Here is a 57,117-nt window from a genome sequence, read left to right on the forward strand (position 1 = left end):
GGCCGGCCCACCCGAAGGGACGCGTCGTCTCGAAGATGCTCGACGACTTCGTCGCCCGCGTCTTCCACGGCTCTGCGCGGCCGCTCGTCCTTGCCCTCCTGAAGGACAGGAGGATCTCGAAGCGCGACCTCGAAGAGATCTCGAAGCTCGCGGAGGCGGACGAATGACACCCCTCCTCGCCGACCTCGCCTCCTGGTGGCTGCAGGCCGGGCTCCTGCTCGGGGCGGGCCTCGTGCTGCCATTCGCCGTCCGGCTGCGCGACCCCGGTGTCCGGCTCCGGCTCGGCCAGCTCCTCCTCGCGACGGCGATCCTCCTGCCCCTTCTCCAGCCGGTCCCCGCTTCGGAGACGGACGGGGCCACCGGGCCCGGGCAGGCCTTCTCGCTCGCCATCCTCGTCACGGGCGAGCCGACGGCCACCGCGATCTCCGTCGAGACGGCGGTCCTCGCCCTTCTCGTCGCGGGCGCCGCGCTGCGCCTCGCGTGGCTCGGCATCGGGCTTCGCAGGCTCGGGGCCCTTCGCCGCCGCTCCCGTCCGATCGCCTCCCTCCCGCGGCCCGTCGCCTCTGCGATGGCGCGGATCGGTACGACGGCGGAGATTCTCGTCTCGCCGGACATCGCATCTCCCGTGGCTCTCGGCTGGCGGCGTCCCGCAATCCTCCTTCCGGAGAGCTTCGCCCTGCTCGAAGAGGCCGAGCAGGAAGCCGTGGCGTGTCACGAGCTCCTCCACGTGAAGCGGCGGGACTCGTGGGCTCTCCTCCTCGAAGAGGGCGCCCGGGCGCTCCTCTGGGCGCAACCCGCCGCCTGGGCGGTCCTCTCCGGCATCGCGCTCTCGCGCGAGCAGGCCGTCGATCACGCTGCGGTCGCATCGACGGGGAATCGGCGGGCCTACCTGCGGGCCCTCGCTGTCCTGGCCCGCCTGAGCCAGGAGTCCCCCGCGGCCGCGCTCCCCTTCCACACGCGGAGCCACCTCGTCCGAAGGGTGGCCCACCTGGCAAAGGAGGTCCCGATGTCACGAACTCGTATTTCGTTCGCGACGGCCGTCTCCGCGGTATCTCTCCTCCTCGTCGGTGCAGCGGGAGCTACGGCCTTCCCGTTCGGCGGCGATTCCCAGCCTCCGGACGCCAAGGCGACCCCGGCCAAGGGAATCAGCGTCGCGGCCGACGACGGCGAGGTCCTGAAAGTCGGAGGAGACGTGAAGGAGCCGGTCGAGCTCACCCGCGTCCAGCCGACCTACCCCGAGGAAGCGCGGAAGAACAAGGTCCAGGGCAAGGTCATCCTCATGGCCGTCATCAGCGAGAAGGGAAGCGTCACGAAGGTCGAGGCGGTCGAGTCCCCCGACCCGATGCTGACCGACGCGGCCATCGAGGCCGTGAAGACGTGGACCTACAAGCCGGCGACGAAGCACGGGAAGCCGGTGAAGGTCCTGCTCACCATCACCGTCGCCTTCAAGCTCGCGTAGCCGGGACAGTCCGAACCGGTCCTCGCGCCCCGGCGCCCTGAGGCGCCGGGGCGTTTCACCCTTCGCGGCCCCGTTCGGCCCGGTTTCCGCCCCCTGCTCCCTGCCTTCCGCTCCCTTGACACCCCCACGATCCGGAAATACAGTACTGTCGTAGTCCTAATTGAATCGCCGTCTCGATTAGGACGGGGGCGGGAAGACGAAACAGCCATGATCCGGATGAACAAGCTCACCGACTACGGGGTCGTTCTCCTCACGACCTTCGCCCGCGAGCCAGCGCAGGGAATCAGCGCACGAGAGCTCTCGGCGCGGACGGGAATCCCCCAGCCGACGGTCGTCAAGCTCCTGAAGACCCTTCTGAAGGCGGGCCTTCTCGTCTCCCAGCGCGGCACCAAGGGGGGCTACGCACTCGCGAAGCTCCCCGAAGAGGTCCCCGTGTCGGCCGTCATCGAGGCGCTCGAGGGGCCGCTCGCCATCACCGAGTGCAGCATGCCGGGGGCGTGCGAGCACGAGGGCCGCTGCGTGGCCAGGCCGAACTGGGCCGCGGTGAACGACGTCATCCAGCAGGCGCTCTCGAAGCTGACGCTGGCCGAGATGACGCGACCCGTTCCGCCCAAGGCGCCCTGCCCCACTCCGCTTCTCCCTTCGATCGACCCGCTGCCCAGGAGCACCGCACCATGAGCTCGAACGAAGTCCTCTCCGAGCTGACGAACCAGGAGTACAGGCACGGGTTCGTCACCGACGTCGAGTCCGAGGTCTTCCGGCCCGGCCTCGACGAGGAGATCGTCGCCGCCATCTCCGCCAAGAAGAAGGAGCCGCAGTGGCTCCTCGACTGGCGCCTGAAGGCCTACCGGCACTGGCTCGGGATGACCGAGCCGAAGTGGGCGAAGGTCTCCTACCCGCCCATCGACTACCAGGCGATCCGCTACTTCGCCGCGCCGAAGTCGACGAAAGACGGCCCGCAGAGCCTCGCGGACGTCGACCCCGAGCTCCTCCGGACGTACGAAAAGCTCGGCGTCCCGCTCGAGGAGCGGGCGATCCTGGCGGGCGTCGCCGTCGACGCCGTCTTCGACAGCGTGTCGGTCGCGACGACGTTCCGCGAGAGCCTCGCGAAGGTCGGGGTCATCTTCTGCTCCTTCTCCGAGGCGGTGCACGAGCACCCCGACCTCGTGAAGAAGTACCTCGGGAGCGTCGTTCCCTACACCGACAACTTCTTCGCGACGCTCAACTCGGCGGTCTTCTCCGACGGCTCCTTCTGCTTCGTGCCGAAGGGCGTCCGATGCCCGATGGAGCTCTCCACCTACTTCCGGATCAACCAGCCCGACACGGGGCAGTTCGAGCGGACGCTCATCGTCGCCGAGGAAGGGGCCTCGGTCTCCTACCTCGAGGGGTGCACCGCCCCGAAGCGCGACACGAACCAGCTCCACGCCGCCGTCGTCGAGCTCGTCGCCCTCGACGACGCGAAGATCAAGTACTCCACCGTCCAGAACTGGTACCCGGGCGACAAGGACGGCAAGGGGGGCATCTACAACTTCGTGACCAAGCGCGGCAAGTGCGCCGGCAAGAGGTCGAAGATCTCCTGGACGCAGGTGGAGACCGGCTCGTCCATCACCTGGAAGTACCCGAGCTGCATCCTCCTCGGAGACGACTCCGTCGGCGAGTTCTACTCGGTCGCCCTCGCGAACAACTACCAGCAGGCCGACACCGGCACGAAGATGATCCACATCGGGAAGAACACCCGGTCGACGATCGTCTCGAAGGGGATCTCCGCCGGCCACGGCCAGAACACCTACCGCGGTGGCGTGTCGATCGCGAAGTCCGCGATCGGCGCCCGCAACTACTCCCAGTGCGACTCGCTCCTCCTCGGAGACAAGTGCGGGGCGCACACCTTCCCCTACCTCGACGTGAAGACCTCGACCGCGCAGATCGAGCACGAGGCGTCGACGTCGAAGATCGGGGAGGACCAGCTCTTCTACTGCCGCCAGCGGGGCCTGACGAGCGAGGACGCCGTGTCGCTCATCGTCAACGGCTTTGCCCGGAGAGTCATCAGGGAGCTCCCGATGGAGTTCGCCGTAGAGGCGACGAAGCTCCTCGGCGTGAGCCTCGAAGGAAGCGTGGGTTGAACGTGACGACGACGATTCTCGAGATTCAGAACCTCAAGGCCCGCATCGCCGAGGACGGCACCGAGATCCTCAAGGGGGTCGACCTGACCGTGAACGCGGGCGAGGTGCACGCCATCATGGGCCCCAACGGCTCGGGCAAGAGCACCCTCGCCCACGTCCTCTCCGGCCGCGAAGGCTACGAGGTGACCGAGGGCACCGTCCTCTACAAGGGCAAGGACCTCCTCTCGATGCCGCCGGAGGAGAGGGCGCGCGAGGGCGTCTTCCTCTCTTTCCAGTACCCGGTCGAGATCCCGGGCGTGGCGAACACCTACTTCCTCCGGATGGCGCTGAACGCCGTGAGGAAGCACCGCGGTCTTCCCGAGGTCGACGCGATGGACTTCCTCGCGCTCGTCGAGGAGAAGGCCGCGCTCGTCGAGATGGAGGACGCGCTTCTCTCGCGGAACGTGAACGAGGGGTTCTCGGGCGGCGAGAAGAAGAGGAACGAGATCTTCCAGATGGCGGTCCTCGACCCGACGCTCGCGATCCTCGACGAGACCGACTCGGGCCTCGACATCGACGCCCTGCGCGTCATCGCCTCGGGCGTGAACTCCCTGCGCTCCCCCGACCGGGCGATGGTCCTCATCACGCACTACCAGCGGCTCCTCAACTACATCACCCCCGACGTCATCCACGTCCTCTCCGGCGGCCGGATCGTCCGCTCGGGCGACAAGTCGCTCGCTCTCCTCCTCGAGGAGAAGGGCTACGGCTGGCTGGAGGAAGAGGCCACGATCGGGGCAGGGACGGCGTCTTGAGCGCCTCGGCCCCCGCGGCCGCCCCGGCAACGGCCCTCTCGGAAGGGACCGCCAGCGCCCTGGAGCGCGCCCGCGCCTTCGGCGCGCGTGAGGCGGCGACGAGCCCGCTGTTCGTCCAGAACCTGAGGCGCGCCGGCGCGGAGGCTTTCGCGAAGCTCGGTCTCCCCCGCCCTTCCGACGAGGAGTGGCGCTACACCAGCGTCGCAGCGCTCGCCCGCCAGCTCCCGGCGATGGCCGACACGGGCCCAGCGCCCGCCGGCAAGACTTCCAGCGCCCGTTCCGCCCTCGCGTCCCTCGGACCGATCGGCGTCGCCGGGCGATCGCAGCCCCAGCTCGTCTTCGTGAACGGCCGCCTCGACGCGGAGCTCTCGCGCTTCGACGGCCTCCCGGCGGGCGTTCGCTTCGACGCCCTCTCGCGCCTCTTCGCCGCCCCGCCCGACCTCCTGGAGAAGCGCCTCGGCCTTCTTCGCGGACACCTGACGCACCCCTTCGTCGCGATGAACGCGGCGTTCCTCCTCGACGGCGCCTTCGTGCACGTCCCCGACGGCGTCGTCCTCGCCGAGCCTCTCCTCGTCGTCCACGTCGCCGACGGGAGCGCGGGTCCGGTGGCGTCGCACCCCCGCGTCGTCCTCTCGCTCGGGGAGAACGCGCAGGCGCGGGTCGTGGAGGCGTACTGCGGAATCGGCAGCGGGTTCGTGAACCCCGTGACCGAGATCGTCCTCGGGGCGCACGCCCACCTCGACCACACGACGCTCCAGGAGGAGTCCCTCGAGACGGACCACGTCGGGACGACCGAGGCCCACCTCGGCCCGGGCGCGCAGCTCTTCAGCCATGTCCTGTCGGTCGGCGGCCGGCTCGTGAGGAACGAACTCACCGTCCGGCTCCACGGCGACGGCGCCGGCGCGACGCTCGACGGGCTCTTCCTGGCGCGCGGCGAGCAGCACGTCGACAACCACACGCTCGTCGACCACGCCCGGCCGCACTGCGGGAGCCAGCAGTACTACAAGGGGATCCTCGACGGGAGCGCGCGGGGCGCTTTCGACGGAAAGGTGATCGTCCGCCCCGCGGGCGCCTTCACCGACGCCCACCAGAAGAACCGCAACCTCCTCCTCTCCGACACGGCCCGCATCGACGCCAAGCCGCAGCTGGAGATCTACAACAACGACGTCAAGTGCACGCACGGCTCGGCGACGGGACGGCTCGACGCCGACGCCGTCTTCTACCTCCGCTCGCGCGCCCTCTCCGAGAGCCAGGCCCGGAGCGTCCTGACGCTCGCGTTCGCCAGCGAGATCGTCGACCGCGTCCCGGTCGAACCCGTGAAAGCGCACCTCACCCACCGCGTCCTCGGCTGGCTCGCCGGGAGCGTTCCGGAGCCCCGATGAAGACGACCGCCGCTCCGGCCGAAACGGCCCTCGACGTCACAGCAGTGCGACGCGATTTCCCTCTTCTCGCGCGCGAAGCGAACGGGCACCCGCTCGTCTACCTCGACAGCGCCAACACGACGCAGAAGCCCGAGGCCGTGATCCGCGCCTCCGACCGCTTCTACCGCGAGCAGAACGCGAACATCCACCGCTCCACCTACCGCCTCTCCGAGGAGGCGACGGCGGCCTACGAGGGCGCCCGCGAAACCGTGCGCCGGTTCGTGAACGCCCGCTCGACGCGCGAGATCGTCTTCACGCGCGGGACGACCGAGTCGATCAACCTCCTCGCGACGAGCTTCGGCCAGGCGTACGTGAAGGCGGGCGACGAGATCCTCATCACCGGGATGGAGCACCACTCGGGCATCGTTCCCTGGCAGCTCCTCTGCGAGCGGACAGGGGCGAAGCTGCGCGTCATTCCGCTCGACGACCGCGGCGACCTGATCCTGGACGACCTCGGCCGGCTCCTGACGGAGCGGACGAAGCTCGTCGGCGTCGTCCACGTCTCCAACGCCCTCGGCACGATCAACCCGGTGAGGGCGCTCATCGGCTATGCCCACGGAAAGGGCGTCCCGGTCCTTCTCGACGGGGCCCAGTCGATCCCGCACCTGGGCGTCGACGTCCAGGCGCTCGACTGCGACTTCCTCGCCTTCTCCGGTCACAAGGTCTACGGGCCGACCGGCATCGGCGTCCTCTACGGCAAGGAGTCGTGGCTCTCGAAGATGCCTCCGTACCAGGGGGGCGGCGACATGATCGCCTCCGTCTCGTTCGTGAAGACGACGTACGCCGAGCTCCCGGCGAAGTTCGAGGCGGGGACGGGCAACCTCGCGGGCGCCGTGGCGCTCGGGGCCGCGCTCGACTACGTGACGGCCCTCGGGCTGCCGCGTATCGCAGCCCACGAGAAGGATCTCCTCTCCTACGCCACCGCGCGCCTCTCCGAGGTCCCCGGTCTCCGGATCATCGGCACCGCCCGGGAGAAGGCGAGCGTCGTCTCGTTCGTCCTCGGAGACATTCACCCGCACGACGTCGGGACGATCCTCGACCAGGAGGGGATCTGCATCCGGACCGGCCACCACTGCGCGCAGCCGGTGATGACCCGCTACGACCTCCCCGCCACGGCGCGCGCCTCGTTCGGCCTCTACAACACGCGCGAGGAGGTCGACGCGCTCGCGGCCGGCCTCCGGAAGGTCCTCGAGGTATTCGGCGCATGACGGCCCTGACGGACCTCTACCAGGAGGTCATCCTCGACCACAACAGGACTCCCCGGAACTTCCGGGCGCTGGAGGGCGCGACCCATTCCGGCATCGGCCACAACCCCCTCTGCGGCGACCAGTTGACGCTCTACGTCGTCGTCGACGGCGGCGTCATCCGCGAGATCGGCTTCCAGGGGAAGGGCTGCGCCATCTCGAAGGCGTCGGCCTCGCTCATGACCGAAGCCGTGAAGGGAAAGACGACCGAAGAGGCCGAGGCGCTCTTCACGCGTTTCCACGACCTCCTCACCGGGCCGCCCGACGAGAAGGCCGACGCGAAGAGCTTCGGCAAGCTCGCCGTCTTCTCCGGAGTCCGCGAATTCCCCGTCCGCGTCAAGTGCGCGACGCTCGCCTGGCACACGCTCCACTCGGCACTCGCCGGGGGCGGCGCCGCGGCCTCTACGGAGTAACGTCATGTCCGTCGCGATGCCCGAACCCGTCCCGGCCGCTCCCGGTCCCGATCTCGAGCAGAAGGTCATCGGGACGCTGAAGAAGATCTACGACCCCGAGATTCCGGTCAACATCCACGACCTCGGCCTCATCTACTCGGTCAACGTCGGAGGCGGCGGCTCGGTCCAGGTGACGATGACGCTCACCGCCCCGGCCTGCCCTGTCGCCGGGACACTCCCGGGCGAGGTGGAGAGGGCCGTAAAGTCCGTCGACGGCGTCACCGAAGCAAAGGTCGAGCTCGTCTGGGACCCGCCCTGGAACCCCGGGATGATGTCGAAGATGGCCCGGGTGATGCTGGGGATGTAGCCCCGGACCTCGCCGTTTCACCTCGCGAGTCTGGTGGACGGAACACGCCCGTCCCGGGTCCCTGTGACGGGTGCCCGACCTGCTACCCTTCGATCCGTGGCCAGGAGACGCGTCGAGAAGCCGCTGGAATCCACGACCACCTCTCACGCGCTCTCGAGAGTGCTTCTCGTCCTCCTGGCGCTCGTCGCGTTCGCCAACGGCCTCCCGAACGCGTTCACGTACGACGATCTCGACATCGTGCGCGACAACCCGCGCCTCGGGGACCCAGCCCAGGTCTCGCAGCTCGTGACCGTCGGCTACTGGGGCGAGACGTCCGACGTCTACCGCCCCGTCGTCCTGCTCTCCTTTGCCGTCCAGGGGTGGGTCCACGGTCTCTCCGCCCCGCTCCTGCGCGGGGTGAACGTCGTCCTGCACGGCCTCGTCGTCCTCCTGCTGTTCGAGTGGCTTCTCTCCCTCGGGATGGACAGGCGGCTGTGCATCGTGGCGTCGGCGCTGTTCGCCGTGATGCCGATTCACGTCGAGGCCGTGACAAGCATCGTCGGACGGGCCGAGCTCATGGCGGCTGCCCTGTCCCTGTTATCGGCGCTGGCGTACCTTCGGGCCGCCCGCGTGGCCGAGAGGCGAGGGACATGGGCCACGCTCGCCGTCGGGGCGTTCGGCCTGGCGCTCTTTGCCAAGGAGAGCGCGGCCGCCTTGCCCGGGGTGATCATTCTCGCGGAGCTCTTCTGGCCTGCGACCCCCACGGGCGCGCCCCGCGAACGGTGGAAGAGAATCGTCGTCGTCGCCGCTGCCGGCGTCGCCGTCCTGGCGGTGGCCCTCTGGATTCGGCACCTCGTGCTGGGGGGCGCTCTCCGTTCCCCGACGGCCCTCCCCACCGAGCTGACGAATCCACTCTCCTCTCTGCCGCCGGGGCTGCGGATACTGAACGCTTCGAACTACCTCTGGCTCTATGCGGCGAAATGCGTGGTGCCTTTTCGGCTGTCAGCGGACTACTCGGCGTGGGCGCTCCGGCCGATTCGGGCTCTGGCGGACCCGGTCGTCTGGATCGGCAGCATCGGCTGGCTGGCCGTTCTCGTGGCCGCCCTGCGCTGGCGGCGGACCTTCCCTCAGATTGGTCTTGGTCTCCTCTTCTTCCCGGTCGCTTTCCTCCCGACGTCGAACCTCGTCTTCCCCATCGGGACGGTGTTCGCCGAGAGGCTCGCCTACTTCCCATCTGCCGGAATCGCTGTGCTGGCAGGATTCGTCCTCTTGCTCGCGGGCAGGCACGTGTTCCGGACGACCGAGCCCGGACCGAGGGGCCTCTTCTTGCCGGCCCTCCTCGTCGCCCTGCTGATCCCGATGACCATGCGCCGAAACCGGGACTGGCGCGACGACCGGTCGCTCTACCAGGCGATCGTCAGGGAGCAGCCGGGAGCGGCCCGAGGCCGTTACCTGCTCGGCTTCGACGCCTACCGAAGAGGCGACCTGCCCGCGGCCGAGCTCGAGCTCAGGGCAGCCGTCGCGATCCACCGCCCTTTTCCCAACGCGTGGAACGTCCTCGGCGACGTCCTCTGGCGGCAAAGGAAGTTCGCGGAGGCTCTCGCCGCCCAGGAGACGGCGGTAGCCCTCGCTCCCCGCCGGCCGGACTCCCTGTACTACCTCGCCCTCTGGAACGCGCAGCTCGGTCGGGAAGACCAGGCCAGGTCTCTACTCCGGCGCGGCATCGCGCTCTTCCCGGCGGATGAGTCCTTCCGCAGGGGCCTGCAGGAGCTCGATTCCCCCCGCTGAGCGCATGGGGCTTCCCTTCGACCGTCGCGAGGAAGGCGGTCCCGTCACTGGGTCTTCGGCGCCGGGCCCATCACCTCTTCCACGGTCAGGACGCGGACAGGCCCGAGCTTCAGCGCCTCGAGCGGCTTCCGGATGGTGGCGAGGTCGCCGACGACGACGAACGCCATCTTCGCGGTGTCCACGTGCTCCCGGGCGGCTTTCCGGAGCGCCTCCGGCGTGACGGCGAGAGTCTTCTGCACGTAGGTCGCGAGATAGTCGTCCGGGAGGGACTGGAGCGTCTGGTTCGCGAGCTCGCCGGCGAGCTGGTCGGTCGTCTCCAGGTCCTGCGGCAGGCGGAGAGCCATGTACGTCCGGGCTCGCTCGACCTCCTGCAGTGCGGCCGGCGTCCGGATCCGCTCCAGCTCCTTCAGGAACTCGGTCATCGCCTCGCCCGTGACCTTCGTCTGAACGTCGGCGCCCGCCCTGAATTGCCCGCCCGAGATGCGGTAGTCGAAGGAGGACGAGGCGCCGTAGGTGTAGCCGCGCTTCTCACGGAGGTTGTCGTTGAGGCGGGAGGTGAAAGAGCCGCCGAGGAGCGTATTCATCACCTCCACCGGGAAGTAGTCGACAGAGCGGCGGTCGGGGCCGACCCGCCCGATCCGGATCACCGACTGCGCGGCCCCGGGCTTGTCGACGAGCCATACGACCCGGTCCTTCAGCTGCGCCGGCGGCGGAAGCGGCTTCGGCGCGCTGCCGCCCGCCGGCCACACGGAGGCTCCGAAGGCCTTCTCGAGCAGGGGCGTGAGAGTTGCCGGGACGACGTCGCCCGTGACGACGAGGAAGGCGTTTCCGGGGCGATAGTGATCGGCGTGGAAGGCCTTCAGGGCGTCCGTCGTGAAGGACGCGATCGAGGGCGCGTCACCGTTCACCGGCTTGCCGTACCGGTGGGTCGGCCCGAAGACCGCCGCGGCGAGAGCCCTGCTTCCGATCGCGCCGGGCTCGGCCCGCGCCTGGAGGAGCCGGGAGAGCGCCTCCTTGCGCAAGCGGTCGAGCTCCTTCGCGGAGAAGTCAGGCCTGATCACGACATCGGCCATGAGGGAGAGCGCCGGCGCGAGCCGCGCCACCGGGACCTTCAGGCTGACGACCGTGGCGTCCCACGAGGTCCAGGTGTCGAGCTCGGCGCCGAGGAAGGTCACGGCGTCGTCCAGCGCGAGGGCGTCCTTCCCGCCGGCTCCCTCGTCGAGCATCGCCGCCGTCATCGCGGCCAGCCCCTCCTTTCCGGCAGGGTCCGTCGCGGCCCCGCCTCTCACGACGAGGAAGACGGTGGCGACCGGGACGCCGTGGGACTCGACGAGCTTCACGCCGAGCCCGTTTCCGAGGGCGAACCTCTGGACGGCAGGCAGCGTGAGAGGACGGACCGGTCCGGGCGCCGGCGGCTGGCTCCGGTCGGCGCCAGGCTCCGCCGCCGAGAGCGGACCGAACGCCACGAGTGCCGCGGCGGCGAGGGTGAGATGCAGGGAGCGCTTCACTTCGACACCTCCGGGGTCCGGATCGCGGCGAGGTCCTTCCTCCCCGACGGGACGACCGAGAGGACGATGCGGCCCGGACCAAGGAAGCGGAAGGCCGCGGCCCTCACGTCGGCCGGAGCGAGGGACCGGTAGCGGGCCAGGTCCCCCTCGAAGAAGCCGGGGTTCCCGGTTCCCGCCCAGTAGGCGTTCAGCTGGTCGGCCTTCCCTCCGAAGCCCCCGATGCTCTCCAGGCGGGCGTACGTCGTGGCCTCGAGCTGGTTTCTGAACCGCTCGACCTCCCGCGGCGAGGGAGGCTCGGCGCCGAGGCGCGCGAGCTCCTCGTCGACGATCGCCAGGATCTTCTCGAGCGACTGCCCGGCGCGCGCGGTGACGACGACGTTGAAGGTGGAGCCGAGGGCGGCGGACTCCTGGTAGGCCTGGACGTCCTGTGCGATCTGAAGCTCGTAGACGAGCCTGCGGTAGAGGCGCGAGTTCTTGCCGGTGGCGAGGACCCCGGCGGCGGCGTCCAGGGCGGCGTCGGCTGGCGCGTAGACCGGGGGCGTCGGCCAGACGAGGTAGAGGCGCGGGAGCTCCACCGCGTCCTCCAGGAGGAGGCGCTTCTCCCCCGCGAGGACGACCGGCCGGGGCGCGAGGGGCTCGACCGGCTCGCTCCTCGGAACTTTCCCGAACCACTTCTCCACGAGCTTCCTCGCGGTTGCCACGTCGACGTCGCCCGCGATGACGACGCTCGTGTTGGCCGGGCCGTACCACTTTCGGAAGAAGTCGGCGACGTCCTCGTGCGACGCGGCCGAGAGGTCTTCCTGGGACCCGATCACGGGCCAGTGGTAAGGGTGGTCCGGCGGGTAGAGCGCCTTGAGGATCTCGATCGACGCCATGCCGTAGGGGCGGTTCTCGTACGACTGCCGCCTCTCGTTCTTCACGACGTCACGCTGCTGGTCGACCCTCTCGGGGGACATCGTGTCGAGCAGCCAGCCCATCCGGTCCGACTCGAGGAAGAGGGCCGTCTCGAGGGCGTTCGACGGCAGGTTCTCCCAGTAGTTCGTACGGTCGGTCGTGGTCGAGCCGTTGTTGTCGCCTCCCACCGCCTCGAGCCACTGGTCGAAGGCGCCCTGCGGCACGTTCTTCGAGCCATTGAACATCAGGTGTTCGAAGAGATGTGCGAAGCCGGTCCGGCCGGGGACCTCGCGGGCGGAGCCGACGTGGTACCAGGTGTTGACCGAGACCATCGGGAGCCGGTGGTCCTCGTGAACGATCACGGTCAACCCGTTCGGGAGCCGGAACATCTCGTAGGGCACGTCGAGCCGGCCGGCCGCGCGCGCACCGGGTCCGGGGACGAACGTGGCCAGGACGATCAGGGTGAAAAGGCGAAGGAGTCGCATGGTTCCTCCGGCTGCCGAGTCTACCGGGAGACGAGGAACCGCCTGCGGCACCGGGATCAGGTGATCGGGCCCGCCCTCCTACTCGACGTACTTGTATCCCGTTCCCGTGTCGAAGACGACGACCCTCTCGCCGCGGTCGAGCTTCCCCGCCGCGAGGAGCTTCTCCACGGCGATCCAGGCGGCGCCCCCCTCGGGCGCGGCGAAGAGCCCTTCGCTGGCGGCCATCTCGAGGACGCCCCGGCGCATCTCGTCGTCCGTCACCGTCACCGCCTCACCCTTCGACTCGCGGAGGATCTTCAGGATGAGGTAGTCGGCGTACGCCTTCGGGACCCGCAGGCCGCTCGCGTACGTGTGCGCGTCGGGGAAGCGGATGGAGACCGGCGCACCCGCGTCGAAAGCCCTCGGGATCGGCGCGCACCCTTCGGCCTGGACGACGACCATCCGCGGCCGCGCGGGGCCGACCCAGCCGAGACGCTCCATCTCCTCCCACGCCTTCCACATCCCGATGAGGCCCGTGCCGCCGCCGGTGGGATAGATGACCACGTCGGGGAGCGTCCACCCGAGCTGCTCGGCGAGCTCGTACCCCATCGTCTTCTTCCCCTCGACGCGGTACGGCTCCTTCAGCGTCGAGACGTCGAACCACCCCTCGGCGTCCTTCCGCCCTGCGACGATCCGTCCGCAGTCGTCGATGAGGCCGTCGACGAGCGTCACGTAGGCGCCGTACGCCTCGCACTCGATCCGGAAGACTTTCGGCGTATCGCGCGGCATGAAGACGTGGCAAGCCAGGCCCGCCTTCGCCGCATACGCGGCCGCCGCGCCCCCGGCGTTCCCGGCCGTCGGCAGGGCGATGGCCCGCGCCCCGAGCGCCTTCGCCATCGTGACCGCCGCGCCCAGTCCGCGCGCCTTGAACGACCCGGTCGGGTTGCCGGCCTCCTCCTTGACCCAGACGTCGGGCATCCCGAGGCGGGCCCCGAGCCTCGGTGCGTGAAGGAGGGGCGTCCCCCCTTCACCGAGCGTGACGATCTCTTCCGCGCTCCTGGCCGGCATCAGCTCGTGCCACCGCCAGATCGTCCGGTCCCGCCCGGCGACGTCCTCCCGGGAGAGAGACGGGAGCTCGTACCCGGCGAAGAGGGAGCCGCCACAGCCGGACGCGGCGCAGACGTTGAGCAGGCGCGTCGGCTCGTACGTCGACGCGCACTTCGTGCAGGAGAGGTGCGTCAGGAACGAATAGCGCATGGCGGAACGCTAGCACCAGACGGTAGGATTCCACCCACAGGAGGCCACCCATGCGTCACGTCCTCGCGCTCGCCGCCGCCGGGCTCCTCGCCGCCGCCCCGGCCTTCTCCGGCGATGCACCGAAGCCCCTCGCGGCCGGGGACCCGGCGCCCGCCTTCTCGCTCCCGGGCTCGGACGGAAAGGCCCACGGCCTGGCCGACCACGCCGGGAAGAGGGTCGTCGTCGTGGCCTGGTTCCCGAAGGCGTTCACCGGCGGGTGAACGGCGGAGTGCAAGTCGCTCCGTGAGAGCGGCAACGAGATCCGTGCCTTCGACGTGGCCTACTTCGCCGCGAGCGTCGACCCGGTCGACCTCCTGAAGGACTTCGCGAAGTCGCTCGACGCCGACTACCCGATCCTCGCCGACGCCGACGGCTCGGTCGCCCGGGCGTACGGCGTCGTGACGGCCGACCGCGCACGCCCGTTCCGATGGACGTTCTACGTCGGGAAGGACGGAAAGCTCCTCCACGTCGACCGCGAGGTGAAGGCCGCAACAGCCGGCCCCGACATCGCGAAGAGGCTGGAGGAGCTGGGTGTCGCGAAGAAGTCTCCCTGACCCGCAGCACGGGCAGGGTCACCCTGACGGGTGACCCTGCCCGTCATCGTCAGGGCTTCTTTCCCTTCACCCACGTCTCGAGCCAGGTGCCCGTCTCCCAGAGCATGTGGAGGATGTTCTCCCGCGCCGCGTAGCCGTGGCTCTCGTACGGGAGGAGGACCAGCCGCGACCGGCCCCCCAGCCCCTGGATCGCCTCGAAGAGGCGCTCGCTCTGGAGCGTGAAGGTCCCCGGGTTGTTGTCCGCCTCGCCGTGGATCATCAGGAGCGGCTCGTTGATGCGGTCGGCGTAGTCGAACGGCGAGACCCGCGCGTAGACGTCGCGCGCCTGCCAGTAGGTCCGCTCCTCGGCCTGGAAGCCGAACGGCGTGAGGGAGCGGTTGTACGCCCCGGAGCGCGCGATCCCCGCGGCGAAGAGGTCGGAGTGCGCGAGGAGGTTCGCGGTCATGAACGCGCCGTAGGAGTGCCCGGTGGCCGCGCACCGCTTCGGGTCGACGATCCCCTCCGCGTCGAGCGCGTCGATCGCCGCCTTCGCGTTCGCGACGAGCTGCTCGACGAAGGTGTCGTTCGGCTCCTTCGCCCCCTCGCCGACGATCGGGAACTGCGCGTTCTCGAGCACGGCATACCCGAGCAGCGTCCAGAACACCGGCGAAGCCCAGGACGGACGGACGAAGGCGTGCGGCGACGAGTCGACCATCCCCGCGGCCGACTTGTCCTTGTACTCGGTCGGGTACGCCTCGAGGAGGAGCGGCAGGCGGCCGTCCCGGGCCGGGTCGTAGCCCGGGGGGAGATGGAGGTCGCCCGCGAGGTCGACGCCGTCGGCCCGCTTGTACTTCACCTTGCGCGTCTTCACCGCCTCGAGCGCGCCATAGGGATTTCCGAACGCCGTGACCGGACGCGGCGCGACGCGGGCTTTCACGTTCCGGACCTGGTAGTTCGGGAACTGCTTCGAGCCCTCGACGCGCGTCAGGAGGACGCCGCGCTCGGCGTCGAGGACGCGGACGATCCGCTCGTAGGTCGAAGCCCCGTCCGCGCGCCAGAGGCGCGTCGTCTTCCCGGTGGCGAGCTCGTACGCGTCGAGGAACGGGCGGTTCCCTTCCGGTCCATATCCCTCGCCCGAGAGCCAGAGGTGCTTGCCGTCCCGGCTGCGCCTCAGCACGTCGCGGCCTCGCGTGTCCGGGACCGTCACGAAATCGCCCGGCTGCGCATAGAGGTTCTCGGTCGACAGGTCGAACAGCACCTTCGGCTCGGCGTCGCCGGCGGAGGCGTTCGCCAGGTAGGTCTTCTGGTTGCGGTCCTTCCAACGGAAGTCCGAGAGGATCGCGATGCCGCCCTCTCCCCAGGTGACCTCCTGGAAGCGGTTCCGGGTCTTGGCGAACGGCTTCGGGCTCGCGTCGAAGGGCGCGTCCAGAAGGAACAGCCGGTCGCGGAACGGAACGGTGTTCGCGGGGTCCCCGCCGTCCTCGGCCTCGGCGAAGAACACCGTCGCGGGCACGTCGTCGCGCCAGGCGAAGCCCCGGCGACCCGCCTCGGTCGCGTCGAACGCGACCGGGATCGCGTCCTGCACCGGCTTCTCGACGAGCGTCGCGACACTCTTCCCGGCGGCATCGAGGACCTCGGTGCGGTAGGCGAACCGGGAAACCGGGAACCGGTACGAGAACGGCGGGCGGATCGTCGTCACGAGGATCCAGCTCCCGTCGGGGGACGGCCTCACCGCGCGACGGATCGCGGGCGGCAGGACGGGTGTGCTCGTCCCGTCGAGCGCGAAGCGGCGGACCTCGGTCGTCGCATAGAAGGCGAACGCGCGCTCGTCGGCCTCGCTCTTCAGGAGATCCTGGTACGTCCGCGCGGGCGCCTTGCGGCCGGTCGCCTCCTTGACGACGGGGCCGACCGGCAGGACCGCGGGCGCGACGAACGGCTCGAGGGTCGGGCGGACGTGAACGAGGAGGCCCGACTCGTCCGGGAGCCACTGGTACGGGAAGTCGAGGACCGCCGAGACGCTCGGCGGCGTGACCCGCCTTGCCCGTCCCGCCGCGAGGTCCACCGTCCAGAGCGAGAGCCCGTCCGGGTCGCACTGCACGAACGAGAAGTACGTCCCCTTCGGCGAGAAGCGCGTCCACTGGATCTTCGGCGCCGGCGGCAGTCCCTCGACCACATACCGCCTGCCGGACGCGATCTCCTGGACGGAGAGGCCGGTCGTCACGTTGAGCCGCGCGCGGTTGTGGCTCTTCGGGTTGATGCGCAGACCCGCGAGCTTCAGCTCCGGTTCGGAGAGCTCCTCCAGCGACTTGTAGCCCGGCAGGTCGAGGAGAACGAGGCGGTTGCCCGCCGGGTCCACCAGCACCGCCGGCGGCAGCGGCGCGTCGACGAGACGCCGGATCTCCTCCGGCGGCGTGCGGAAGACGACGTTCTCCTGGGCCGTGGCGGGGAGAATGGCGGCGGCGAGGAGGAACAGTACGGAGCAGCGTCGCAGCATGGCGACGAGGCTATCCGATAATCGAGAGCCTCGCGGCTCGTCCGTGCCGGCGGAATCCGAACGTGAACCTGATTCTCCTGTTCCCCGAGGACTTCGCATCCGACGACACGGTGCGGCTTACCGGCCGCCGCGCTCGTCACGTCCACGAGGTACACCGCGCCCGGGTGGGCGACAGCCTGACCGTCGGCCGGGTGAACGGTCACGTCGGAACGGGCACGGTGCTCTTCGTCGAGCCGGACGAGGTCCGCCTCTCGGTTTGCCTCTCGGAGGAGCCGCCGCCGCCCGCGGGCCTCGACCTGCTCCTCGCGATGCCTCGGCCCAAGGTGCTGCGCCGCGTTCTGCAGTCCGCCGCCTCCCTGGGGGCGCGCCGCATCGTCCTGGTCGGCGCCCAGCGGGTGGAGAAGAGCTACTTCGACACGCCCTTCCTCGAGCCGGCGGAGCTCGAGAGGAACCTCGTCCTCGGGCTGGAGCAGGCGCGCGACACGGCCCTGCCCGAGGTGCTCGTGCGCAGGCTCTTCAGGCCCTTCGTCGAGGACGAGCTCGGAGCCCTCTGGCCACGCGCGTCCTGCGCCCGGCTGCTCGCCCACCCCGCGGCCGCGCGCAGCCTCGAGGACGACGACGTCGGGAAGGCCTCCCCGGCAGTTCTCGCCATCGGTCCCGAGGGTGGGTGGATTCCGTTCGAGCTCGCGCTGCTCGAGGCTCACGCCTTCAGGCCCTTCAGCCTGGGACCACGCATCCTCCGGGTGGAGACCGCGATTCCCTTTGCATTCGGCCAGGTCCAGGTCGCACGAGAGCGTGCTGCGGGACAGGCGACCGATCCCGGGCGTTGAACGTCAGAGCGCGCCCGACGCGACCCCGAAGGCCTCGGCGAGACAGCGTGTCGCCTTTCGGCATCGCCGCTCCTCGCAGCCGCCGCACGGCGCGCCCACCGATCGGGCCCGTGGCCCGCGGAGCCCGGTGCGGGCAGGGTTTGTCGGTCCGAGGATCGACAGCGACTCGGCGCCGAGAAGGGCCGCCATGTGCCCCGGCCCCGTGTCCGCGGTGACGACCTTCTCGGCCGCGAGAGCGAGCCCGAGGCTCCCGAGGAGCGGCATCGCGCCGGCGCGATTCAGGATCCCCTCTCGCCCTGGCCGGAAGCTCGCGAGCCGTTCGTCTCCGAGAAGGACGAGCGGGGGGCCGGGCCAGCGCTCGAGCCACTCCGGCGGGATCGACTTGGCCCGCCCGGAGGACATCGGGAAGGCGGCCGTGAACCGCCGCGGCAGGCCGAGCCGCTCGGCTTCGAGAGCCCCCGCGGCGCGCAGGCGCGCCGCCAGCGGAGCGAGGCCGCGCTGCGCTTCCTCCCACCCTTCGGCAACCGACGCCCCGAGCGCCTCGACTGCGCGGGCCGTGTTCTCGACCGCGTGGGGCGTCCGCCGGCGGTCGTACATCGGAACGGAGGTGTGCAGCCAGGGCCACCGGCCACGGCCAACGCGACGGCTCGCCCCGCTCCAGAGGGTCCAGAGGGAAGAGCGGAGGAGCCCCTGGAGGTCGACGACGAGCTCGTAGCGCCGGTCGGCAAGCAGCGTGGCGACCCGCTCGCGCTCGGCAAGGAGGTCCGCCCAGCCGCGCCCGAGGGCTCCGCGGACGTCCACGACGACCGTCTCCGCGACCCACGGCAGCTGGGCGACGAACGGCGCCGCCGGCGGCTCGACGAGCCAGTCGATCTCCGCGCGCGGGAAGCGTCGCGCGAGGGCCGCGACCGACGGGACCGCGTGCGCGACGTCCCCGAGCGAGGAGAGCTTGACGACGAGGAGCCTCAAGGGCCCCATTCTCGCCTCGCGGGAGGCGGGCGCGGGCGTCTGTCGGGAGTAACCTCGGCCGTGCCCCGCGTCGCCGTCGTCATCGCCACGCATCGCCGGCCAGCGCTCCTCGCCGAGGCGCTCGCATCGGTGGCGGCGCAGACGTTTCGCGACGTCGAAACCGTCGTCGTGGAAGACGGCGGCACGGAGGAGACGGCTCGCATCGTCGCCGCGTCGGGGGCCCCCGGCGTCCGTCACGTTCCCCTCGCCTTCTGCGGACGATGCGGCGCCGTGCGAAACGAGGCCCTCCGCCGCGTCTCGTCTCCCCTCGTCGCGTTTCTCGACGACGACGACCTCTGGCTTCCCCGCAGGCTCGAGGTGCACGTGGCCGTTCTCGAGGCCGCTCCCTCCGCCGGGCTCGTCTTCGGTCCCGTGCTGCGCTTCGGCGATGCGAAGGGTACGTGGCCCCGGCACGTTCCCCCGCGGGTCGACCTCGCCCGCCTCCTGCGGGGCAACTGTGTCCCGCTCTCCTCCGTCCTCGCGCGCCGGGAGGCGCTCGAACGGGCCGGCCTCTTTCCCGACGAAGCGGAACTGGCCCAGGACTACGAGCTCTGGCTCCGTGTCGCGCGATCGCACGTTCTCGTCGGGCACCCCGAGCCCCTCGTCCGCTACCGCGTCCACGCCGGCGGGATCAGCCGCAGGAAGGCCCTCGAGGTCGAGGCCCTGGCCGCGATCCTGGAGCGCCTGCAATCGGAGTGGGACCTCCCGCCCCGGCTCCTTTCCCCCGCGCGCCGGGGCCTCCTCCGCACCCGCGCGCGGCTCGCTTCCGGCTTCCGGGAGGCGATCCGGCTCCGCGCCCGGTCCCTCGCGCCCGGAACGGTTCTTCGCGGGTGAGCGTTCGTCGACGGGAGCGGGCGGGCCCGCCGGGACCGGGCCGTCCCGTCCGGCGCCGACTCCGCCGCGTCAGCCGACGCCGAGCCAGTCGACCACGTCGTCGAGGTGACGCCGCGCGTCGAGCGACGTCCTGAGGCCGAGCGCGGCCTCTCTGAGCTCTGCGCGCCGGGTCGGGTTCGAGACCTCTTCGACCGCGCGCGCGAGTGCCTCCACGTCCCTCGGATCGTCCACGACGAGCGCCGCCCCCGCCGGTCCGAGCCTCTCGACGGCGCCGTTCCTGCGGGTCGTGATGACGGGGACCCCGCAGGCAGCAGCCTCGAGGCAGGCGAGCGAGCAGGGGTCCAGGAACGTCGGGTGGAGGAGACCGGTCGCCGCGCGCAGCCGCCGAGCGACGTCACCCGGCGACAGCGGGCCTTCGAAGGACACGGCGTCCGCGACCCCGAGGCGGGCAGCGAGCCGGCGCCACGCATCGCCTGGACCCCGCCCGGCCACGGCAAGGCGGGCGGGGAGGCCACGCCGCCTCGCGACGGCGATGGCCCCGAGAGCCGCGCGCAAACCCTTCAGGCGGGGGTTGTGGGCGAGGAAGAGGAACTCCGCGCTCCCGCCCTGGCGGAAGCCGTCCGGATCCGGCGAGAAATGCTCGAGGTCGACGCCGGGCGGCGCCACCCGGATCGCCTGGTCTGGAACGCCGAAGACCCTGAGGCGGCTCCTCTGCGCCTCCGTCCAGACCATGATCTGAGGGCATCCGCCGGCGAGGACCTGCCTTTCGCAGCGCAGGAGAAACCGGCGTCGCCCGTTGAAGGCCGCTCCGAGACCGAAAAGGGCCTGCCGGGCCCCCTCCATCGAATCGCGCTCCGCCTCGAGGGCGTCGGCGAAGAGTCCGCCGTGCAGCTGGACGTGCGTCGCGAGCCCGACGAGCCTCGGCGCGAGGACGGGCCCCGCCCCGGCCTCTACCCTGAGGGCCGCGGCCGCCAGGAAGCGCTTCTCGCCGGACGCGCCCCCTCCCCGGGGGGCGAGCGCCTCGATGGAGACTCCGCTGCTCGTCCCGGCGCTCTCGCGACAAAGCACCCGGAGGCCGACCCCACGCCGCACGAGGGCCCCGGCCAGAGCGACGAGATATCCCTCCTGCCCTCCGCGCGAGGCGTCCCAGCGGTCGACGAGAATTGTCGCCTTCACTGACGCCTGCATTCAGTACAGCGCGAGGGGGCTGGGAAGCACGTGCATGTCGTGCAACGTCTCGACGATCGCCACGAGCGCGATCAGGAGGACGAACCACGCCGCGCTCTGAAGGTGCGCGCGAAAGATCCGGGGATCGACCGCGTACTCCGGAGGCTCCCTGAGCAGCGAGAGCCTCGGCAGGAACCGCGGTGTCACCCGCTCGTACGCGTCGTATCCCTTGCCGAACGCCAGGCGCAGCGCCCGTTCCTCGCGACGGATGACCAGCGGATAGTACAGACCGAATCCGACCAGGAAGAGAAGCGGAACGGTGACGTTCTTCGCGACCAGCCCCAGACCGACGCCACCGAGCATGCTGAAGAAGTACAACGGATTGCGACAGACGGAATACGGTCCCTCGACGACGAGCACCCGTCCCTTGTACCCGGCGATGTACATCGAACACCACGTCCGCCCGAGAGCGGCGACCGCCACGAGCACCACGCCGGCAGCGAAGAACGACGTCGCCACGACCGGCGCACTCTCCATCCACCGGCTTCGTGAGAACAGCACGAGGGCGATCAGGAGCGCGACGTAGACCTGCGCCAGTGGTATGCGGCATCGTTCGATCGTCATTCCCCTGGTCATGGCCGACCGTCCTCGCGTCTCCATCGGGGCCTCCTCAGGGCGCCGCCTGCCGGGCGACTGTCTCACCTCCCTGCGGACCGGGGCAATTCCGTCCGGAGCCCGGCTCGTCCGGGCAGGACGCAAACTAGAATCGCGGCCTCATGGGAAAGCACCACATGGCCCTCGTCGATCCCGGCGCACAGCTCGGGACCGGGCTGGAGATCGGGCCGTTCGCGGTCGTCGAGGCCGAGACGGCGATCGGCGACGGCTGCGAGCTCGGCGCCCACAGCGTCGTCAAGCGATTCACGCGGATGGGCGCCCGCAACCGCGTCCACGAGGGGGCGATCCTCGGCGGCGAGCCCCAGGACCTCGGTTTCGGCGGAGGGCCGAGCCACCTGGAGATCGGGGACGACAACCGGATCCGCGAGGGAGTGACGATCCACCGGGCCACCGCTCCCGGGGGCGTGACGCGCGTCGGCTCCGGCTGTTTCCTCATGGCGTACTCCCACGTCGCCCACGAAGACGTGATCGGCGACCACGTGATCCTCGCGAACAACGTCGCCCTCGCCGGGCACGTGCGGATCGACGAGAGGGCCTTCCTCTCGGGCGGGGTGGTCGTGCACCAGTTCTGCCGCGTGGGGCGCCTCGCGATGGTCGGCGGCAACACGAAGGTCATCAAGGACTGCCTGCCCTTCGTGATCACCGACGGCGTGCCGGCCCGCGCGCGGGGCCTGAACGTCGTCGGCCTCAGGCGCGCCGGATTCGCGGCCTCCCAGCTGCGGACCCTGAAGGAGGCCTACCGCCTCCTCCTGCGCTCGGGCCTTTCGCTGGCCGAGGCCCTCGAGCGGCTGACGGCCCTCGGCGATCCGCTGGCGGACGAGCTGGGAGCCTTCGTGCGCGACTCGAAGCGGGGCTTCCACCGCGCGTCACGCGAGACCGATCTCGCGTAGGGCCAGCGGCCCGGAGGGGCCCGGGGACCCAGGACGCACGGGGCTGCCGGGAACCCGGAAGCGCCACCTCATTCAGTCGGTGGACCCGACGCGACAGACGCGGTAGACGACACCTCGCCGACTGGCGCCGCGCGCCATCTCGCGAGTGCCCGGCGGGGGCGGGGCGGCCGTGATCAGCCACGCGGGCGTGAGGACCTCGCCGGGCGTGCGGATCAGACGGGGCGAGTGACCGGCCCGCTGCAGGTAGAAGGCGGCGTTGTAGTCGATCGCGGGGCCGAGGATCAGCAGCGGGTCCCGCGAAGTCCCCATTGGCGCGGCGAGCGTCTCGGCGAGACGGCGCGCGTCCTCGTTGCGCGTCGCGTCGAACGGGATGGCCGCGAGCCACGCCAGCCGGACCGTGAGCGCCGCCAGAACGAGACCGCGGATCGCCGTCCGGATGGCCGGCGACCCTGCGCGCCACGCGGCGGCGCCCGCGAGCCCCGCGACCACCGCGACTCCGGGCATCGCCGGCATCGCGTACCGGGCGAGCGCGTGGGGCCAGAGCGCGAGGGGCACCGTACATCCCACCGCGTAGAGGGCGAACGGCACGGCCGGGCTCGCATCGAATCCGGCCTCGTGTCGCCACCTCCGCGACAGCGGCAGCGCCGCGACGGCGAGCCACGGAAGGAGGTGGGCGGCGGTCTCGCCAACGAATCTCACCAATCCCTTCAGGTAGGTCGAGACCGTCGGCCAACCTCCGGTGCGGGTCATGTCCTGGAAGGCCGTCTCGTCGCCGGGCTGGTAGACGGCGCCCGCCCAGGCGGCGAAGGCCGACAGGGCGATCCCGCCCAGCAGCGCGAGGCCCGGCAGCTCCCTCCAGCGCCGCTCTCGAACGACGACGAGACAGGCCCCGATGCCGAACCAGGCAAGCGGCAGCGGACCCTTGAGAAGCGCGGTCGCGGCGAGCAGCGACGCGGTGGCGATCCACGCCAGGATTGCGCTCCCCTGACGCGTGCACCGGCTCTCGAGCCAGATCCTGAAGGCGGCGAAGGAGGCCACGCTGACGAACAGGTCCGGCTCCGACCGGGCACCCGTCGTGAAGACATAGGGAGAGAGGAGGAAGGCCACGGCCGCGAGGAGACCGGCCGGTGCACCGCCCCTGCGCCGTGCATCGCGCTCGACGAGAAGCGCGCCGAGCAGGGCGGCGAGGAGCGCGGGTGCGCGGACGACCCACTCGGACACGCCCCCGAGCGAGATCGCCGATGCGACCAGCCAGTACAGCAGCGGAGGCTTCGCGACGAATCCCTCCCCGAGGACCTCCGGCCGCAGCCAGTGGCCGTTCTGCAGCATGTCGAGCGCCGCGAGCGTGTAGCGCCCTTCCTCGTAGTAGAGGTTGCGCGTACCGGCGAAGGGAACGAGGACGAGCGCCCAGAGCCCGACGACGATCCAGCTCCCCCACCGCCCGGCGTCGCGGCCCCGCGCCACGTCATCCTCGATCCGCCGGCGGACCCTCATCGGGGCACGAACCGCCTCAGCACGATCTCGTCCGTCGTCAGGAGGCGTCTCTGGTGCTGGTCGCGGCGCGGGACGGGGATCTTCGTCTCCTCGACGAGGGTCAGCTCTGTCCTCGTCTTCTCCATCCAGCGCCACGAACCCTCCTGGTCGTACGCGAAGGCCGCGACCCTGTACTCGACGAGGAGCAGCGGCCGTCCGGCCGTGACCCGATCCAGGCGCGGAGCCTCGCGGCGCCCGTGCCGCGGGGAGTAGAGGATCTGGTTCGCCCGGTACGTGGCGAACCAGCTCAGGCGGGACCGCAGCTCGGGCTGGAACGAGACTCCGAGGTCGGACTCGAGACAGACCGTCTCGGCTCCGAGCGCGGCGTCGACCCAGAACCCCCGCGCGAAACTGCGAGCCGCTTCGTCCGAAGGGTTCTTGTACGGCCAGACGAGATCCCGGGCGAGGACCGCAAGCCCGATCACGAGGAGGAACGTGGCCACCGCCCCGCCACCGGGGTCCGTCCGTCTGCCCGGACCCCGGCCCGGGCTCGCGAGGTGCGCGAGCGAGACCGCGGCCAGGATCGAGACGAGGGGGACCGCGTACAGCGAGAACTTGGTGTGGCCGCCGAACGGGTACCTGTGGAGCGCGGCGGCCGCGAGGTGAAGCGCGAGCGGTGCGGTACAGAAGGCGATGAGGGGACGCCGCGAGGACCCCGCGAGCAACACGACGCCGCCGAGAACGGCCACGGTGGTGACGACGCTGGCCCCGGCCACTCCACCCACCGGGAACGCGAAGAGGGGCCCCGTGAGCGAGGCGAGGAGCCATAGCGGAATCCGCAGGGGCGTTGCGAAAGGCGGAAGCGCTTCGAGCCAGAACGCCTGCATCCCCGGAAGCGTCGGCGCGGCCGCGTCGGCGATGCAGGCCTGTACCGCCAGGAGGCTCGCCACGTGGAGGAGGCCCGCGGCGACCCAGGGCGCGCCAGCGGCCACGCGGTGTCCGGGCCCCGCCGCGGCGAGGGCCTGAGAGAGCCCGAGGAGGACGATCCCGCCGCCGACGAACGCCGATGGGAAGGAGAGCCAGGGGCCGATGGCGAGGAGCGCGGCAAGGAGGAGCCAGCGAACCGGACGCGCCCCTTCCGCGAGCCTCACCCCGGCCAGGAGGAGGGCCACCGAGACGAGGAGGTCCACCCCGTACGGCTTCGCCTCCGCCGCGTACCGGACGCACGGGTAGGAAACCGCAAAGATTCCCGCGGCGAACGTCGCCTCCCAGCCCGCGAGAAGGCGCCGCGCGAGGGAGACGAAGAGAGCGAGGCTCGCCAGAGAGGAGACGAAGGCGACGAGCCGGAGGGACCACTCGGAGAAACCCAGCAGCTCCGCCACGGCCTTCTCGGCCAGGAGCCAGAGAGGGGGCGCCAGCTGGCCGAAGTCGAGCGGCCCGAGGAGCCCCGGAACGTCCTTCTCGAAGAGGTTGACGACGAGGAAGGCTTCGTCTTCCCAGAGAGCGAAGCCGAGGCCGTACCGCAGCACGCGGGCCAGGACGCCGACGACGACGAGGGCGACGAGCCATTGCCTCGCGGCGCGCTCCGTGGACGCGGCGGCACCGTTGCGGGGGCCCGTCTCGAGCCGGGCTTCCTCTCTCTCCATCACTGAAAACCGGGCGGATCGTACCGGTTCCCCGGAGGAGACCTGTTTCACGAGCGGGCCCGGCGTCGACTGCCGCGCGATCGCCTCTGCGGACGGCGCGTCCGTCGCTTGACGGACCACCGGGCAGAGCGGCATGGTCCGATCACTGTGGACAAACCCCGGCCCTCCGAGATCCCGAGGGGCTTCGACCCCGCGCGCGCGGTCCACCCGACACGGGTGCTTCGCCTCGAGGAGGTCGTCGACCTCCTCGAGCTGACGCACGCTCCGGAGGTGATCCGCGGGTACCGCGAGAGGATGTGCGCGGGAGACCGCTTCCCTCCGGTCTCGGTCGTGCGGCTCTTCGGGAAATGGCTCGTCGCCGACGGCCACAAGCGATTCGTGGCGTGGACGGGCCTCGGCGCAGAGGAGATCGTCGTGGAAGTCTGGCCGCCCTGGCGCTGGCTCGCCGACCAGGCCGGCCAGGCGGCACGCAATGCGAGGAAGAACGGGAGGATCTTCGCCCGTCTCTTCGTAGACCCCCGCGAGTCGCTTCAGCTGGCCCGGACCACGGCGGGACACTGGCGCCGCGTGGCGCGCTCCCTGCTGCGCCGGGCGGGCCGGCGCGGCAAGAGACCCGAGAGCCTCCCCGCGTGAGCGACGGGATCCTGGCCCCGGGTGCCGGACGACGCCTGCTCCTTCGGATCGCGAGGGACGCGGCGGTCGAACGCTCCCGCTTCGCGGGGGCGGCGGCCGCGCTCGCGACGATGGCCGGCGCTCAGCTCCTCCTGACGTGGCTCGTCAAGGAGTGGCTCGAAGGGCCGCTCACGGGAGGCTCGCTCCTCCCCGTTCGCGCCCTTCTCCTGAAGGCGACGGGAGCCACGCTCCTCCTCGCGATGGCCGTCGTCCTCGCGCGCTACCTCGCCGCGAGCGTCAACCAGCGCCTCCTCGAGCGCCTGCGCGACCGGGCGGCGCGGAAGATCCTGGCGAGTCGTGCTCTGGCGGTGAGGGGCCGTCCGGCAGGCGAGCTCGCCTCGAGGGTCTTCTCGGACGCCAGCAGCCTCTCGGGATTCGTCGAAGTCCTCCTGAAGAGGCTCGTCGGTGACGGCCTCGACGCCCTCGGCTCGATCGCCGTGGCCTTCCTCGTCGAGTGGCGTCTCGCTCTCGCGGCCGTCATCCTGGCCCCCCTCCTCGGCCTTCTTCTCGGCCGCCTGGGACGCGTCGTGAGGCGCAAAGGAAGCCTCGCGCAGAGAGAGCTGGGCGAGCTTCATTCCGTCTTTGCCGAGCAGGTTTCGGGCCTGACGACGATCCAGGGCTACGACGCCGCCGGGCGCGAGGCGGAGCGCTTCGCAGCGACGAACGCGAGCTACCGCCGGAGCGTTCTCGCCGCCGAGCTCTGGTCGGCGGCCGTTCTCGCCTCGGTTTTCCTCGTGACCGGGATCGGCTTTCTCGGCGCCATCGGCTGGGGGAGCCGCCTCGCCCTGGCGAGGGAGCTGACCCCGGCCGGCCTCCTCGCGTTCTGCCTCTTCGCGGCGAGAGCCGTGGAGCCGCTCCGGCGTCTCGCCGACGTCCACGCGATGCTCCAGCGGACTCTCTCCGCGGCCGCGCGGGTCTACGAGGTGATCGACTTCGGCTTCCTCGAACGGCAGGGCGGCACGCCCCTCCCGCGGCCCGTCCGGGGGAGCCTCGCGCTCGAAGGCGTTCGTTTTCGCCACGAGCCGGCGCGCCCCCTCCTGGAAGGAGTCGACCTGCGGGTCGAGCCGGGGGAGACGGTCGCGGTCGTCGCCGCCAGCGGGGGAGGAAAGAGCACGCTCGCGGCGCTCCTCGCGGGATTCCTCTCGCCGGACGCAGGCAGAGTCGGGCTCGACGGCGTGGACCTTCGTGAGGCGGACCTTCGCGATCTGAGGCACGCCGTCCGGGTCGTCGAGCAGGAGCCGTTCCTCTTCCGCGGAACGCTGGCGGAAAACGTCCTCTTCGGCCGCCCGGAGGCGTCGCGTGGCGAGGTCGTCGAAGCGCTGGGGCTCTGCGGCCTCGAGAGCCTCGTCGCCGCGATCCCCGGCGGGATCGACGGTTCTCTCCTCGAGGCCGGGCGAAACCTCTCGGGAGGCCAGAAGCAGAGGATCGCGCTCGCGCGGGCCGTCCTCACCGACCCGCCGGTCCTCGTCCTCGACGAGGCGACGAGCGCGCTCGACAGCGAGACGGAGGGCAGGCTCCTCGACGACCTCGGTCCGTGGCTCGCGCACAGGACGGTGATCGTGATGGCGCACCGCCTCTCCACAGTGGCCCGGTACCCGAGGGTGATCGTCCTCGTCGAAGGGCGCGTCGCGGGAGACGGATCGGCGTCCCGGCTCCTCGACACCTGCCCCCCATTCCGGGCGCTCTTCGCGGGTCAGGTCGAACCCGTCGCGAACGCCGCGACGTGAGCACGGGACGGGCCGCTCCTGCTATTTCAGGCCGGTCTCCTTCCAGGAACTCCGGCTCGGGACGCTAGCGAGCAGCGAGCAGGCCGAGAACCCTCGTCGCCGTGCGCGCGGCGGCGCCGCGGAGGGTGCCGAGCGCGCGGTGCCCCGCCTCGCCCCGGTGACGGCGATCGCCCTCGTCGGAGAGAAGCCGCGACAGAGCCGCCGCGAGCTCTCCGGCGGCCCCTTCCCTTCCCACGTCGACGAGCGCTCCCGCGGAACGGAGGGCGTCGGCCACGTCGCGCACGCCGTCGAGCGAAGGCCCGGCCAGGAGCGGCACGCCCGCCTCCGCCGCAGCGACGGGGCTGTGTCCGCCGACCGGAGCGATCGTCCCGCCGAGAAACCCGGCCGACGCGTACGGCCAGAGCGAGGAGACGATTCCGAAGGTGTCGACGACGAGGATCGAGGCGGGGCCCGCAGAGCCCGAGAGCCGGCGCGTCTCGAAGCCGGCGCGGAGGGCGAGGCGCTCGACCTCGCCCGCCCTCGCGACGCGCCGGGGCGCGACCGCGAGACGCACCGCGACGCCTTCCCCGCGCAGCCGCGTCACCGCCGCCAGGAGGAGCTCCTCCTCGGGAGCGTGCGTGCTCGCCGCGAGGAGAAGAGGCGGGCCGCTCCCGAGATGGGCCTCCCACCCGGTCGGCAGCGGCGCGGCGGGCGTCGGGGCGTCGAGCTTCAGGTCGCCGGTCACCTCGACGCGGGAGGGGCTCGCGCCGATCGAGAGAAACCTCTCGCGGTCCTCCTCCGTCCGCGCGCCGATCCACGAGACCGCGTCCACGACCGGGCGGAAGAACCGGCCCAGCAGCGCGTAGCGTCGCGCCTCGCCCGGCCGGAGCCGCCCGCTCGCGACCGCGACCGGGATGCCGAGCGACCGCGCCCCCAGGAAGAGCCCGGGCCAGAGCTCGGCCTCGACGGTCACCACGGCCGCGGGAGCGAGGCACGCGAGCCACCGGCGCACCGCAGCCGGCCGGTCCCACGGCAGGAAGGAGACCGCCTCGACCGCGCGGCAGGCTTCGCGAATTCGCTCGGCCACGATCCGCCCCTCGCTCGTCCCGGTCGTCAGGAGCAGCTTCACCCCGGCCATCCGTTCGATCTCCGCCGCGAGGGCCGAAACGGCCGTCATCTCCCCGGCCGACACACCGTGCAGGAGGAGCCGCCCCGGACCGCACGGCGACGGCGCCGTGCCGAGGCGCTCCGCCCGCTCGAGGGCCCCGGCCCCGCGAAGGAACGCGATCCGCGCCACGGCCACCGCGGCGCCGGCAGCCACGCCGTAGGCTCCCAGGACGAACCTCTGCCCCCGGGAGGAATGGGGCACGTTCACGGACGGTCCTGCGGGAGCCGGAGGACCTCCGGGCGGCGGCGTCTCCGCGCCATCCAGCGCACCGCCAGAAGGTCGGCGAAGCCGGAGAACCCCCTGTCGACGAGACCGTAGTGGCTCTTTCCCGCCCGCCGGGGCCGGTGCGCAACCGGTACCTCGACGACCCGCGCGCCGAGCTCGCGGGCGAGGTGAGGCAGGAAGCGGTGCATTCCCTCGAGATCGAGCGGCAGCGCGCGCGCGACCGGAGCTCTCATCGCACGCAGGCCGCACCCCGTGTCCCTCGTGGTGTCGCCGAGGACGAGCCGTCGCGTCAGTCGCCCCACCCAGGCCGCCGCCCCACGCACGGCCCCGTCGGCGCGTCGGACCCTGGAGCCCTGGACGAAGTCGGCTTCTCCCCGGCCGAGGAGATCGAGCATCGCAGGGAGATCGGCGGGGTCGTCCTGGAGGTCCGCGTCCATCGTCGCCACGACGCTGGCGCGGGCCGCGAGGATTCCGGCCCGGAGCGCCGCCGACTTGCCCGACGCGGTGCCGAGCGCCAGCGGCCTCAGCCAGGGCCGTGAAGCGGCCAGAACCGCGAGGCCCTCGGCCGTGCGGTCCCGGGAGCCGTCGTCCACGACGACGAGCTCGAACACCACCCCGCGGCCACCCAGGACCCTTTCGACCTCGCGGACGAGCGGGCCCACGTTCTCCTCCTCGTCCCGCGCCGGGACGACGACGGTCACCGCGGGGACTTCGTCCAAGGTCCACCTCGCGCCAGAGCCACGAGCTCGACGGGCGCCCCCTTCGAGACGTTCATCCCTCCCTGCCACGCCAACGGAACGAGGGGCAGCAGGCCCTCGCACGCCACGAGGCGCTCGAGCCCGGCGCGCGTCGTGACGAGGAGACCCGGGCCCGCGCGGCGCGCCCAGCGCGCGGCGTCCGCCTCGCTCGCGAGGCGCTCGACGGGCCCCGGTCCGAAATGGACGAAAACGCTCGGCTCCTCGAACCCGAGGGTCGCGGCCGGGGCGTCTCCCACGGCCCGCCTCGCCTCGATGGCGAGGCGGGGCACCGGCTTCCACGCCTCGAGCGCGGGAAGACCGAAACCCACCGCCGCGGCGAGCGCCGCGGCGGTGCCCACGAGGAGTGTCGCGGCGGCAGCTCGCGAGCGCCCCGACCGGAGAAACGCCGCAGCCAGGACGGTCTCCGCCGAGATCGCGACGAAGGCCGCAACCGCCGGAGCGCGCAACGCTGCGATCGGGGGGACGGCCACGACGAAACCGAGGGCCGCGAGAGCGACGGCGACGACCGGAGCGAGCAGGAGCCCGCCGGCGACGAGGCCACGCCGTTCGCCCGATTCCGCGGCTTCGGCCGCGAGGAGGGCGAGGGCCGGGAACGCCGGGAGGAGGTAGTGCGGGAGCTTGGTGGCGACGACGGTGAAGAGGAGCAGCGGCGCGAGGGCGCACCCGAGGAGGATCGCCCGGGCCCCGGGCGCGAGGACGCCACCCGACCGAATGCGCACCCAGGCTGAGGGAAGCAGCAGCGTGAACGGGGAGAAGCCGACGAGGACGACGACGCCGTAATAGAGAGGTCCCACGAGGATCCCGCTCCCGTGGCCTTCCATCGGGGCGAGTGTCCGGCCGATCACGTGGGTGCCGATCGCCGCCGAGAGGAGGCGGCCGTTCGTCGCGGCGTCGGCGAGGAGGCCCCAGCCGAGGACCGGCACGAGGCCGAGGAGCGAGGACGCCGAGAGGAGACCGGCGAGCCACCGCCTCTGGCGGAAAGCGGCTGGCGCCAGGAGAAGCGCGCCCCCGAGACCGAGGAGCGGCAGGGCGAGCGCCACGGGCCCCTTCGCGAGCTGCGCGACCGCCGAGGCGATCGCGCCGAGGACGAAGTGACGGGCCCTGACGCCGCCGACCGCGGCATCGGCGAAGACGGCGAGGACTCCCGTGAGCCCGGCGAGGAGGACGGCGTCGGCCGTCGCGGCAGCCCCTTCCAGGAGCGCGAGGGGCGACAGGGCGAGCAGCGCCGCTCCGAGGAGCGCGGCGGTCTCCCCCGCGAGGCGCCGTCCGGCGGCGAAGGTCAGCAGGACGGAAGCCCCGTGCGCCAGCGCGGACCAGAGACGGAAAGCCACTTCCGTGGGACCGAGGACGCTCGCGGAGAGGGCCATGAGCCAGGGGAGGAGGGGCGGCTTGTGCGGCCTCAGCTCGCCGGCGAACGTCGGGACGAGGAAGTCGCCCGACGAGAGCATCTCGACCGCCGAGCGCGCGAAGCGGGACTCGTCCCGGTCCCAGAGCGTCGTCCGCGGCGCGAGCAGGAGGAGCAGAGTCACGACCACGGCCGCGAGGGCGACCGCGGCACGGTACGTTCGCCGCTCAGGCACGGGCATGTGAGCTCTCATCGGACGGTGGCCGAGTCTAGCGAAAGAGCTGCGTCACCCCTCCCGGCCCGGACTCGACCGCCGTCTGCCGGGGGACTCCATTCCTTCCCTCGGCCTTGCTACACTCTGCGCGCTCCCAATTGTTCCCGGACTTCGGAGGGCTTTCATGAGCCGAATCGCATTGCGCCTCCTCGTAGCCGCCTCGCTCGCGTCTCTTCTGTCCGCGAGCGCCCTGCTGGCCCAGCCCACGCCGACGCCCACGCCGGGACCGGCCGCAGGTCCGGGTCCCTGGAGCGCCGACCACCCGATCTGGTTCGACATGAACGGGGACCATGCGCCGCAGGCGAGCGAGCTGATGGGCTACCCGCAGCAGGAAACGACGGACTGCACCCGGGTCGTCGGTCTCCCGTCCGGAATCCCCGGGACAGGGACGGAGACTCCCTGCATGTTCGTTTACGAGGACACAGGCATCGCCGGCTCTCGCACGAGGCAGGACGGCATGACGCAGTCGCTCGTCTCGAACGCGGACGGGACGCTCTTCACGTTTACCCAGGAGCCCTACGGCAATCGTACGGCGACCTCCGGCGGCCGCGCCCTCGCCGCCCCGGCGAGCGGGACGGGCCAGCTCCTCGACCAGAACTTCGACGGGATCTTCGACGCGATGCGGGTCGAGGGAACGGGCGTCCCCGAGACGCGGATCAGCCTGCTTCCGCAGGACGCGACGGGAGACGGACGCCCCGACTACATCACCGTACCGTGGACGACGAGCGGCGCCGGGCTTCTCGGTGTCTCCACCACGACGACCCCGCAGATCTACTTCCCCTTGACGGACACCAACGACGACGATTGGCCCGACACCATCACGGTGCAGGTGGCGGGCGTCGGCGGGATCTCGACGACGACCGGCCCCCCCCTCTCGGGAGCGGCGCTGGCGAATGGCGTCCAGGTCCCGTCGGCGTCGACCTTCGGCCTCTTCGTCTTCGGTGCCGCCGTGGTCGCGCTCGGCGTGAAGCTCCTGCGCGGGACCATCGTCGCTTCCTGAGGTTCCCTCGGTCGTGCGGTTCGTCCTCGTCGACCGGTTCCTCTCGGTCGAGCCAGGGCGAGGTGCGACCGCTCTGAAGACGTTCCGCCCCGAAGACCCCGTGTTCGCCGATCATTTTCCCGGCCTCCCGGTCGTCCCCGGAGTCCTCCTGACGGAGGCGATGGGGCAGACGGCCGGGTGGGCTCTCGCGACGAGGCTCGGACCAGACCTGTTCCCCCTCCTGATGATGGTCGAGAGGGCCAAGTTCCGGCGCTTCGTCCGCCCCGGCGAGGAGATCCGGCTCGAGGCCGACCTGGAAGAGGCCCGCGGAAGCGTCTGGGCCGCGCGGACCCGCGCCTGGGTCGGCGCCGAGCGGGTCGCCGAGGCGAGGCTCGTCTTCCACGCCGTCCCCCGGCCCTCGGGTTCCGCCGCATTCGACGACTGGATGTCCGGAATCCTCCGGGAGACGGGCCTCGGCCGGCTCCTCGAGGCCGCCGTATCCTCCGCTACGGAATGAAGCGGCGGCTGGCCCTTTTCCTCCTCCTGGCGGGGACATTCGTTGCGGCGCGCATCATCGTGGCGCACGCAGTCAACGGGCGGAGGCCGGAGGTGAGGCAACTCGCGCTCCACGCGGTCGCCGTGCCGCTCGTCCAGCTCGCCCTCCTGGAGGCCGCCGAACGCCTCCGCGCGCGGTCGAGAGGGGCCGCGTGAGGATCCTCCTGAGCGCCGGCGAGGTGTCGGGAGACGTCGCCGGCTCCCGCCTGGCCCGCGAACTGAGAGCGCGCCGCCCCGACCTCTCGCTCTTCGGCCTCGGCGGCCCGCGGATGGCGGAGTCCGGCGTCGAGCTGCTCCGGGACACGAACGCCCTCGGCACGGTCGGGATCACCGAGTCGTTCCGGGTCGTCCCGGGTCTGGCGCGCGCGTTCGCATCGCTCCGCCGGCGCGTCGCCCAGTCGCCGCCCGACGCCGCCGTGCTCATCGCCAACGACGTCTTCCACGTGGCGCTCGGCAGATGGCTCCGGGCCCGCGGCATCCCGACCCTCTCGTACTTCCCCCCGCAGGTCTGGATCTGGCGCTCCCTCGCCCGCGCCTTCGCCCCGAGCTTCGACGAGATCCTGACGTCGTTCCCCGACGAGGAGCGCGTCTGGCGGTCCGCCGGGTCCTCCACGACCTTCGTCGGGCACTACCTCGGCGACGTCCTGCGGCCCGCGACGGAGGACGCCAGGCGGCGCGCCCGCGAGACGCTGGGCCTCCCCGCCGGACCTCTCGTAGCGATCCTTCCGGGCAGCCGGGAGTTCGAGGTGCACCGTCTCACCCCCGTCCTCCTCGACGCCGCGCGGCTCCTGCACGACCGTGACGGGACCATCCGGTTCCTCCTTCCGGTCGCCGATCCCGGCTTCGCGCCATACATCGAAGCCGAGGTGGCGCGCCGCGGTCTCGAGGGCGTCGTCGGAACGGCTGCCAGCAGCCACGACGCGCTCCGCGCGGCCGACCTGGCGATCCTCGCCTCGGGGACGGCGTCCCTCGAAGCGGCGCTGATCGGGACGCCGATGGTCATCGCCTACCGTCTCGCGGCCCTGACGATGGGCGTCGTCCGCAGCGCAATCGCCCTGGGCCTCATCGACTCCGACACCGTCGGCCTCCCGAACCTCGTCCTCGGGCGGCGCGCGATTCCCGAGCACATCCAGAGCCGGGCCAGCGGCGCCGAGCTGGCTGCCGCGGCGGCGCGGCTGCTCGGGGACGCGTCTCTACTCGAGGAGCAGCGGCTGGCGCTCGCGGAGGTGTCGCGCCTCCTTTTCGCGGGGGGCAGCGACGCGCGCGCGGCCGAGGCCGTACTGGCCGCCGCGGAGCGGCGCCCCGTGCGGATCCCGGGCTTCGGCGGAGCCATCGTCAGGGAGGAAGGGAGCGGCACGTGAGGCGAACGACGCTCGGAGAGATCGCCACGCTCCTGGGGGGCGAGATCGACGGCGACCGGGGTACGCCGATCGACCGGCTCGAGCCGCCCGAAGAAGCAGGCGAGGGGGCGCTCGCCGTCCTGTCGGATCGGAAGGCGCTCGCCTCGATCGCCTCGTGCCGGGCGTCGGCCATCGTCGTCCCGGCGGGAACCCAGGCCCCGGGGCGTTCCCTCGTCCGTGTCCCGGACCCCCGCCGGGCATTCGTCGCGCTGCTCGCCTACTTCGCGCCCGGCGATGTGCGCGGGCCGGGAATCGACCCGGGCGCCCACGTCGACCCGGGCGCGGAGGTGGGAGAAGGAGCGTGGATCGGCCCCGGGGCGGTCGTCGAGGCCGGAGCCTGCCTCGGCGCGCGCGTCCGCGTTCACCCCCTCGCCGTCGTCGGGGAGGGCGCGCGGGTCGGCGACGACTCGGTCCTGTTCCCGGGCGTCGTGCTCTACCCCGGCGTGACGGTCGGGCGCCGCGTCAGGATCCACGCGGGAAGCGTGATCGGCAGCGACGGGTTCGGCTACGAGCGCGACGCCGGCGGCGTCCAGCAGAAGGTTCCGCAGATCGGGACCGTCGAGATCGCCGACGACGTGGAGATCGGGTCGAACTCCTGCGTCGACCGGGCGACCGTGGGCGCCACGCGGATCGGGGCGGGAACGAAGATCGACAACCTCGTCCAGGTCGGGCACAACACGCAGGTCGGCGAGCACTGCTGCGTCATCGGGCAGGCGGGCATCTCCGGGAGCGTGAACGTCGGGCGCTTCAGCGTCCTCGCGGGCCAGTCCGGCATCGCGGACCACGTCACCCTCGCCGAGGGAACCGTCGTCGGCGCGCAGGCGGGTGTCCACCGCGACATCGGTCCCGGAATCTGGCACGGCGCGCCCGCGCTCCCCGCGAAGGACGCCCGGCGCGTCTTCCCGATCGTCGCCCGGCTCCCGGAGCTCCTTCGCCGCCTCAAGGAGCTCGAGGACAAGGTCGCGACGCTCGAGGGGCGGGACGGACCGGGCGCGTGAAGGAGCAGCGCGCCGTGGTCACCGGCCTCGGCCTCGTGACACCCCTCGGCACCGGGCTCGATGCGACGCGGTCGGCGCTCGCCGAGGGCCGATGTGCCATCGCGCCCGCCACGCTCTTCGACGCGAGCCCGTTCGCGTCGCCGCTCGCCGGCGAGGTGCGCGACCTCGACGCGCGCGCCCGCTTCCGCGTCCCCAAGGCGCTGAAGCTCTGTGACCGCAGGACGCGGTTCGCCGTCTGCGCGGCCGCGATGGCGCTCGAGGACGCCGGCTTTCCCGAGGGGCCGTGCGACGGCCTCGGCGTCGCGATCGGGACGAGCGGCTCCGACCTCGGCGCCGAGGAGCTCTCCGCGGCGCTCGCGCGCGCGGAAGAGCCGGCCCTGGCGGCGCGGGACACCGCCGCGTTCGGCGAGGCGGCCCTCGGGAGCCTCAACCCGCTCTGGCTCCTCGTCCACCTCCCCAACATGGCCAGCGCCCACGTGGCGATCCAGCTGGAGGCGCGCGGACCGAACACCACCGTGATGACGGGGTGGGCCGCGGGTCTGGCGGCGATCGTCGAGGGGGCCGCCTGGATCGTCGAGGGGCGCGCCGCCGCCGTCCTCGCCGGCGGGGCCGACGCCGCCGTCCACCCGTTCGCGTTCGCCGCTTTCGAGCAGGAAGGCCTCCTCTCGGGCCCGTCCCCGCTCGTTCCCGCCGAAGGGGCGGCCGTCGTCTTCCTCGAGGAGCGGGAGGCCGCGCTCTCGCGCGGGGCCCGCATCCTCTGCGAGGTGGGTGCACACGCGCTTTCCGCGGGGCCCCGGCTCGCCGCGCTCGCGGCCGGCGCGACGCCCGCGCCCGCCCGCAGGCTCGAGCACCACGCCGGAAATCTCCTCGCGGCGCACGCCCCAGCCGCCCTCGTCCTCGCCCTCGTCGAGGGCCTTTCCGGCCCGGTCGCGGCCGTCGCCGCGGGGCCTGCCGGAGAAGCCTCGGCCCTGCTGGTCCTGCCGCCCGAAGGGGCGGCCCGGAGTGCTGCATGAACCCGTCCCCTTCCGAGATCGAAGCCCGTGTCCTCTCGATCGTCGCCGACGCCCTCGACCAGCCCGCCGAACGGGTGACTCTCGACTCCTCCCTCGTCGACGACCTGGGCGCCGAGTCGATCGACTTCCTCGACATCGTCTTCCGGCTCGAGAGCGCGTTCGGCCTGAAGATCCCCGAGGAGGAGATTTGGGCGGGGTCCTTCGGCGGTCTCGATGACGACCCTGGCGCGCTCGAGGCACGCCTCTCGGAGCTGAAGGCCCGGCGGCCCGGTTTCCGCTGGGACCGCATTCCGTCCCGCCCGTCGCGCGCCGACCTCCCCCGTCTCATCACCGTCGGGACGGTCGTGGAGTACCTCGAGACGCGCCTGTCGGGAGGAGCCGCGTCGCCGGAATGAGCGCGCGCCGACGCGTCGTCGTGACCGGGGCCGGACTCGTCGCTCCGGGCGCACCAGGGGTTGCCGCCCTCTGGGAGAACCTCCTCGCAGGACGGTCGGCCGTCGGCCCGATTCGGCGCTTCGACGCCTCCACGTTCCCGACGCGCATCGCCGCCGAGGCCGACGCCCCCTCCGGGGACGCCGCGCGTCCGCTCGGGAGCGATTTGGGGGGGCGCGGGAGGATCTGGGACTTCGGCGTCGAAGCGGCGTCGCAGGCGCTCGCCGCCGCCGGACTCGCGCCGCGAGGGCCCTGGTCCGCCTCCGCAGGCCTTTCCATCGCGACGGGCATGGGAACCTACGGGCACGCCGAGGTCTTCGGGGCCGCGGCCGCGGGAGCCGCCCGGGACGGCTTCGACGGGAAGGCGTTCGCCCAGGAGCTCCTGTACGGCCTCCTCCCTCACGCGGCCGACCGGCAGAGCCCGGGCGCCCTCGCGGCCCGGCTCGCGCGCGCCGCCGGGATCGGTGGTCCCCTCCTCGCGTCGATGACCGCCTGCGCGGGCGGGACCGAGGCGATCGGCGACGCGTTCCGCTGGATTCGCCGCGGCGAGGCCGACGTGGTCCTCGCGGGGGCCTCCGACTCCGAGATCTACCCCATGGGGCTCGCGTCGTTCTGCCTGCTCGGCGCTCTCTCGCGGCGCAACGAAGAGCCGACGCGTGCGAGCCGCCCGTTCGACGGGGAGCGCGACGGGTTCGTCCTCGGAGAGGGCGCGGGGTTCGTCGTCCTCGAGGAGCTCGAGCACGCCCGCGCGCGGGGCGCGGACGTCCTCGCCGAGGTGGCCGGATTCGGCTCCGCGTGCGACGCCTGGCGCGCGACGGACCCCCACCCTGACGGCCTCGGGGCCGTCCTCGCGATGCGCCGCGCCCTCGACGACGCCGTGCTCTCGTCGGCGGACGTCGGCTACGTCAACGCGCACGGGACCTCGACGCCCGGTGGCGACCGTGCGGAGGCCCGGGCGCTGGGATCTGTCTTCGGCTCGCGGCTCGGCGAAGTCGCCGTCAGCTCGACGAAATCGATGATCGGCCACCTCACGGTGGCCGCGGGCGCCGTGGAGGCGATCGTGACCGCCCTCTCGCTCCGGGACGGCCTCGTCCATCCCACGCTCAACCAGGAGCATCGCGACCCCGAGTGCGAGGTCGACACCGTCCCGGAGGGAGCCCGGCGCGTCGACCTCCGCGCGGCACTCTCGAACTCCTTCGCGTTCGGCGGGCAGACGGCCTGCCTCGCGTTCGTGCGGGCGTGAAGATCCGGTTCTCGCTTCCGCGCCGTCTCGCCCGGACGCTCGGCCGGGTCTACGGGCTCCTCCACCGGACACTCCGCCTGGAGGGAATCCTCCCCGACGGCTCCCGGGTAACCCCCGCCACCTACCCTTTCGGACGGGAGATCTTCGCCTTCTGCGAGAGGGACGCCCTCGCCCTCGGCGGCGTCCTCGGCCGGGCGCGGTTCACGACCCTGATCGCTCCCGGCCGCGACGGCGACTGGGCGACCGAGGTCGTGACGACACTCGGAGGCCGGGTCGTGAGGGGCGCGACCGAGAGGGGCGGCACGCAGGCGCTCGCGCAGCTTCTCCGCGAACTTCCCGGGGACGACGGTCCCCTCGCCCTCGTCGTCGACGGGCCACTCGGACCGTCGGGAGTCGCGAAAGGCGGAGCGGTGGTCTGCGCAGCACGGACGGGCCGGCCCCTCCGCCCGGTGGGAGCCGCGGCACGGCGATCCTCCGTCCTGGGGCGGAGCTGGTCGAAGATCTGGCTCCCGCTTCCCTTCTCCCGCGTCGTCGTCGTCATCGGTGAGCCCCTGCCCGTTCCGGCCGAGCTGGACCGCACGGAACGGGGACGCCTCGCCGGAGAGCTCACGGCGCGCCTCGCCGCGGCGCGAAGCCGCGCCCTTCGCGAAGTGGCCCGAGCGGACGTGGTGACGAGGGTCTCGGAGTCCGGAGCGTGAGGCGGTTCCTCGGGTACTGGCTCCTTCTTTTCCCCGCGTACCTCGTCGCCGCGGCCCTCTCTTCGTGGCTCCTCCTGAACCTCGTCGACCTGACGTACGAGGCCTTCGCGGCGTGGCTCCTCGTCCCCGCCGCGCAGGCCCTCGTCCTTGCGGCGACCTCCCGGCGCACACCCCTCTTCCCGGCGGGCCGCCCTCCGATCCTCGCGTTCGTGCCGCTCGCGATCGGCCTCGGTGTCGTCTCCGCGGGGCTCTGGAGGCCGCTCGACGCGAGGTGGGGCTTCCTCGTTTCTTCGAACCTCCAGGGGCTCTTCCTCCGCGCCCTCGCGATCCTCGCCGGGGCGATGCTCCTCGCGACATGCACCCGCGTCAGAAAGGGGTGGGCCTCGGTCGCATCGCTCGGCGCGCTCCTGCTCTTCCTCGGGCTCGACGCCGTGCGGCCGTTCCTCGCGACGCTTCCCGGCGCTCTCCTCCCGAGGCTCAACCTGTTCCTCGGCGGTCTCGTCACCTGGGGCGGACTCGTCGCGCTCGTCTTCGCGGCGGCGCTCGCGGGGCAGCGGGCGCTCGAGGAGACGAACACATGGGCGGCCCGCTTCCTGGGTGCCTCGCTCGCCGTGCTCTTCGTCGCGCTTCACGGCGCGCTCCTCCAGCTCTTTCTCCACCCCTGGCTCGAAGCGCCCTGGTCGCTCCTCGTCCCCGCCGCCGTTTCCATCGCCGCCGCGCTCGCGGCAGCCGCCGGCCTCACGGCGCTCGTCGGCTGCAGGGAGGGCGCATGACGGCCAGCGCCCTTCTGCGTCCGATCGTCCTGGCGCGCGACCTCTTCCTCACGCTCGTGGCGCTGCCGTTCCTCCTTCCCCTCCGCCTCCTGCCGTGGAACGCCGCCTGTCTCCTCGGGAGCCTCTACGGCCTGGCCGCCTGGGCCGTCATGGGAACGTCGCGGCGCGCCGGCCTCGTCAACCTTCGGCGCGCCTTCGGCCCGTCGATGTCCCGCGCCGAGGCGAGCCGCGCCGTACGCGCCGTCTTCGCGAACCTCGGGAGAAGTCTCGCGGAGGGAATCCGTTTCTCGGCCCTGCCCGGCCGTACCGACGGCTCCTGGAAAGCGCTCTACGATGCCGAGGATCCCGGCCTCGAGGCACGGATCCTCGCCGACCCGCGCCCGAAGATCTTCGTCACGGGGCACCTCGGCTCCTGGGAGGTCGCGATGCAGATGGTCGACCAGGCGCTCGGAGGGCGCGGCGTGGCGGTGGCCCGGCGCGTCGACAACCCCTTCCTCGACGCCCTCCTCCGCCGCGTGCGGCGCGGCGGAGGCGCCCTCATCGAGAAGAGAGGCGCGGTCGCGCCCGCTCTCGCCGCGCTCCGCTCGGGTCAGAGCGTCGCGGTCCTCCTCGACGAGAACGGCGGGCGGTCCGGCCCGTTCCCTCTCTTCTTCGGGCGCCCCGCCTCCACCCGCAAGACCCCGGCGCTCCTCTCCGCGCGCACCGGGGCGCCGATCGTCGTCGGCGCCGCCGTTCGTCGAGGGGGGCGCTTCGTCTTCCGCCTGGCCTTCTTCGAGCCCCCCGGAGACGGTGCCCCGACCCCGCGCGACGTCCTCGACGCGACGGATCGGATCGTCCGGGTCTGGGAGGCGTGGGTCCGGGAGGACCCTCTCCAGTGGCGGTGGATCCACTGGCGCTGGAAAACCCGCCCCGGCGGGAGCGAGGAGACCTACACCCGGCGCGACGTCGACGAGGCCTTCGCGGCGGGCGTGGCCGGCGCCACAGAGGTGTCCGCATGAGCACTCCCTTCCCCGACCTTCGCGGCCGCGTCGCCGTCGTCTCCGGAGGGACCCGCGGCATCGGGCGAGCCGTCGCCCTCGCGCTCGCCGCTTCCGGTGCCCGCCTCGTCCTCGGCTACCGCGCCGACGCCGCCGCAGCGGAGGAGACCGCTCGTGCCTGCGAGGCGCTCGGCGCCGAGGCCCGGACCGTTGCGGCGAACCTCGTTCACCCCGAGGAGGCACGGGCGCTCGTCGCGGCGGCCGGGGACCGCGTCGACGCACTCGTCCACTCCGCCGCCCTCGGCTCCTTCAAACCGCTCCTCGACGTGAAGCCCGCGCAGTGGGACCTGACTCTCGCGGTGAACGCCCGCGCGTTCCTCCTCCTCGCGCGCGCGGCGTCGGAACGGATGCCGGACGGAGGGAGGCTCGTCGCCCTCTCGAGTCTCGGCGGCTCACGCTTCATACCCGAGTACGGCGCCATCGGTCCCTCGAAGGCCGCCCTCGAGTCCGTCGTCCGCACCCTCGCCGTCGAGCTGGGCCCGCGCCGCATCCTCGTCAACGCGGTCTCGGCGGGGCTCGTGCCGACCACGTCGGTGGGGCTCCACCCGCGATTCGAGGAGCTCGCCGCCCACGCGCGCGCCGCCTCTCCCCTCGGGCGCCTCGGTACGCCCGAGGACGTGGCCGCTGCCGTCCTCTTCCTCCTCTCGCCGCTCGCCGGGTGGGTCACGGGGCAGACGCTCGTCGTGGACGGGGGAGCCAGCCTCGCGACCTGAACGGAATCGAGACGGGCACGCGACCCCGCGCGCCGCAGGATGTCCCGCGGTCTTCGCGATCGTTTCCGGGGTGCACCAGAACCTTTTTCCACCGGGAGCGTAACGGAGAAGCCGGGGTCGCTCCGCGCCAGGGAGGGCTTCTTCCCCGGCACCGGTGCCACGTCGCCGGCGGTCCCACCCTCGCGCCGTTCCCCCCTCCGGGGCCCGGCTCCACCGCACGCAGACTGATGAATCAGGAGAACCTCGTGATGGCATCGACGATCAGGGCTCGATTCGGCACAGTGGGACTGGCGTGGGCGCTCCTCGCGCCCGTCGCCGTCGCGACCGCGGACGTGGCTCACGCCCAGAAGGCCCTCTGGTTGCGGGCCCCGGCGATCTCCCCGGACGGCCGAACGGTGGCCTTCAGCTACCGCGGCGACGTCTGGAGCGTGCCGGCGGCCGGCGGAACCGCGACGCCGCTGACGGTCCACGCCGGCTACGACACCGCCCCGGTCTGGTCTCCGGATGGCCGGCAGATCGCCTTTGCCTCTGACCGCTACGGCAACTTCGACGTCTTCGTCATGCCGGCGGCCGGCGGCACGGCGCGGCGCCTGACCTTTCACTCGGCCGACGACACGCCGACGAGCTTCACTCCGGACGGCAAGGGCGTGCTCTTCGGCTCCGCCCGGCTCGACAGCGCCACGAACGTGCAGTTCCCCACCGGCGCCCAGCCGGAGCTCTACCGCGTCGACCTCGCCGGCGGCATGCCCGCGCAGGTGCTCAGCACGCCCGCCCTCCATGCCGTCTGGGACAAGGCGGGCGAGCGACTCGCCTACTCCGACCAGAAGGGCTACGAGATGGAGTGGCGCAAGCACGACAACTCCTCGTTCGCCCGCGACGTCTGGGTCTGGGAACGCGCCTCAAACACGCACCGCCGCCTCACCTCCTCCGGCGTCGACGACCGCCAGCCGGTGTGGGCGCCCGGAGAGCGCGCTCTCTACTACCTCTCCGAGAAGAGCGGCAGCTTCAACGTCTGGAGGCTCGACCTCGCAGATCCTCAGCACCCCGTCCAGGTGACGACGCACACTGTCCACCCCGTGCGCTTCCTGAGCGCCTCGGCCTCCGGAGACCTCTCCTACGCGTTCGACGGCGAGATCTGGGTCCGTCCCGCCGGCAACAGCCAGAGCCGAAAGCTCGAGGTGGCGGCCGCAGCCGACAGGGGCGACCTCGCGGTCGCGCCGCTGACCGTCTCGGGCGAGGTCAACGAGTTCGATCTCTCGCCGAGCGGCAAGGAGATCGCCTTCGTGGCCCGCGGCGAGGTCTTCGTCGCGTCGGTGGAGCACGGCACGACGCGCCGCATCACCGACTCGCCGGGCCAGGAGCGCTCCGTGAGCTTCTCGCCCGACGGCAAGAGCCTCCTCTACGCCGCAGAGCGCGACGGGAGCTGGAACCTCTACCGCACCGACCGCACTGACCCCGAAGAGCCGGCCTTCTTCAACGCCACGGGCCTCAAGGAGACCGTCGTCCTCGCCACGGCGGCCGAGGAGTTCCAGCCGAGGTTCTCGCCGGACGGCAAGGAGGTCGCCTACCTCGAGGAGCGCACGACACTCAAGGTCCTGAACCTCGCGAGCGGCAAGAGCCGCACCGTCCTTCCCGGCGAGATGAACTACTCCTACGCCGACGGCGACCAGTGGTACGAGTGGTCGCCCGACGGCAGGACCATCGCCGTCCAGTTCCTGAGCCCCACCCGCTGGTCGAGCGAGGTCGGCCTGGTGCCGGCCGCCGGCGGCGCCGCCGTGACGAACCTGACCCGCAGCGGCTACGAGGACGAGCGGCCGCGCTGGGCCCGCAAGGGCGAAGTCCTGATCTGGGCGACCGACCGCCACGGCGCGCGCCAGCAGGCCGGGTGGGCCCGCGAGCAGGACGTCTTCGCCGCCTTCCTCACCCGCAAGGCCTGGGACCGCTTCCGCCTCGACGAAGGCGCCTATGCGCAGCTCGCCGAGAAGGAGAAGGAGGCGGAGAAGGAGAAGGACAAAGGCAAGGACAAGGACGCGGACAAGGCCAAGGAGAAGGACAAGGGCAAGGCTCCGGCCGAGAAGCCGGCGGTCAAGGTCCCCGACCCGGTGACCCTCGAGCTCGAGGCGATCGAGGACCGGACGGTGCGCCTCTCGATGCACTCGGCCGACATCGCCGACGCCGCCCTCACGCCCGACGGCGAGACCCTCGTCTACCTCGCGCGCTTCGAGAAGGGCTACGACCTCTGGAAGTACCTGCCGCGCAAGAAGGAGATCAAGCTCCTCGCCAAGCTCGACGCCGAGCGCTCCGCCGCCTTCCGCCTCGACGCCGAAGGAAAGAAGGCCGTCGTGCTGGCCGACGAGAAGATGGTCTCGGTCGACCTCGAGTCGGGCAAGACCACGCCGGTCAAGATCTCGGCGCGGCTCGAGCTGCGCGCCGCCGAGGAGCGGGAGGCGCTCTTCGAGCACGCCTGGCGCCAGACGCAGAAGAAGTTCTACGTCGAGAACCTGCACGGCGTCGACTGGCCCGCGATGAAGGCCGCCTATGGCCGCTTCCTCCCCCACGTCGACAACAACCGCGACTTCGCCGAGCTGATCTCGGAGATGCAGGGAGAGCTCAACGCCTCGCACACCGGCGGGCGCTACCGTCCGACGCGCCCCGACGCCGACTCCACCGCCGCGCTCGGCTTCTTCCCGGATCCTGCCTGGACGGGCGACGGCGTGCGCGTCCTCGAGGTCATCGAAAAGTCGCCCCTGCAGCAGGCCGGGACGAAGGTGCGCGCCGGCGTCGTCATCACCGCCATCGACGGCGCGTCGATCGCGCCCGGAGCCAACTGGTATCCGCTCCTCAACCGCAAGGCGGGCACGCGGGTCCGGCTCTCCCTCTTCGACCCGGCGAGCCAGCTGCGCTGGGAGGAAAGCGTGAAGCCGATCTCCTGGCAGGACCAGGCACCGCTCCTCTACGCCCGGTGGGTGCGCTCGCGCCGCGCCGCCGTGGAGAAGCTCTCGGGCGGACGCCTCGGCTACGCCCACATCCGCGGCATGAACGACGGGGCCTACCGCGAGATCTTCGAGGAGATCTTCGGCCGCGCCGTGGACAAGGAAGCCATCGTCCTCGACACCCGCTTCAACGGCGGCGGCAACCTCGTCGAGCCGCTCACCGTCTTCCTTTCCGGGCAGGTCTACTACCGCGCCGTGCCGCGGGGCCGGCAGATCGGCGTCGAGCCGGGAATGCGCTGGACCAAGCCGTCGATCGTCGTGATGAACGAGGGCAATTACTCCGACGCCCACTGCTTCCCCACCGCCTACAAGGCGCTGAAGCTGGGCGACACGGTCGGCATGCAGGTGCCGGGCACCTGCACCTCGGTCTGGTGGGAGCGCCTGCAGGACCGCTCGCTGACGTTCGGCATCCCCGAGGTCGGCTACCTCGACCCCGCCGGGGACCTGACCGAGAACAAGCACCTCGACCCCGACCATGAGGTCGACAACGACCCGGCCATCGAGGCCGCGGGGCGCGACCAGCAGCTCGAGAAGGCCGTCACCGTCCTTTTGGAGAAGCTCGGGAAACGCTGAGACCGGGAGAGACCCCAGGGGACCAGGCGAGGGTCGAGCCCTTCCCTGGCCCCCGGGACGGGCGGTGGCCCTCCATGCGGGAGCCGCGGCGAAAGCGATATCGCCCGGTCAGAGCGGCCAGCGGAACTCCATCGGCACCTCGACGCCGGGCCCGAGGCTCTGGGTGACCGGGCAGGCACGGGCCGTCGCCTCGAGGAGCGCGCGCTTCTCCGGCGGGAGATCGAGGCCCGCAGGAAACGTCACGGTCGTGAGGAGCGCGCCGATCCGGCGGCGCGGGTCGGCGACCATCTCCTTGACGACGTGGACGGTCGTTCCCGCGAGCTCGATACCGTGCCGCTGGGCGACGAGCGCCACCGTCGTGACGAGGCACGCGCCGAGGGACGTGGCGCACAGGTCCGTCGGGGAAAAAGCGTCGCCCTTGCCCCCGTTGTCGACGGGGGCGTCGGTCACGAGCTTCGTTCCGGAAGGGCGGTGGGTCGCCTCGCAGTGGAGGTCGCCCGTGTAGACGATGTCGATGTCGACGGCCATACCCGGACGCTACGCGAGGCGGGGCCGCCCGTCGAGGGCGCTCTTCGCTCCGGGGCGGACGGGTGTAACGTTGATCTTGCGAACAACGGAAGGTCGAAGGGAGGCACCGTCATGCCGACGTACGTCCTGATGACGAAGCTGACACCCGCGGCGCTCCAGGGGACGTCGGGGCGCAGAGCCACCGGCCACGACTGGAAGACGAAGGTGGACAAAGTCTGTCCCGGCATCCGGTGGATCGGCCACTACGCGCTTCTCGGCCCGTACGACTTCATGGACATCTACGAGGCGCCGGATGGCGAGACGGCGTTCCGGGTCTCGCTCCTCTCGCGCGAGAACGGCGCGCTCACGGCCGAAAGCTGGCCCGCGGTCGCCTACCCGGACTTCCTCGGCATCGCCGATGCGGTCGAGGGCCGGCCTGGCTGACGGTCCCGGAGCCGCGTCAGCCCGGGGAGAGGGGAGGGGCGCCCCCGCCGGCGGCCGGGTCCTCGCGCAGGCGGAACCACCGCAGCCCGCGCGGGACGATTCCCAGCAGGATGACGGCGAGCGCCAGGCCCGCGAGGACGAGGAAGTCGGCGAGGTTGCGGCCGAGGAAGAACAGGACGAGCCCCAGGATCGCCGAGGTTTCGGCGATGGCGAGGGAGATGAGCGTCCGCCGGAGGAACACGTCGAACGGAAGCGCGGTCGCGGGATCGGAGCCCACGCGTGGCGCAACGGCGAGAGCGAGGAGCGCCAGGCCGAACGCGGCGCCGTAGAGGACGTATCGCAGTGCCCGCGGCGCCACGTCGACAGGCGCCTCCGCCGACGACACGACGAAGACGACGACGGCGTAGAGGGGAATCGAGGCGGTGAGGCCGGCGACGAGGACGAGCCAGCGGACCTTCTCGGGAAGCGGAATCGGTCGAGGCATGCGCGCGCTCCGCACACACGATACCCCGCTCCCGCGCCGGCGGGACCCGGTTCCGGCACGAAACGATCCCGCGGAGGACGGGGGCTGGGGCCTGTCGGATCGAGAGCGCGACAGCCACGTCCGAAAACCGCCAGACGGCCATGCCCCGACTGCGGTATCACTACCGCCGTGGAGATCGACAGGGAATCCTGCCTCGCCGCCTTCCTCGGCCGCGACCGCCGCTTCGCCGGGCGCTTCTACGCCGGCGTCACGTCGACCGGCGTCTATTGCCGGCCCGGCTGCCCGGCCCCCCTGCCGAGACCGCGTAACGTCCTCTTCTTCCGTTGCGCGGCCGCCGCCGAGGAGGCGGGATTTCGCGCCTGCCGCCGCTGCCGTCCCGATACGGCCCCCGGGACCCCCGCCTGGACCGGCACGTCGGTCACGGTCGCGCGAGCGCTTCGCCAGATCGACGCGGGCCTGGCGGACGACGCCCCGCTCGGCGCCCTCGCAGCACGCCTCGGGGTCGGCGAACGGCACCTGCGGCGGCTCTTCGCCGAACATCTCGGGGCCTCCCCCATCGCCGTCGCCCGGACGCGGCGCCTCCACTTCGCGCGCAGGCTCCTCGACGACACGACGCTCCGGATGTCCGACGTCGCGCTCGCGGCCGGCTACTCCAGCGTCCGCCGTTTCAACGAAGCGATGCGGGCGGCGTTCGGCGTCCCGCCGTCGCGGCTGAGACGGCCGGTGTCGACGAGGACGGAATCCGCGCCCGCGGGGATCGCACTCGGCCTCCCCTTCCGCCCTCCGTTCGACGACACGGCCCTTCTCGCGTTCCTGGCGACCCGTGCCGTTCCGGGTATCGAAGAGGTCTCGGGCGGTGTCTATCGGCGGACGGCGGATCTCGGAGGCTCGGCCGGCATCGTAGAAGCGGGCGTCGACTCCGGGCGCGGTCTCCTGTCGCTCCGCCTCCGGGGCCTCGGTCCGGCCGTGGCGCTCGAGGCGGCCCGCCGCACCGCGCGCCTCTTCGACCTCGACGCCGACCCGGCCACGATCGCCGCGCATCTCGGTGCCGACCCTCTCCTGGCCCCGCTCCTGGCGCGACGTCCGGGGCTGCGGGTACCGGGAGCCTGGGACCCGTTCGAGACCGCCGTCCGGACGATCCTCGGACAGCAGGTCTCCGTGAGGGCGGCCCGCACGCTGGCGGCGAGACTCGCGTCACGATTCGGACGCAGCCTCGACGCCCGGACGGCGCGCGACGGGCTCACGCTCCTCTTCCCGCGCGCCGAGGAGCTGGCGGACGCCGACGTCGTCTCGATCGGGCTTCCCTCCCGGCGCGCGGAGACGATCCGCTTCCTGGCGCGCGAGGTCGCCCTCGGGCGCATCGACCTCGGTCCGGCCGCATCGCTCGACGAAGCCCAGAGGCGCCTGGCGGGAGTCCCCGGCATCGGCCCCTGGACGGCGCAGGTGATCGCCCTGCGCGCCCTCGGCGAGCCCGACGCACTGCCGGCGGGCGACCTCGGCCTCCGGAAGGCGCTCGCCGAGGGGGCCACGCTCCCGACGATCGCGGCCGTCGAGGCGCGCGCCCGCAGCTGGCGCCCCTGGCGCGCCTACGCCCTCATCCACCTCTGGACCGACCTCGCGAACAGGGAGAACGCATGAGCACGACGATCCACACCGCCACCGTCGAGACCCCCGCCGGCCCGTTCTGGCTCGCCGCGAAGGACGGCGCGCTCGTTGCCGCCGGCTTCGCCGATTCGGCTCCTCGCCTCCGCTCGCGGCTCGAGGCACGCTTCGGACCGCTCGATCAGCGGGACGCCAGCGACCCCGCAGGTGCGGTCACGGCGCTCCTGCGTTTCCTGGCGGGCGAGACGGCGGCGCTGTTCGCCGTCCCGGTCGACCTCGGCGGCACGCCGTTCCAGCGTGACGTCTGGGCGGCGCTTCGCGAGATCCCAGCCGGTTCGACGATCACTTACGCGGAGCTGGCCCGGCGCGTCGGCCGCCCGCGGGCCGTGAGGGCCGTCGGCTCCGCGAACGGTGCGAATCCCGTGTCGGTCGTCGTGCCCTGCCACCGCGTCGTCGGCAAGGACGGCCTTCGAGGGTACGCCGGGGGCGTCGCGCGCAAGGAGTGGCTCCTCGCGCACGAGGGGGCGACACCGGGCTGACGGGCTACTTCGGGCAGCCCGCCGCCCGCCAGGTCCGGCGGATCTGGGCGTCGTGGTGCTTCGCGTGCTCGTGGACGAAGTCGAGCGTCCCCTGCGGGTCGAGCGCGCCGCCGATCGGGTGGCGAAACAAGAGGGTCCTGCGGCGCTCGTCCGGCAGCGACCCGAGGATCTCCCGGAGGTCCTCGCGGACCTTTCCCCAACGGACCGAGAGCTCCGCGAGCGGAAACGTCTCTGCCGGGATCACCACCGGCGCAGGCGCGCGAAAGCGGACCGGCGACCGCAGGATGAGAACGAGGAGGGCGAGCTTCGCCCTGTCGAGAGCCGGAACGGGCTGCGGCGGCCCCTGGAGCTTCTTCCGCGCGTAGCCGACGACGCTTTCCTCGACGAGGACGAGGTGCTGGACGACGTCGAGCGCGCACCAGCCCTTTCCGTCCGGGCGGAATGCCAGCCTTTCCGGGCTCTCGATGGCCAGAGAGCCCAGGAGGGCGTCTTTCCAGTCGTCCAGATCGTCGAGGCGCCGCTCGAAGTCTTTCTGCATGGCGCGGAGTCTCCCACGGAGACCCCGCACCACGCCCGTCAGTGCGCCGCCGGCGCGTCCTTGCCGCTGCCGGCCGCCTCGTCCGTGAAGAGTAGCTGCCCGTCCTTCACGCGCCCCCTCAGCGAGACGGCGAGCGCCTCGCTCAGGTCCTGCACCGGCACGATCTCCAGTCCGTCCCGAACGTCCTGGGGGAGGTCCTCGAGGTCCGCCACGTTCTCTTTCGGAAGAACGACTGTCCGGATCCCCGCTCGCACGGCGCCAAGGAGCTTTTCCTTGACGCCGCCGATCGGCAGGACCCGGCCCGAGAGGGTCACTTCCCCCGTCATCGCGACGTCGCGGCGGCAGGTCCGCTTCGAGAGCGCCGAGACGATCGCCGAAGCCATCGCCACGCCGGCCGACGGGCCGTCCTTCGGGATCGCCCCGGCAGGGACGTGGATGTGGAGGTCGCGCTCGAAGGCCGTGTCGTCGATGCCGAGCAGCGGAGCGTGCGAGCGGGCGAAGGTCCACGCCGCCCGGGCCGACTCCTTCATGACGTCGCCGAGCTGGCCGGTCAGGAGGACTTCCCCCTTTCCGCGCATGAGCGCCGCCTCGATGAACATGATGTCGCCGCCGGCGGGCGTGTAGTACATCCCCGTGGCGACCCCGACCTGGTCCTCGTGGACGATCTTCTCGGGCTGGATCTTCTTGCGGCCGAGGATCGGCGCCACGTCGGGCGCGTCGACGGCGGCCTTCTCGATCTCCCCCGCGGCGATCCGGCGCGCCACCTTCCGCCCCAGCTTCCCGAGCTCCCGCTCGAGCTGGCGGACGCCCGCTTCGCGCGTGTAGGACGAGATGATCTCCGCGAGAGCCGCGTCGGTCACCTCGAGCTGGCCCGGGTTCAGGCCGTTCTCGCCGAGCTGCCTCGGAAGGAGGTAGTTCCGGGCGATCAGCGTCTTTTCGCGTTCCGTGTAGCCGGAGAACTCGATGACCTCGAGCCGGTCGAGGAGCGGGCCTGGAATCGACTGGACGAAGTTCGCCGTCGCGATGAAGAGGACCTCGGAGAGGTCGAACGGGACGTTGAGGTAGTGGTCGGTGAAGCTGTCGTTCTGGGCCGGGTCGAGGACCTCCAGGAGCGCCGACGCCGGGTCTCCCTGCATGGAGACACCGAGCTTGTCGACCTCGTCGAGGAGGAAGACCGGGTTCTTCGTCCCCGCCTGCCGCATCCCCTGGACGATCCGGCCCGGCATCGCGCCGACGTACGTTCTCCGGTGGCCGCGGATGTCCGCCTCGTCGCGGGCCCCGCCGAACGAGATCCTGACGTACTTGCGGCCGAGGGCGCGCGCGATCGACTTCGCGATCGACGTCTTCCCGACCCCGGGAGGACCGGCGAAGAGGAGAATCCGGCCCCGGTTCGGAAGGCTCTTCGATTCGACGGGCCTGGCCCCGTCCACTTTCGGAGGTTCGGCATGCGGCGGAAGCGCCGACGCCGGTGCCGTCGCCCCTTCCACCGCGGCCTCGGTCTTCGCGCCCTCCAAGGGCTCCGCAGCCGCCTCCGCGGTCCTGCGCCCGAGGAGCTGGCGGACCGCGAGGAACTCGAGGATCCTGTCCTTCACGTCCTTCAGGGCGTAGTGATCCTCGTCGAGGATCCTCTCCGCCTCCACGACGTCGAGGTGCTCGTCGCTGCGCACCGACCAGGGCAGCTCGGCGACGAGCTCGAGGTAGTTGCGCAGGACCTGCGCTTCCATGGACTCGCGGGAGAGCCTCTGGAGCTTCTTCCACTCCCGGTCGATCTCCTTGCGGACGTCCTCGGTGAGAACGAGCGCGTCGAGCTTCTCCTTGAGCCCCTTCAGGTCGTCGTCCCCGTCCTCGCCCTCGCCCAGCTCCTTCTGGATCGCCTTCAGCTGCTGGCGGAGGAACATCTCCCGCTGTCGGTCGCCGAGCTCTTCCTGGACCTTCGACTTGATCTCCTCCTGCGCGTCGAGAACGTCGACCTGCCGCTGGACGTGAACGAGCGTCCGCCGGACGCGGTCCTCCACCGAAAGGGTCTCGAGAAGGAGCTGTCGCTCGGCCGTGGGGATGTCGATGTAGCCGGCGACGAGGTCGGCGAGCTTGCCCGGCTCGTCGGCCTCGGACAGGACGTTCGCGATGGCCTCGTCCGGCAGGCCGAGCTTCTTGGCCAGCTCGGCGGAACGCTCCTTCAGCTCCTTCAGGAGCGCGACGAACGCGGTGTCGCCGGCGTCGAGCGGAGGCATCTCGGCAGCCTCGACGACGACCGCCTCGAGGCGCCCGTCCTTCTCCTGGATCCTCATCGCGATGCCGCGGGTCTTCCCCTGGAGGAGGAGCCGGGCGCCGCCCACACCGCGCTGGATCGGCCCGATCGAGGCGATGGTCCCTACGGTGTGGAGGAGCTCGGGCGTCACGGCTTCGACGTCCTGGCGCTGGGTTATGGCGAACACGAGCTGATCGGGGCTTTTCATCGCCGTCTCGATGGCGTGAAGCGTGCCGGGCCGGCCGGCGGCGATCGGGAAGCTGACCCCCGGAAAGAGAACGGCGTTCCGAAGAGGAATGACCGGAAGAGTCTGGGTGGGCTGCATGATGACCTTTCGAGCCGACCTAACGCGGAAGACTCAACACCAAAGTTTAGTGGCTGTAACTTAGATTTTCAAGTCCCCCGCTTGTTTCGGCCACTTCCGGGACCCGGCGTACCGAAAGCCGATCCACGACGAGTCCCCGAGTCCCGACGAGAGGCCACCCGCAGAGGCAACCTCTTTACGCTCCTGAGGATTCCCGGAGAGCGGCCAGGGCCCCCTCGGCGGCTTCGCGGAAAGCCCTCGAGACCCCTCCGACCCCGAGCTTCACACCCCCGAAGATGCGCGACACGAGAAGCCCCCCCTCGAGGTCATCCCGGCGGAGGAGCTCGAGGATGAGGCGGCCGGGGTGCCCCACCTCGCCGTCGTCCTTCGACCTCTCGACGAGGGCGCCGGCGGCGTCGCGTCCGCGGAACGCCCAGCAGTGATGGTTCGCCTTCCGGTGCTCCCCCTTCGCCGCCTTCACGGCGAGGAGCACGTCCTCTTCCGTCGCAGCCGGAAGGACGAGAGCGAAGAAGCGCGACCTCTCGACGGTGACCTTGAACGATGCGGCGCGGGAGATCCTCACGGGGTTCGACGTTAGCAGGCGAAGCGAGAGAATCGGCACCGGGGAGGTCGGACATGGCAATGGAACGCACGGCCCGAACGGGACTCGCCGTTTCTCTCTTCGCCGCGACCCTCGCCGCCTCCTTTCACGGGCCCGCCCGGGCCGAGCCTCCCTGCGCCAGCCTCGGGGAGCTTCGCGGCCGCATGGCCGCCGCCGGGCCCGTCGAAAAGCCAGCCGTGGCGGAGGCCTTCGCCGCCTGCGTCGAGCGGGCGGGGGCTCCTCTCCTGACTCCAGCCCCGACCGCGGGGCACGTCCGCGCCCTGTTCGCGTTCCGCTCTCCCGCCGCGCGGGTGTTCCTCGCCGGGGACATGAACGGCTGGAGCACGTCCTCGAATCCACTCGAGAGGCTGGAGGGGACGAACCTCCACGTCCTCGAGCTCGAGTTCCCCGACGGGTCCCGGCTGGACTACAAGCTCGTCGTCGAGGGTACCGAGTGGACGCTGGACCCGTGGAACCCGCGGACGATGAGCGGAGGCTACGGCCCGAACTCGGAGCTGAGGACGCCCGCGTATGCCCCGCCGAAGGAGGTCGAGCCGGCGCCGGAAACCGCCCGGGGTGCGTACGAGGAGCTGACGGTCGAGAGCCGGTCCATGGGAGGTCCGCGCCGTGTCGTCGTCTGGCACCACGGCAACCTCCCCGCCGAGAAGGAGCCGGTCTCTGCGCTCTACCTCCTCGACGGCCTCGACTACCGCGAGTTCGGCAAGGCCCCCGCCGTCGCCGGGAACCTGATGGCCTCGGGAAAGCTCCCGCCGCTCCTCATCGTCCTCGTCCCTCCCGTCGACCGGCGCACGGATTACGAGCGGGACGAAGCGTTCGAGCGGTTCCTCGTGACGGAGCTCGTCCCGGCCGTGGAAGCGCGCTGGCGCGTTCGAAAGGACGCGGCCGGCCGAGGCGTGATGGGGGTCTCCCTCGGCGCCTTCGCCGCCCTCTCGGTCACGGCGCGGTACCCCGGTGTCTTCGGCCGCTGCGGGGCGCAATCGACGGGCAACGCCGTCGACGCGAACTTCGAAGCCCTCCTCGCGGACCTCGCGCGCCTGCCTGCCGGCGCCGCCCGCTTCCACCTGGACGTCGGGACGTTCGAGTCGAACCTGCACGGCGCCGACCTCGTCGCGAGAAGCCGCCGGCTCCGCGCCGTTCTCGCGCGCCGGCAGCCGGTCCAGTACCGAGAGGTCCCGGAAGGGCACAGCTGGGGCTCGTGGCGGGCGCGCCTCGCCGAGGCCTGGACGTTCTTCTGGGGAGACGCCCGCACGGCCCCGAAGGTCGCGCCGCGACCGCTCGAGGCTCCGCCGGAAGGGGTGGCCCGGTTCTCGGGCGCGACGGTGAGCCTCGACGTCAAGGACGCCGACCTCGGCGGGGTCGTTCGGTCGCTCACGGCCGGCCGCGGCCTCTCCGTCGTCGCTCCCCCTGGCCTGGCGGGCACCGTCACGGCCACGCTCCGCGACGTCCCGTGGGACCAGGCGCTCGACCTCGTCCTCGCTGGAAACGGCTGGACCTACGTCCGCGATGGAACGGCGATACGGATCGTGCGGAGGGGTAACCCCGACCTCTGAATCTCCTCGCGGGCGCTCAGGCCTCCACGGTCTCCCGCCTCGAGCTGAAGTAGACGAACGCCCCGAGCGCGAGGAAGACGGCGAGCCCGAGCCAGTTTCCCCAGGCCGAGAGCCACGCGCCGATTCCCGGCACGGCGGTCAGGTCGGGAACGATCGTCCTGCCCGTCGAGTCCTCGGCGAACTTCAGGAGCGCGGCCAGCACGCCGACGAGGGCGCCCCCCGCAATGAAGCCGGAGGCGATGAGCGTGCCCTTCTCGTGCCGCGCCTTCGCGAGCGGCTCGTCGGTTGACGAGCGCTTCACGAGCCACGCGACGAGAGCGCCGAAGACGAGGGGCGAGTTCAGCTCCATCGGAAGGTACATCCCGAGCGCGAACGCGAGGCCCGAGATCCCGCACATCTCGGCCGCCACGGCGAAAACCGCCCCCACCCCATAGAGGAACCAGGGTGCGCCCGAGTCGCCCATGACGCCCTGGAGGACGGCCGCCATCGCGTTCGGCTGCGGTGCGGGGAGCGGATTCGCGTGGAGGGGTGAGGGGGAGAACCCGTAGACCTTCGCCATGAGGAGTATCACGGCGGTCGTCGCGGCGGAGGCCACGACGGAACCGAGGAGATTCCAGATCTCGATCTTCCGGGGCGTCGCGCCGAGCCAGTAGCCGATCTTGTACTGCGTGACGAGAGAGCCGCTCATCGAGAGCGCCGTGCAGACGACGCCGCCGATGAGGAGCGTCTGGAGCATTCCGTCCTCGCCGCGCAGGCCGAGGCTCGAGAGGACGACCGCCGTGACGATGAGGGTCGTCAGCGTCATCCCGGAAATCGGAGTGATCGAGATCATCGCGATCGCCCAGGCCGAGACCGCCGCGAAGAGGAACGCGACGAGCAGCGTCAGCCCGGTCGAGACGAGGGCGAGCCGCGTGGCGCCCGGCGTGCCGGCGAGAACCCAGAGGCGGAAGTAGAGGAGGATCGCCAGCCCCGTGCCGAGGATCCCGAGGAGGACGACCCACATCGGGAGCGCCCGGTCGGTCCGTTCCTCCTGGGCCGCCTGGCCCCCGCCCCGGACGAGACGCGCGATCTCGCCGAAGGCCTGGCGCGTCGCCTGGACGATGACCGGCGACATCTTCAGGATCGAGAGCAGCCCGGCGCAGAAGATGCCGCCGATGCCGATGGGCCGGACGTACTCGAAGAAGATGTCCTCCGCCCCCATCGAGGCCAGCGGCGCTGCGCCGGCGGAGATCGCCCCCGGGACGAACCGGGAGAGCCAGGCGAAGAGAGGGACGAGGGCCAGGAACGAGACCATCGAACCGGCCATGATGATGGCCGCATAGTCGAGTCCCATGATGTATCCGAGGCCGAAAACCGCCGCCGACGTGTTCATCGTGAAGACCGCCTTGAAGCGGTCCGTGAAACCGGCGAGGGCGGGAATCGCGGCGGTCGAGAAGTTCTCGGCCCAGGCCTTCATCGACGGCCCCGCGAAGTCGAACGCCGCCGCGAGCGCCGCCGACCAGGAGAGGACGATCGCACTCTGCCCGCCGCGCTTTCCGGCGACGAGGATCTCCGTCGTCGCGCGCGCTTCCGGAAACGGGAGCCTGCCGTGGAGGTCGCGGACGAAGTAGCGGCGGAACGGAGCGAGGAAGAAGACGCCGAGGACGGCGCCGAGCAGGGGGACGAGGAAGATCTGCCAGAACGACGAGCGCCCCTCGAGGCCGAGAATGTAGATCGCCGGCATCGTGAAGACGGAACCCCCGGCGACGATCCCCGAGGTGGCGCCGATGGCGAGGACGTTGACGTTCTCGAGGAGCGTCGAGCCGCGCGCGGCGAGGACTTTCGCGAAGAGCGCCGAGGCGCCGACCGCCAGGATCGAGATCGGGATCGCCGACTCGATTCCCTGCCCGAGCTTCAGCGCGATGTACGTCGCCGCGGCCGAGAAGACGATCGACCAGAGAATCCCCTGCACGATCGACCGGGCGGTCACCTCGGGGACGGACGCAGCGGACGGGACGACCGGGCCGTACGTCTCGCCAGGCGCGAGCTCGCGGAAGGCGTTGTCGGGAAGGCGGACGTCCTCGGCAACGGAAGCGTCGATCTGCTCGGCCATCCGGGGATGATGCCCGACGACGACGACGCGGCACGTGGAAACCCCTGGCCCGCGGCGTGCGTACTGCCCGGAGTGCTCAGCCTGCCGATGACGATTCGTCGCTCCTCCGCCCTCCTCGCACGCCTCGCTTCCCTTGCCTTCGTCACGACTCTCGTCGCGCCCGCCGCCGGAGCCGTCCTTCCCTCGGCCCCCATACAGGCGGCGCTCGAGAAGCGGGACCCGGAGGCCGCGACGGCGGCCGCGGACGCGGCGCTGAAGACCTTCCCGAAGGACCCCGACGTCCTCCTGTGGGCCGGCCGGGCGTATGGGCAGAGGGCGCTGACGGCCTCGGTCTTCACGAAGATGTCGTGGGCGAAGAAGTGCCACGAGGCGTGGGAAAGGGCCATAGAGGTGGCCCCCGGCAATGCAGAAGCGCGCTTCGAGCTTCTACGGTACTACCTCATGGCGCCGGGGATCGCGGGCGGAAGCGTCGAGAAGGCCAAGGTGCAGGCCGCCAGGCTCGGCGAGCTCGACGCGATGCGCGGGTACGTGGCTCGCGGCATGGTGGCCGACCACGAGAAGAAGCCGAAGGAGGCCGAGGCCGCCTACCGCAAGGCGATGGAAGCCGATCAGTTCGGCGTCCAGGGGCCGATCGCCCTCGCCAGCTTCTTCGCGCGGCAGAAGAGGTGGCCCGAGGCTCGCGCCATCTTCGACAGGCGGGTTGCCGCCGACCCGAACGACGCTTTCGCGCTCTACCAGCTGGGACGCCTCTCGCTCCTCTCGGGAGAGGAGATGGAGAAGGGCCTCACCCTCTTCGATCGCTTCCTCTCCCTCGCCCCCCCCAGGGACGGACCGACCCATGGCGACGCCCGGTGGCGGAAAGGGCTCCTCCTCGAGAAGCTCGGCCGGACGCCGGCCGCGATCGCCGAGTATCGCGAGGCGCTGAAGGTGCAGCCCGGGCACACCGGGGCGAAACGGGAGCTGGAGCGGCTGAAGGCCGCCTGATGGCCAGCGGCGGCCACCGTCTGGTGTAATCGCGGGACGATGACATCGATACCGTCCGGACCGCCCCCGCGGCGGGAGCCGCTCGTGCTCCTCGTCCTTGCCCTCATCGCGCTCGTCGTCTCGGGCATCGGTCCGAAGGACCGCTTCACCTGGCTCCTCGAAGTGGCTCCGATCCTGATCGGCCTTCCCGTGCTCGTCGCCACGGCGCACCGGTTCCCCCTGACGCCGCTCCTGCAGCGCCTCCTCCTCTTCCACGCCCTCGTCCTGATGCTCGGTGCGCACTACACCTACGCCGAGGTGCCGCTCGGCGAATGGGCGAAGGACGTATTCGGCTTCGCCCGGAACCACTACGACCGCATCGGTCACCTGGCACAG

52 protein-coding genes (2 of these 52 cut by a window edge) are annotated in these 57,117 nt (G+C 71.6%); 35 read left to right on the plus strand and 17 right to left on the minus strand.

Annotated elements, in window-relative coordinates; genetic code table 11:
- From IPN03_20425 to IPN03_20470, 10 genes are all read left to right on the plus strand, one after another.
- Positions 1-167, plus strand: partial view of a BlaI/MecI/CopY family transcriptional regulator gene (locus IPN03_20425; protein ID MBK9376015.1) — the 3' end only. 205 nt of this gene lie to the left of the window's left edge; the window shows 167 of its 372 coding nt (coding positions 206-372); its start codon lies off the left edge, out of view; its stop codon occupies positions 165-167.
- The gene (locus IPN03_20430) at positions 164-1,459 is read left to right on the plus strand and encodes a M56 family metallopeptidase (GenBank protein MBK9376016.1); all 1,296 of its coding nucleotides are present in this window, start codon (positions 164-166) and stop codon (positions 1,457-1,459) included. Before IPN03_20425 ends, IPN03_20430 begins: the two co-directional genes overlap by 4 nt.
- A gap of 207 nt (positions 1,460-1,666) precedes the next feature.
- Entirely contained in the window at positions 1,667-2,137 is a 471-nt protein-coding gene (locus tag IPN03_20435; protein MBK9376017.1) for an SUF system Fe-S cluster assembly regulator, read from the plus strand.
- Entirely contained in the window at positions 2,134-3,579 is a 1,446-nt protein-coding gene (sufB, locus tag IPN03_20440) for a Fe-S cluster assembly protein SufB (protein MBK9376018.1), read from the plus strand. The genes IPN03_20435 and sufB overlap by 4 nt, the downstream gene beginning before the upstream one ends.
- A gap of 14 nt (positions 3,580-3,593) precedes the next feature.
- A complete protein-coding gene (gene sufC, locus IPN03_20445) occupies positions 3,594-4,370 on the plus strand; it encodes a Fe-S cluster assembly ATPase SufC (GenBank protein MBK9376019.1) in 777 nt (258 codons plus the stop codon).
- Positions 4,367-5,752: a Fe-S cluster assembly protein SufD gene (gene sufD, locus IPN03_20450; protein ID MBK9376020.1), complete on the plus strand. Its 1,386-nt coding sequence runs from the start codon at positions 4,367-4,369 to the stop codon at positions 5,750-5,752. Before sufC ends, sufD begins: the two co-directional genes overlap by 4 nt.
- The gene (locus IPN03_20455; protein MBK9376021.1) at positions 5,749-6,999 is read left to right on the plus strand and encodes a cysteine desulfurase; all 1,251 of its coding nucleotides are present in this window, start codon (positions 5,749-5,751) and stop codon (positions 6,997-6,999) included. Before sufD ends, IPN03_20455 begins: the two co-directional genes overlap by 4 nt.
- The gene (locus IPN03_20460) at positions 6,996-7,448 is read left to right on the plus strand and encodes an SUF system NifU family Fe-S cluster assembly protein (GenBank protein ID MBK9376022.1); all 453 of its coding nucleotides are present in this window, start codon (positions 6,996-6,998) and stop codon (positions 7,446-7,448) included. The genes IPN03_20455 and IPN03_20460 overlap by 4 nt, the downstream gene beginning before the upstream one ends.
- Before the next feature lie 4 nt (positions 7,449-7,452).
- Complete coding sequence (locus tag IPN03_20465; GenBank protein MBK9376023.1) at positions 7,453-7,794, plus strand: DUF59 domain-containing protein; 342 nt, start codon at positions 7,453-7,455, stop codon at positions 7,792-7,794.
- Between the two features lie 96 nt (positions 7,795-7,890).
- A complete protein-coding gene (locus IPN03_20470; protein MBK9376024.1) occupies positions 7,891-9,561 on the plus strand; it encodes a tetratricopeptide repeat protein in 1,671 nt (556 codons plus the stop codon).
- A 44-nt stretch (positions 9,562-9,605) separates the two neighbouring features.
- Here IPN03_20470 and IPN03_20475 read toward each other — a convergent pair whose 3' ends face one another.
- The 3 genes from IPN03_20475 to IPN03_20485 all read right to left on the minus strand — a co-directional run bounded on the left by IPN03_20475 (position 9,606) and on the right by IPN03_20485 (position 13,684).
- The gene (locus tag IPN03_20475) at positions 9,606-11,069 is read right to left on the minus strand and encodes an insulinase family protein (GenBank protein ID MBK9376025.1); all 1,464 of its coding nucleotides are present in this window, start codon (positions 11,067-11,069) and stop codon (positions 9,606-9,608) included.
- On the minus strand, positions 11,066-12,448 hold the full coding sequence (locus tag IPN03_20480; protein ID MBK9376026.1) for an insulinase family protein: 1,383 nt from the start codon (positions 12,446-12,448) through the stop codon (positions 11,066-11,068). Before IPN03_20480 ends, IPN03_20475 begins: the two co-directional genes overlap by 4 nt.
- A 78-nt stretch (positions 12,449-12,526) precedes the next feature.
- Positions 12,527-13,684 carry a threonine synthase gene (locus tag IPN03_20485; protein MBK9376027.1) on the minus strand — a complete coding sequence of 386 codons (1,158 nt, stop codon included), beginning with the start codon at positions 13,682-13,684 and terminating at the stop codon, positions 12,527-12,529.
- Positions 13,685-13,734: 50 nt separating this feature from the next.
- Here IPN03_20485 and IPN03_20490 point away from each other — a divergent pair, with 50 nt between their 5' ends.
- Positions 13,735-14,277, plus strand: a complete 543-nt coding sequence (locus IPN03_20490; GenBank protein ID MBK9376028.1) for a redoxin domain-containing protein — start codon at positions 13,735-13,737, stop codon at positions 14,275-14,277.
- Positions 14,278-14,326: 49 nt separating this feature from the next.
- Here the strand turns inward: IPN03_20490 and IPN03_20495 are convergent, their stop codons facing one another.
- A complete protein-coding gene (locus IPN03_20495; protein ID MBK9376029.1) occupies positions 14,327-16,750 on the minus strand; it encodes a prolyl oligopeptidase family serine peptidase in 2,424 nt (807 codons plus the stop codon).
- Between the two features lie 62 nt (positions 16,751-16,812).
- Between IPN03_20495 and IPN03_20500 the strand changes: the two genes are divergently transcribed.
- Positions 16,813-17,580 (plus strand): 16S rRNA (uracil(1498)-N(3))-methyltransferase, encoded by a 768-nt coding sequence (locus IPN03_20500; GenBank protein ID MBK9376030.1) that lies wholly within the window; start codon positions 16,813-16,815, stop codon positions 17,578-17,580.
- Positions 17,581-17,583: 3 nt separating this feature from the next.
- On the opposite strand, the gene IPN03_20505 is transcribed toward IPN03_20500, so the two are convergent.
- Complete coding sequence (locus tag IPN03_20505; protein ID MBK9376031.1) at positions 17,584-18,549, minus strand: glycosyltransferase family 9 protein; 966 nt, start codon at positions 18,547-18,549, stop codon at positions 17,584-17,586.
- Positions 18,550-18,609: 60 nt separating this feature from the next.
- Here IPN03_20505 and IPN03_20510 point away from each other — a divergent pair, with 60 nt between their 5' ends.
- On the plus strand, positions 18,610-19,422 hold the full coding sequence (locus tag IPN03_20510) for a glycosyltransferase (protein ID MBK9376032.1): 813 nt from the start codon (positions 18,610-18,612) through the stop codon (positions 19,420-19,422).
- A gap of 69 nt (positions 19,423-19,491) precedes the next feature.
- Here IPN03_20510 and IPN03_20515 read toward each other — a convergent pair whose 3' ends face one another.
- Positions 19,492-20,598, minus strand: coding sequence for a glycosyltransferase family 4 protein (locus IPN03_20515; GenBank protein MBK9376033.1), 1,107 nt, complete (start codon positions 20,596-20,598; stop codon positions 19,492-19,494).
- Between the two features lie 12 nt (positions 20,599-20,610).
- A complete protein-coding gene (locus IPN03_20520; protein MBK9376034.1) occupies positions 20,611-21,126 on the minus strand; it encodes an isoprenylcysteine carboxylmethyltransferase family protein in 516 nt (171 codons plus the stop codon).
- A 239-nt stretch (positions 21,127-21,365) separates the two neighbouring features.
- On the opposite strand from IPN03_20520, the gene lpxA reads away from it, so the two are divergent.
- Entirely contained in the window at positions 21,366-22,154 is a 789-nt protein-coding gene (gene lpxA, locus IPN03_20525; protein ID MBK9376035.1) for an acyl-ACP--UDP-N-acetylglucosamine O-acyltransferase, read from the plus strand.
- 72 nt (positions 22,155-22,226) lie between these two features.
- On the opposite strand, the gene IPN03_20530 is transcribed toward lpxA, so the two are convergent.
- On the minus strand, positions 22,227-23,648 hold the full coding sequence (locus IPN03_20530; GenBank protein MBK9376036.1) for a glycosyltransferase family 39 protein: 1,422 nt from the start codon (positions 23,646-23,648) through the stop codon (positions 22,227-22,229).
- A complete protein-coding gene (locus IPN03_20535; protein ID MBK9376037.1) occupies positions 23,645-25,273 on the minus strand; it encodes a glycosyltransferase family 39 protein in 1,629 nt (542 codons plus the stop codon). The genes IPN03_20530 and IPN03_20535 overlap by 4 nt, the downstream gene beginning before the upstream one ends.
- Positions 25,274-25,420: 147 nt before the next feature.
- Between IPN03_20535 and IPN03_20540 the strand changes: the two genes are divergently transcribed.
- Together IPN03_20540 and IPN03_20545 are read left to right on the plus strand one after the other, a co-directional pair.
- Entirely contained in the window at positions 25,421-25,906 is a 486-nt protein-coding gene (locus tag IPN03_20540; GenBank protein ID MBK9376038.1) for a hypothetical protein, read from the plus strand.
- Positions 25,903-27,672 carry an ABC transporter ATP-binding protein gene (locus IPN03_20545; protein ID MBK9376039.1) on the plus strand — a complete coding sequence of 590 codons (1,770 nt, stop codon included), beginning with the start codon at positions 25,903-25,905 and terminating at the stop codon, positions 27,670-27,672. The genes IPN03_20540 and IPN03_20545 overlap by 4 nt, the downstream gene beginning before the upstream one ends.
- Before the next feature lie 64 nt (positions 27,673-27,736).
- Here IPN03_20545 and IPN03_20550 read toward each other — a convergent pair whose 3' ends face one another.
- Genes IPN03_20550 through IPN03_20560 form a run of 3 tightly spaced genes read right to left on the minus strand, consistent with a single transcriptional unit; the run spans position 27,737 to position 31,388 of the window.
- The gene (locus IPN03_20550; protein MBK9376040.1) at positions 27,737-29,026 is read right to left on the minus strand and encodes a hypothetical protein; all 1,290 of its coding nucleotides are present in this window, start codon (positions 29,024-29,026) and stop codon (positions 27,737-27,739) included.
- Positions 29,023-29,763 (minus strand): glycosyltransferase family 2 protein, encoded by a 741-nt coding sequence (locus IPN03_20555; GenBank protein MBK9376041.1) that lies wholly within the window; start codon positions 29,761-29,763, stop codon positions 29,023-29,025. Before IPN03_20555 ends, IPN03_20550 begins: the two co-directional genes overlap by 4 nt.
- Positions 29,742-31,388, minus strand: a complete 1,647-nt coding sequence (locus tag IPN03_20560) for a glycosyltransferase family 39 protein (protein ID MBK9376042.1) — start codon at positions 31,386-31,388, stop codon at positions 29,742-29,744. The genes IPN03_20555 and IPN03_20560 overlap by 22 nt, the downstream gene beginning before the upstream one ends.
- Before the next feature lie 157 nt (positions 31,389-31,545).
- Between IPN03_20560 and IPN03_20565 the strand changes: the two genes are divergently transcribed.
- From IPN03_20565 to IPN03_20625, 13 genes are all read left to right on the plus strand, one after another.
- A complete protein-coding gene (locus IPN03_20565) occupies positions 31,546-32,421 on the plus strand; it encodes a hypothetical protein (protein ID MBK9376043.1) in 876 nt (291 codons plus the stop codon).
- 13 nt (positions 32,422-32,434) lie between these two features.
- The gene (locus IPN03_20570) at positions 32,435-32,917 is read left to right on the plus strand and encodes a beta-hydroxyacyl-ACP dehydratase (GenBank protein MBK9376044.1); all 483 of its coding nucleotides are present in this window, start codon (positions 32,435-32,437) and stop codon (positions 32,915-32,917) included.
- Positions 32,914-33,111: a hypothetical protein gene (locus IPN03_20575; GenBank protein MBK9376045.1), complete on the plus strand. Its 198-nt coding sequence runs from the start codon at positions 32,914-32,916 to the stop codon at positions 33,109-33,111. The genes IPN03_20570 and IPN03_20575 overlap by 4 nt, the downstream gene beginning before the upstream one ends.
- A complete protein-coding gene (gene lpxB / locus IPN03_20580) occupies positions 33,108-34,316 on the plus strand; it encodes a lipid-A-disaccharide synthase (GenBank protein MBK9376046.1) in 1,209 nt (402 codons plus the stop codon). The genes IPN03_20575 and lpxB overlap by 4 nt, the downstream gene beginning before the upstream one ends.
- Positions 34,313-35,353 carry a UDP-3-O-(3-hydroxymyristoyl)glucosamine N-acyltransferase gene (gene lpxD, locus IPN03_20585; GenBank protein ID MBK9376047.1) on the plus strand — a complete coding sequence of 347 codons (1,041 nt, stop codon included), beginning with the start codon at positions 34,313-34,315 and terminating at the stop codon, positions 35,351-35,353. Before lpxB ends, lpxD begins: the two co-directional genes overlap by 4 nt.
- 14 nt (positions 35,354-35,367) lie before the next feature.
- Positions 35,368-36,366 carry a hypothetical protein gene (locus IPN03_20590; protein ID MBK9376048.1) on the plus strand — a complete coding sequence of 333 codons (999 nt, stop codon included), beginning with the start codon at positions 35,368-35,370 and terminating at the stop codon, positions 36,364-36,366.
- Positions 36,363-36,761, plus strand: a complete 399-nt coding sequence (locus IPN03_20595; GenBank protein ID MBK9376049.1) for an acyl carrier protein — start codon at positions 36,363-36,365, stop codon at positions 36,759-36,761. Before IPN03_20590 ends, IPN03_20595 begins: the two co-directional genes overlap by 4 nt.
- Positions 36,758-38,041, plus strand: coding sequence for a beta-ketoacyl-[acyl-carrier-protein] synthase family protein (locus IPN03_20600; protein ID MBK9376050.1), 1,284 nt, complete (start codon positions 36,758-36,760; stop codon positions 38,039-38,041). The genes IPN03_20595 and IPN03_20600 overlap by 4 nt, the downstream gene beginning before the upstream one ends.
- Positions 38,038-38,739: a DUF374 domain-containing protein gene (locus tag IPN03_20605; protein ID MBK9376051.1), complete on the plus strand. Its 702-nt coding sequence runs from the start codon at positions 38,038-38,040 to the stop codon at positions 38,737-38,739. Before IPN03_20600 ends, IPN03_20605 begins: the two co-directional genes overlap by 4 nt.
- The gene (locus tag IPN03_20610) at positions 38,736-39,512 is read left to right on the plus strand and encodes a hypothetical protein (GenBank protein MBK9376052.1); all 777 of its coding nucleotides are present in this window, start codon (positions 38,736-38,738) and stop codon (positions 39,510-39,512) included. The genes IPN03_20605 and IPN03_20610 overlap by 4 nt, the downstream gene beginning before the upstream one ends.
- Positions 39,509-40,510 (plus strand): hypothetical protein, encoded by a 1,002-nt coding sequence (locus IPN03_20615; protein ID MBK9376053.1) that lies wholly within the window; start codon positions 39,509-39,511, stop codon positions 40,508-40,510. The genes IPN03_20610 and IPN03_20615 overlap by 4 nt, the downstream gene beginning before the upstream one ends.
- Complete coding sequence (locus IPN03_20620; GenBank protein ID MBK9376054.1) at positions 40,507-41,262, plus strand: SDR family oxidoreductase; 756 nt, start codon at positions 40,507-40,509, stop codon at positions 41,260-41,262. Before IPN03_20615 ends, IPN03_20620 begins: the two co-directional genes overlap by 4 nt.
- Before the next feature lie 248 nt (positions 41,263-41,510).
- Complete coding sequence (locus IPN03_20625; GenBank protein ID MBK9376055.1) at positions 41,511-44,828, plus strand: PD40 domain-containing protein; 3,318 nt, start codon at positions 41,511-41,513, stop codon at positions 44,826-44,828.
- A 108-nt stretch (positions 44,829-44,936) separates the two neighbouring features.
- On the opposite strand, the gene IPN03_20630 is transcribed toward IPN03_20625, so the two are convergent.
- A complete protein-coding gene (locus tag IPN03_20630; GenBank protein ID MBK9376056.1) occupies positions 44,937-45,356 on the minus strand; it encodes an OsmC family protein in 420 nt (139 codons plus the stop codon).
- Between the two features lie 111 nt (positions 45,357-45,467).
- On the opposite strand from IPN03_20630, the gene IPN03_20635 reads away from it, so the two are divergent.
- From IPN03_20635 to IPN03_20645, 3 genes are read left to right on the plus strand one after another with little or no spacing between them, the layout of a single operon-like run.
- Entirely contained in the window at positions 45,468-45,779 is a 312-nt protein-coding gene (locus IPN03_20635) for a GYD domain-containing protein (GenBank protein ID MBK9376057.1), read from the plus strand.
- A complete protein-coding gene (locus IPN03_20640) occupies positions 45,754-47,901 on the plus strand; it encodes a helix-turn-helix domain-containing protein (protein ID MBK9376058.1) in 2,148 nt (715 codons plus the stop codon). The genes IPN03_20635 and IPN03_20640 overlap by 26 nt, the downstream gene beginning before the upstream one ends.
- Entirely contained in the window at positions 47,898-48,404 is a 507-nt protein-coding gene (locus IPN03_20645) for a methylated-DNA--[protein]-cysteine S-methyltransferase (protein ID MBK9376059.1), read from the plus strand. The genes IPN03_20640 and IPN03_20645 overlap by 4 nt, the downstream gene beginning before the upstream one ends.
- Positions 48,405-48,408: 4 nt before the next feature.
- Here IPN03_20645 and IPN03_20650 read toward each other — a convergent pair whose 3' ends face one another.
- The 3 genes from IPN03_20650 to IPN03_20660 all read right to left on the minus strand — a co-directional run bounded on the left by IPN03_20650 (position 48,409) and on the right by IPN03_20660 (position 52,077).
- Positions 48,409-48,942 carry a DinB family protein gene (locus tag IPN03_20650; GenBank protein MBK9376060.1) on the minus strand — a complete coding sequence of 178 codons (534 nt, stop codon included), beginning with the start codon at positions 48,940-48,942 and terminating at the stop codon, positions 48,409-48,411.
- A 38-nt stretch (positions 48,943-48,980) separates the two neighbouring features.
- Positions 48,981-51,515 (minus strand): endopeptidase La, encoded by a 2,535-nt coding sequence (lon, locus tag IPN03_20655; GenBank protein ID MBK9376061.1) that lies wholly within the window; start codon positions 51,513-51,515, stop codon positions 48,981-48,983.
- 175 nt (positions 51,516-51,690) lie between these two features.
- On the minus strand, positions 51,691-52,077 hold the full coding sequence (locus tag IPN03_20660) for a YigZ family protein (GenBank protein MBK9376062.1): 387 nt from the start codon (positions 52,075-52,077) through the stop codon (positions 51,691-51,693).
- Positions 52,078-52,130: 53 nt separating this feature from the next.
- Here IPN03_20660 and IPN03_20665 point away from each other — a divergent pair, with 53 nt between their 5' ends.
- Positions 52,131-53,666, plus strand: coding sequence for a secretin and TonB N-terminal domain-containing protein (locus IPN03_20665; GenBank protein MBK9376063.1), 1,536 nt, complete (start codon positions 52,131-52,133; stop codon positions 53,664-53,666).
- 16 nt (positions 53,667-53,682) lie between these two features.
- Here the strand turns inward: IPN03_20665 and IPN03_20670 are convergent, their stop codons facing one another.
- Positions 53,683-55,758 carry an oligopeptide transporter, OPT family gene (locus IPN03_20670; protein ID MBK9376064.1) on the minus strand — a complete coding sequence of 692 codons (2,076 nt, stop codon included), beginning with the start codon at positions 55,756-55,758 and terminating at the stop codon, positions 53,683-53,685.
- An 87-nt stretch (positions 55,759-55,845) separates the two neighbouring features.
- On the opposite strand from IPN03_20670, the gene IPN03_20675 reads away from it, so the two are divergent.
- Together IPN03_20675 and IPN03_20680 are read left to right on the plus strand one after the other, a co-directional pair.
- On the plus strand, positions 55,846-56,742 hold the full coding sequence (locus IPN03_20675) for a tetratricopeptide repeat protein (protein MBK9376065.1): 897 nt from the start codon (positions 55,846-55,848) through the stop codon (positions 56,740-56,742).
- 39 nt (positions 56,743-56,781) lie between these two features.
- Positions 56,782-57,117 carry the 5' portion of a DUF2238 domain-containing protein gene (locus IPN03_20680; protein ID MBK9376066.1) on the plus strand. 312 nt of this gene lie beyond the right edge of the window, so 336 of the gene's 648 nt are visible here — the first part of the coding sequence; it begins with the start codon at positions 56,782-56,784; the stop codon falls past the right edge of the window.

Source organism: Holophagales bacterium (assembly GCA_016719485.1).
GTDB lineage: Bacteria > Acidobacteriota > Thermoanaerobaculia > UBA5066 > UBA5066 > UBA5066.

Coding starts and splice junctions, on each gene's coding strand:
- IPN03_20430 (MBK9376016.1), top strand. CDS start 164: ATGACACCCCTCCTCGCCGACCTCGCCTCCTGGTGGCTGCAGGCCGGG.
- IPN03_20435 (MBK9376017.1), top strand. CDS start 1,667: ATGATCCGGATGAACAAGCTCACCGACTACGGGGTCGTTCTCCTCACG.
- sufB (MBK9376018.1), top strand. CDS start 2,134: ATGAGCTCGAACGAAGTCCTCTCCGAGCTGACGAACCAGGAGTACAGG.
- IPN03_20455 (MBK9376021.1), top strand. CDS start 5,749: ATGAAGACGACCGCCGCTCCGGCCGAAACGGCCCTCGACGTCACAGCA.
- IPN03_20460 (MBK9376022.1), top strand. CDS start 6,996: ATGACGGCCCTGACGGACCTCTACCAGGAGGTCATCCTCGACCACAAC.
- IPN03_20465 (MBK9376023.1), top strand. CDS start 7,453: ATGTCCGTCGCGATGCCCGAACCCGTCCCGGCCGCTCCCGGTCCCGAT.
- IPN03_20480 (MBK9376026.1), bottom strand. CDS start 12,448: ATGCGACTCCTTCGCCTTTTCACCCTGATCGTCCTGGCCACGTTCGTC.
- IPN03_20485 (MBK9376027.1), bottom strand. CDS start 13,684: ATGCGCTATTCGTTCCTGACGCACCTCTCCTGCACGAAGTGCGCGTCG.
- IPN03_20495 (MBK9376029.1), bottom strand. CDS start 16,750: ATGCTGCGACGCTGCTCCGTACTGTTCCTCCTCGCCGCCGCCATTCTC.
- IPN03_20520 (MBK9376034.1), bottom strand. CDS start 21,126: ATGGAGAGTGCGCCGGTCGTGGCGACGTCGTTCTTCGCTGCCGGCGTG.
- lpxA (MBK9376035.1), top strand. CDS start 21,366: ATGGGAAAGCACCACATGGCCCTCGTCGATCCCGGCGCACAGCTCGGG.
- IPN03_20530 (MBK9376036.1), bottom strand. CDS start 23,648: ATGAGGGTCCGCCGGCGGATCGAGGATGACGTGGCGCGGGGCCGCGAC.
- IPN03_20535 (MBK9376037.1), bottom strand. CDS start 25,273: ATGGAGAGAGAGGAAGCCCGGCTCGAGACGGGCCCCCGCAACGGTGCC.
- IPN03_20560 (MBK9376042.1), bottom strand. CDS start 31,388: ATGCCCGTGCCTGAGCGGCGAACGTACCGTGCCGCGGTCGCCCTCGCG.
- IPN03_20565 (MBK9376043.1), top strand. CDS start 31,546: ATGAGCCGAATCGCATTGCGCCTCCTCGTAGCCGCCTCGCTCGCGTCT.
- IPN03_20575 (MBK9376045.1), top strand. CDS start 32,914: ATGAAGCGGCGGCTGGCCCTTTTCCTCCTCCTGGCGGGGACATTCGTT.
- IPN03_20595 (MBK9376049.1), top strand. CDS start 36,363: ATGAACCCGTCCCCTTCCGAGATCGAAGCCCGTGTCCTCTCGATCGTC.
- IPN03_20600 (MBK9376050.1), top strand. CDS start 36,758: ATGAGCGCGCGCCGACGCGTCGTCGTGACCGGGGCCGGACTCGTCGCT.
- IPN03_20615 (MBK9376053.1), top strand. CDS start 39,509: ATGACGGCCAGCGCCCTTCTGCGTCCGATCGTCCTGGCGCGCGACCTC.
- IPN03_20620 (MBK9376054.1), top strand. CDS start 40,507: ATGAGCACTCCCTTCCCCGACCTTCGCGGCCGCGTCGCCGTCGTCTCC.
- IPN03_20625 (MBK9376055.1), top strand. CDS start 41,511: ATGGCATCGACGATCAGGGCTCGATTCGGCACAGTGGGACTGGCGTGG.
- IPN03_20630 (MBK9376056.1), bottom strand. CDS start 45,356: ATGGCCGTCGACATCGACATCGTCTACACGGGCGACCTCCACTGCGAG.
- IPN03_20635 (MBK9376057.1), top strand. CDS start 45,468: ATGCCGACGTACGTCCTGATGACGAAGCTGACACCCGCGGCGCTCCAG.
- IPN03_20640 (MBK9376058.1), top strand. CDS start 45,754: ATGCGGTCGAGGGCCGGCCTGGCTGACGGTCCCGGAGCCGCGTCAGCC.
- IPN03_20645 (MBK9376059.1), top strand. CDS start 47,898: ATGAGCACGACGATCCACACCGCCACCGTCGAGACCCCCGCCGGCCCG.
- IPN03_20650 (MBK9376060.1), bottom strand. CDS start 48,942: ATGCAGAAAGACTTCGAGCGGCGCCTCGACGATCTGGACGACTGGAAA.
- lon (MBK9376061.1), bottom strand. CDS start 51,515: ATGCAGCCCACCCAGACTCTTCCGGTCATTCCTCTTCGGAACGCCGTT.
- IPN03_20665 (MBK9376063.1), top strand. CDS start 52,131: ATGGCAATGGAACGCACGGCCCGAACGGGACTCGCCGTTTCTCTCTTC.
- IPN03_20670 (MBK9376064.1), bottom strand. CDS start 55,758: ATGGCCGAGCAGATCGACGCTTCCGTTGCCGAGGACGTCCGCCTTCCC.
- IPN03_20675 (MBK9376065.1), top strand. CDS start 55,846: ATGACGATTCGTCGCTCCTCCGCCCTCCTCGCACGCCTCGCTTCCCTT.